The organism is Tractidigestivibacter sp., from assembly GCF_050946515.1.
Classification (GTDB): Bacteria; Actinomycetota; Coriobacteriia; order Coriobacteriales; family Atopobiaceae; genus Tractidigestivibacter.
On sequence record NZ_JBMNUX010000001.1, the window covers coordinates 172,712 to 230,176 of the forward strand.

Below are 57,465 nucleotides of genomic sequence, written 5' to 3' on the forward strand. Positions count from 1 at the left end.
GTCGCCAATCTGCTGCTCGCTTACGTAGACGGATATCTGGTAGTAGATGATTGCGTAGAAGACGCCAATCAGGAAGAAGACGACCAGCAGCTTGACGAAGCCGCCCATGGGGAAGCGCTCGCGCTTCGCCTCTTGCTCGCCGGCGCTGTCCTTGCCCGTCTCGGGCATGACGAGCACCCACAGGACAAGGATGGGGACGGTTATCCAATACAGCCGGAAGCAGCCCTGCCAGCCAGATGATGCGACGTAGCCAGACAGGATGCCCAAGACGAAGCCGATGCCCGTCATGCCTGCGTTGTAGAGGCCCATGAGCCAGCTGCGCTTGCCTTCGTCCTCGTAGAGCTCGCTAATCAGCGTCAGGGGAACGGTGGCGATGACGCCGACCGCAGCGCCGACAATGCCACGAGCGACTGCCATGTAGACGGGGTCCACGATTGCCGCACCGAAGATCGAGGCAAAGGCGAAGACGACCATCGCGATGGTCATGAGGCGCTTCTTTCCCACGTGGCGAAGCATGCGCGGGGTGAGAAGCTCGGTGATGATCATCACGCCAGCAGGGCCGGAGACGATGAAGTTTGCAAGCCCTGGGGAGTCGGCAAACTGCTCGTAGATGGAATTGACTGCCGGGATGATGACCATGTCGTGCATGTAGCAGAAGCTCGTGAGGATGATTGCCGTGACAACCAGCCCCTCGTGTTTTATTCGATGCTCCTCTGCCATGACGGAGGCTCCTTCCTCTTGTTGTGCTACGAATGATTCGCACCCTCTCGTTAGCCAAAATTCTTGCGCGTGCCGTTTGCACCCCATTGGGGTCATCAGCATGTATTCGGCAAATTTTTTCGTATAAAATGCACGAAATCGGACACTGTGGCATGCTTGCCAAAGACCGCTTTGCGACGGAGGGGAGGAATATGCGGCTCAACATGTACATGCTTCTGGATCGCTTGAAGGAGCGGGGCCTCGAGCTCTCGCATAGCTTCATCGATTCGCGGGAGAGCCTGATATCTGCTGTGCCTAGGCTGTATCGCGAAGGCGAAACATTGACGAGCGATGCCGTCTGGGTGGCTGACGCGGCAAGCCTTCCTGAGAATCCGTCTACAGAAGGTCATCCTTCGCTGGTTTGCCTCGGCGAGCCTTCCGAGCGCTATCGCGCCTTTCCGTTTAACGCCTTGTGGGCGAGCGAGAAGCAAATCGAGGACGGGCTACTTGGGCTCTTCTCACAAGTTGTCGACGCTTGCGACGAGCTCTTCTTTTGGCAGGACGAGCTTCAGCGACTCGTCAACGAAAAGAGGCCTCCGCGTGAGCTGGGAGAGGCCTCGTTTGGGATCTTTGGGAACCCCATCGCGATGATGGGATCGGGGCTTCGCTGCACTTTTGACTTTCGGCCTCCGGTAACCGAGGACTCGGGGGAGGCCTATCGTGCCTACTTTGAAAAGTACCCGACGTCTGAGGGAGAGTACTTATCCTCTGACGAGGCCTCAATCCTGTTGGAGCAGCAAGTCTTTACGGGTACCGGCGAGGGGCTGGGACCGGGCCTCTACAGCGACCCGGACGGCTTCTTTGGGTATCAGACGCTTTATTGCAACCTCGGCAAGCATGGAGAGTACCTGGCAAAAGTGAGCGTTGATGGCGTGCTCAGACCAATCAGCGACGGGGACTGGGGCGCAATCCAGGTGCTCGGCCACTATCTGCTCGAGAGCATCTCCGATGCCGAGAGTGGAGCCATGAGCCGGGACTTCCGCATGGAGCGCATGCTTGACCATCTGCTCAACGGCGAGCCTGCTGACGAGAACGACGTGACGTGGTCGCTTAAGAATCTGGGATGGAAGGCCGAAGACCATCTCGTTTGCCTTATGGTGCGCCCGGTCAGAAAAGACGTGAATCCTGAGGTGCTTCGGACGCTAGCCAATCAATTCTTGCACCAGATTCCGACGTCCTGCCTCTATGTCCTCGACGACTCGATTGCCTACGTCATCAACCTCACCCAGGTGCGCAAAACCAGAGAGGAGCTCTGCGAGGGGCTTTCATCGTCGCTTGCGACGTTTGGCGCAATAGCCGGCATGAGCGTTGCGTTCTCCAACATCCGGCTGCTCTCGAGCTTCAGCGCTCAGGCGAGAAGCGCCCTTTCGCTAGGGGGCGAGGGCGCAAAGCCTGGTGGCGTGCTCTGCTACGAGTACTTCAACCTCGCGGCGATGCTCGATGCGGTGAGGACGTCCATGGACCCCGAGACCATCTGTCCGCCAGGCTTGCTGCGCCTGGCTCAACACGACATGAAGCATCACACGGGCTACGTGCAGCTCCTGCGCACCTACCTCGAGCTCGACATGAACGGCGCTGAGACGTCTCGCGTGCTGCACCTTCATCGAAACACCCTTCTTTACCAGCTCAAGCGCATCCGAGAGATCAGCGATCTCAATTTGGATGACCCGCGCACAAGGCTTGAGCTGCTCATAGTCCTCAACGTGCTCGAGGCGTAAGCTGCCTTGCAGCCGGAAGGGGGCAGGCGGCTCACGGGAAGACGCTTGCTGGCTCGCCACGGCGAGGAACGGCCTGTCAATTGGGACCATCAGGTCTGCCAATTGGGACCATCGGAAAAAATCGGAATCGAGCGGATGGCGGTTGACCATGGGCGAGAGACATCCTGGCGGAAAACCAATAACCCAGCCGAGAAACGACAGAGTCGCGGACGCCCGCGAAGCGATTCTCGACGCGCTCTTGTCGGGAAGCCTGCGGCGACTCGTTGATTCCGCGGCCGAGCTTTTGGGCAACCCCGTCATGGTGGGCGATCTCTCGCTTACGCTCGTTGCCCACTCGCCAGACCATGGCGAGACGCACGACTATTGGCGTCGGGTCATCGAGATTGGCTATTGCGACTACGAGAATTACGAGGCAAACCGCAAGGCCATCCTGCGTGCGATGGCTAGCCCCAAGCCAATCGTCGACCGGGAGTCATGTCCCGACGGCGCAATCGTCGAGGCAGGAATCGGCCCTGTCGGCAGCCGCGTCGGCTACATGTCGGTCTTTGAATGCCACAAGCCCGTGGACGATGAAGACGTCGCAATCGTCTCGCTCGTCGCTCGAGCGATAGCCCTGCTCATGCCCTCGGTCAGCAATCATGAGGACGTGGACTCATCTGAGCACGAGATCCGGCTTCTTTATAGGACCGCAAGCAAGCAAGGGCGCAGCGCTCGGGAGGCGGGGGACTCGCTTGCGAGGGCCCTTCTGATTCGCAGCGCACGCCACTACTTTGTCGTGAAGATTGGGTCGGTTGACGAGACTTCGATTGCGCTGCCCTCTCGGCTCATTCGTGACGAAGTTGCGCACGCGCTGGGGAACTGCGGAACGTTTCTCACGAGAAATCACCTCGTGGCCTTTGCGGGCAGCAACGAGGACGACTTTCTTCTTCCTGGAAGCCATTCTTTCCAGCGGCTCTCTGAGCTCCTCTCGTCCAACGGGCTTTGCGCAGGAGTTGGGTACCCCTATGAGAAGACCTCGGACTTCGGCCTTGCAAACTTCCAAGCGGGGCGCGCCTTGAGCATTGGACGCAAAGCGCTGGCAGGGTCTTGCCTGTACCGGTATGGCGAGGTAATCAGCCTTGACTTTGCCGAGGTCGTGACGAAGCATCGCGACCCGCGGGCCGTCATTGACCCTCGGCTCGTCTCGCTTGCGTCCTATGACGCTGCGCACCAAACCGACTACCTTCGCTCGCTCAACGAGTTCCTCAATTCTGGAGGGAGCTTCTCGCATGCGTGCGCCAACCTTGGCGTTCACAGAAACACGCTCGTCTATCGCATCGACAGAATCAGGGATGCTTTCAACATTGATGCTCGAGACGTGCACGAGGCAGCGCTTCTAGCACCTTGTCTGTCAGTGATCGTTTTGCTTGCCCACGGAAGGCTCGATAGAGATGGGGTCGCTCTGCTTGCGGAGACATTGGCGCAGGACGATCAAAGCGATTGATGACAGTTACTTATATCGAGAGTACAAGATTCAGCTGATAGTTTGGTTCGAGTCGCGATTGTTGTCATATTGAAGGCACAATACACTCCTTCACAACGAGCGGGGCGGCCCGTTGCATGGTCGGCGTGCGCCCCGAATGTCCATTCGTTTGAAGGGGGAAGCCATGTCCGACCAGCCAACCGGAATGCCGGTGCCTCAGTTCCATTATTCGCCAATCGTCCCGTATGTGGACTCCGAGTCAACGAACAAGCTCTACTGCGCCTATACCGCAGGTCCGCTCTGGGCGGGAGTCCAGCCCTTCGAGTACACCGGCTGGCGCGACGAGGCAAAATCCTGGCACGAGAACTGCTACCTCCACGCAAACCTGAATCCTGCCGCGCACATCAAGATCTCCGGCCCCGACTGCACGGCGCTCTTTAAGCATGCGCTGGTGAACAGCTTTGAGAAGTTCCCCATCGGAGGCGGTAAGCATGCCATCTTCTGTGACGAGAACGGTTACATTCTTGATGATGGAGTCCTTCTTCGCCTAGGTGAGAATGACTACGAGGGCTTCTGCCTCTCGCCATACATGGAGTTCTACGCTGCTCAGGGAAACTACAACGTGAAGATTGAGAACGGTAACGACTTCGTGTTTCAGCTGGCTGGTCCCAACTCGCTTGCGGTCGTGCAGGCGGCAACGGGCGAGGACCTTACGGACATCAAGTTCTTTCACCATCGCAAGTCTGTGATCGCAGACAAGCCCGTCACGATTCTGCGAGTGGGCATGGCCGGGTCGCTTGCCTATGAGGTGCACGGCGACTACTCCGATGGCGTGGCCATCTATCAGGCAATTCTCGAAGCGGGAAAGCCCTATGGACTTCGCCGGCTGGGCACTCCCGCCTACGACATGACACACTGGGAGGGCGGATTCCCGCAGCTCTTCCTCGATTGGCTGAGCACCTGCCATCAATATGCGCCCATCCAGGACTTCCCGATGTTCAAGATGCTGCAGAGCGGCCGCATGGGTGACGGAAGCGGCGAATGGGGCTACGGCAACATGCGCTTCGAGGGAAGCGCCGCCGAGCATCCTGAGCTTCTCTTCCGTACGCCCTATGACAACGCTTGGGGCAAGACCGTGCGCTTTGACCACGACTTCGTCGGTCGCGACGCGCTCGAGAAGCTGGCGCAAAATCCGCCCCGCACCATGGTCACGCTCGAGTGGAACGAGGAAGACGTGCTCGACGTCATCCGCACGCAATTCAGCGACGACCCGTGCCTCGACATCTCAGAGCCTGACGACTTCTCGTTTGGTCATCCCATCTATCACAGTGACTTTGTCTATGCCAATGGCGAGCAGGTCGGCGTGACTTCTGGCAGGATGATGAGCCCCTATTACCACAAGATGATCTCGCTTTGCCCCATCAAGAGCGCGCTTGCCGTAGAGGGGACGCCTGTCGAGATTCTCTGGGGCATGCCCGGAGAGCGGCAGATGAGGATTCGCGCAACCGTCGCGCGCTATCCCTACAACAACGAGTTCAGAAATGACAAGGTCGATGCCAGTGCGTTGGGCAAGGGCAAGTAGTCGTGCGATGCCGCTCGGGATCCATTGGCTGGGGTGCACAATTTGCGGTCGATGCTTTGCACACTTCCACTGATGACCCGCTGACCTGCGCATTCTAAGGTTGGGTGCAACGAGTTGGAAGGGCTTCTACAAAGGAGGAACGCATGGCTGAGTCTGACATCTTTGCTACCAACGGCATCGAGAACGACACGCTAACCAGCGCCAGCGCGCAGATGAATCCGGCGCTGGATTCGGCAACGCTCATGTTCCAGATGGCTCCTGGCATGAACCTGCCCTACGAGTACGGCGGCGTCGACTACGAGATTGGCGGCTACAGGGCCAGCGCCTGGATTGGCACGACCCTCATGATTAGCCCCATCTACGACGTGATTGGGCCGGATGCCTGCAAGTTTCTGCAATCCATCTCGGTGAACGACTTCTCCAAGCTGAAGTACAAGGGCATTCGCCACATGATCATCACTAACGACAAGGGTCAGATCCTCTCTGACGGTGTCGTGATGCGCAAGTCCGAGGACCGCTACCGTACCTACTGGCTGAACCCGCCCATTCAGTATCTCGTAGAGACCTCCGACATGGACGTCCGCGGCGAGGACATGACGGGCAAGGAGTACTTCATCCAGGTCGATGGCATCAAGAGCCTTGAAATTCTGGAGGACGCCTTCCAGCAGGACCTGCATGACCTGACCTTTGCGCATCACCGCGACATAGAGGTTGATGGCCGACAGGTGACGGTGCTGCGCCTTGGCATGTCCGGAGACCTTGGCTACGAGTTCCATGGTCCCATCCAGGATTACGCCTACATGTACCAGAAGGTGTGGGAGAGCGGCAAGAAGTTCGGCGCCCGCAAGCTTGGCATGCACGCCTACAACGAGTTCAACCACACCGAGGGCGGCTACCCCAACATTCTGCAGCACTATCCGATGCCGCTCTTTGAGAGCGACCCTGGTCTTGCCCAGTACTTGCGCGAGCATCCCGCCATGGCAGGAACCAATTTCAACCGCAAGCTCGCCGGCAGCTCGACTGACCTTGAGGAGCGCTTCGTTACCCCGTACGATGTGGGCTGGGGCTTCCTCATCAAGTACAACCATGACTTCCCGGGGCGCGCCGCGCTCGAGGCCGTGAAGGACAACCCGCCTCGCACGCTTGCCACGCTCGAGTGGAATGCCGAGGACGTGGGCAAGGTCTTCGCTGCTATGAACGACGGCGGCGACAAGGTGGACGACATCTCCATGCAGTGCGACATGCCGCTGCCCCAGAACTCCTTCTTCGGGCAGACCACCTTCCGCGCTGATGAGGTCTTTACCCCCGACGGATCCAAGGTGGGCATCACGGCCGGTCGTATCCACTCCTACAACTACAATCGCATGATCTCGCTGGCGTTCGTGAAGCCCGAGTTTGCTGTCGAGGGATGCGAGCTCTATCTAGTCTGGGGCACTCCTGGCACTCGCCAGATGAAGGTTCGCTGCACTGTTGCGCATACGCCGTATAACGATGGCCCCAACCACAATGCAACGTTCGATGTGAACGAGCGCATCCCCAAGCGCTTCTAGGGTCAGCGATTTGAGAGCCTCCTAAGCCAAGATGCGTAGCGGGGCCGCAAAGACACGTCTTTGCGGCCCCGCTTTCCTTACTCAGCAAGCCTAGGTAGCTAAGCAGCAGCCTTATTCAAGAGATGGCGGCCGATTGCGGGGACGATTACGTCTGTTGCCATGGCGAGTGCGAAGGTCCACGAGAACGAGCCTGCGAGCTGCCACTTGATGAGGGTCATGACGACGGCAAGCGCCGAGAATGTTGCCCACAGGTTCCAGGCGGCCTTGGACTTGGATCGCATGAGCCAGACGATGCCTGCGAGCATGCCAGCCTTTACCAAAAGAAATGCCACGTTGGCAACAGGCGTTCCGATGGGGTAGAGCATGATTGCGCCGATGACTACTGTTGCCGCAGCAAACCAGAGCCATCCCATAAGCGCTTTCTCGCTTTCGTTCTTCGATGCCATAGATCCTCCTCCAACGGACTCAGGCAACCACTCGTTGCATACCCAATGCTAGGTCGTTTATGGCTCAAAAGGATAGATGACAGCTACCCTTGTCTAGAATCGCAGCGCTTCGCGCTGATGGCGCCCCCGGCTATTGCCGGGGGCGCCATTTTGTTCGGCATTTGCCTCTTAGTTGCGCCGAACTGCCGCTATTGCGATTTTTTCGATGCCCTCTGCACCGAACCTCGATTAGTGCAGGCCCTCCAATCGTCCCTGGCCTCAGCATCAAAGTCGAAATGAATATTTGTTTGCAACCAACTGTGCAAACGCAATCTTCGTCGCATATTTATCGATGGCTGCAAGATGCCCTCAGAAGAGGGGCCTGCAATAGCGCGAGTTCAGCGCAGAACGAGCCGCAAAGTCTGCACTAGGGGGAGTTCAGCGCAGCTTCCATGGTCTTGATCGGCTTTCGAGCAATACCCGCGCCCCCCGTTATCGGAGGACACGCCGCTTCCGCATCAAATGCCGCCGCCTGCCTCCTCTGCGCTCTGCGAATTGCTTGCGGAGCGCCGTGAATGGCGACCTACCCAAGCTTTGGTAGCTTGTTTTCCCAGTTCAATCGCTAAATTTCAAGCCAACGGAAGGTCAAAGCGAGAGCAATGGAGGTAGCGATGGGAGAGAATGAGCAAGTCCGTCAGATGCCAAATCCCGATGACTTCGCAAAGATGACGTTGGCACAGTGCCAGCCTCTTTCCGATGTCCTCATCGGGTCGCTCAAGGACAAGGTTGCCATTGTGACGGGTGGCGCCACGGGTCTTGGCTACAACGTCGTGAACCGGTTGGCTGAGGCAGGAGCCAAGGTCCTCATCGCCTCGCGCAACGAGCAACGCGGCCAGAAGGCGGTCGACGACTTCACCGCCCTGGGCTATGAGACGAGCTTCTGCAAGACTGACGTGGCTAAGGTGGCAGACTGCTACGCATGCGTCGACTTTGCGGTCAAGACCTACGGTGCCGTCGACATCCTGGTCACCGCTGGCGGCGTCTGGGACGAGTGCGCATACCTGGACGTTGACGAGAAGACTTACGACCGCGTGCTGGACGTCGACCTCAAGGGCACCTTCTTCATGGGTCAGGCCGTTGCCCGCTGGATGGTTGCCAACAAGCACCATGGTCGCATCGTCTTTGTCTCGAGCGCGGCTCACCTCGGCGAGGGCATGCGCGGCGTTGGCATGAACACCTACTACCAGGCCGCAAAGGCCGGCGTCGTCGCACTTACCACCGGCGCCGCGGGCGAGCTCAAGCAGTATGGCATCCACGTGAACTGCGTCGCGCCCGGCGGTATGGTCTCCCGCGGCGCCATCTTCGAGGGTCGCGAGAACGGCGGCAAGTACGGTCCCAAGTACGCCGAGTTCAAGCAGGAGCGCCAGAAGGCAACGCCCGTCCCGGTCGCATACAACCCCGACCAGGTAGCGCTCGCGATCTACGCGCTCTGCACTCCCATCTCCGACTTCATGGACGGCGCCACGGTCGACGTCAACGGCGGCGCGCTGCTGAACGCTCAGATGATGCCGCTCAGCTACACCGTCCCCGGCTGCATCCCCGGTCCGTCCGAGCAGTAGCCCACAACAAGCTTCGAGCATCCCAAGGCAGGAAGCGCGCGAAGCGCGCTAAACCATAGGAAAGGAAACAGTCATGGCAAATCAGGAAGACGAGCCCAAGGTCCAGACATCGCTGATGCACAAGGGCCGCAAGACGGTCTGGCATCTCCAGCAGATGAAGAACAAGGGCGAGAAGATCACGATGGTTGGGCCGGGCAACCTTGACCCGCTGTTCACCGCCTGGGCCGACGCGGCTGGCTGCGACATGGCCCGCATCGTTGCCCCCGGCGAGTCCGCCCGTCCCAGGAGCGCAGGCCTTGCCTCCCACTGCCGCCAGGTCCGCAAGCTGGCGCCGAACATCCACATCAACGCCGTGCTCGAGACCTTCGTCGTGCCCGACAACCGCTCCGCGCTCGAGGAGGCCTCCGCGCTCATGGCCGACGAGGTCGACTCCGTCCTGATCATGGGCATCACTAACGACAAGCTTCAGTATCTCTCTGACAACAACGTGCCCGTCTTCGGTCATGTGGGCGCCCTCTCTGGCTGGCAGACCACCAACATCGGCGGCTACAAGCGCATCGCCAAGACCGCTGACGAGGCCTTCAAGGTCTGGCGCCGCGCCTACGAGTACCAGGAGTGCGGCATGAAGGGCATGACCATCGAGCTCGTGCCGCGCCAGGTCGCCGAGGTCATCTCCCAGCACCTGAGCATCCCCGTCGTCGGCATCGCCGCAGGCGCTCCCTGCGACGGCTCCGAGATGGTCGTTTGGGACCTTCTGGGCATCGTGCCTGCCGCCACGGTCCATGCCGTCCAGTATGCGAACCTGCCCGAGGTCTGCGTCGGAGCCTACTCCAAGTTCAAGGAGGAGGTCACCACGGGCGTCTATCCGCAGCCGCATCACGGCTTTGAGATGGACGAGGCCGAGTACGAGAAGTTCAAGGACATGGTGGAGAAGGACGTCCACTAGCTGGCTGGTCGCGCAAGCAAGGGTCGGGGGAGGACCTCGTGTCGCCCCCGACCTTCTTGTTGCGCACGAGAGGCGCTCCGACAGAGGCCTCTCTCAGTTCGAAGACCAGCCTTGATGCAGGCTACGACATCGGAGGAAATAGCATGGCAGAGTATTCTGGCGGCAACTACACCCTTGATGACCTCGGCTGGAGCCGAGTCCCTACGGACATCGTCGACAAGCGCGTCACCGACCTCATGGACCTCACCGGCAAGCGCGCCATCGTTACGGGCGCCGGCGGCGTTGGCCTTGGTCGCGCCATTGCGCACCGTCTCGCCGGTCTTGGGGCAGAGGTAACGCTGGTTGGCATCCATGACAACGTGATCGCCGCGAGCGAGGAGGTCGCGAAGAAGTGGGGCGTCAAGACTCACTATGCTATTGGCGACCTCACGAAGTGGGACGACGTCATGCGCGTGTTCGCCGAGGCAAACGAGGCCATGGGCGGCATCGACATACTGGTGAACAATGCCAACCACACGGTCAGCGGCAACTTTGCCGAGATGACCGAGGAGCAGATCCGCGAGTCCATCGACGGTCCTTACACCTCCGTCGTGTTCTGCTGCCGCGCTGTAGCTCCATACATGATCGCGCAGGAGTCTGGCCGCATCGTGAACATCTCGAGCGAGTCTTCCGTGCGTGCGCACAACACTGGTCTTTCAGTCTATGCCGCGTCGAAGTCCGGCGTCAACGGCCTTACGCGCCAGCTTGCCTACGAGCTTGGGCTCCATGGCATCCTCGTCAACAGCGTGCTGCCGGGCGTCATGATGAACCCGAAGCTGCAGGCATACTTCAACAACCCCGAGCCTTGGCTTGACCCTATTCGCGAGTCCATCGTTGTCTCAACGCGCGACACGCTCGTCCAGCGCGTGTCCATCTCCGAGGAGGTCGCCAACACCGTCGCCTATCTCTGCACGGACGCTGCGTCATACATCACCGGGCAGAACATCTGCAACGGCGGCGGCATGGTCGTGAGCTAATAGTTGGCAAGCGAGCTGGTGCGGCACCTTGCCACGCCGGTCAATGGAGGGAATGAAGAGGTGTTGGGATGAAAGCCGGAATCTACTACGGCGTGAGCAACGTCGCCGTCGAGGATCGTGCGGTACCCGAGGTTGGCGACAAGGACGTTCTCGTCAAGGTGCGCCGAGCTGGCATCTGCGGCTCTGACACGGGGTCGTGGCTCCATGGAGGTTTGCGCTACGGCGTGTTCTCAGGGATGGTCGAGGGTCATGAGATGGTGGGCGAGGTGGCCAAGATGGGACCCAGCGCCTCCTCGGACTTCCACGTTGGCGACATCGTGTGGGTGGATCCAAGCAAGGCGCGCCGCGTCGGCAAGCTAGCCGCGGACGTCTGCGGTACCTTCGCCGAGTACGTTCTCGTCGAGGACGCGCGCCAGGACTACAACCTGTTTCTGCTCGACAAGAACATCGACCTGGACGCTGCCGCGCTCATCGAGCCGCTCGCGGTGGGAACGCAGGGCGCGCTTGCCCTTGACCCCAAGCCAGACGAGAACGTGGTTGTGCTTGGAGCCGGCACCATCGGGCTCTGCGCTGCGGCAGGTCTTGTTAACCATGGCATCAAGAATGTCGTCGTGGTCGACAGAAACGAGTGGAAGCTCGAGATCGCGCGCAAGATTGGCGCACAGACCGTAAACTCCCGCGAGGAGAACGTCGCCGACCGGCTCTGCGACATCTTTGGCGAGTTCGTTGACACCGAGACACACATGGAGCATATCTATCCTGAGCTCGGCGCCGCGCTCCAGAAAATCATGGACTCAGGAATCGCGAACGTTGGCGCCAAGCGACCGAACGTCCAGCTTTACGTCGACTGCGCCGGAGCACAGGAGCTCCTGCAGATGGCGTTCAAGCTTTGCGTCAACAACACGCGCTACTCCATCGTCTCGGTCTATTCAGACCCGGTTCCGGTGCCGGGGTCTATCTTCATGTCGCAGGCCAAGGTATGCGGATCCGCTGGCTACACGCTTCCGGTTATCCATGAGGTAATCGACCACATCACAAACGAGCGGACTCCCATCAAGGACATCATCACGGCCAAGTATTCGCTTGACGAGTTCCCGAAGGCCATGGAGCATGCGGCCGTGAAGTCGTACAAGAACATCAAGGTCCTTCTCGACATGGACAGGTAGCAGCGTAATCAGTCGGCACTCCTCTCCGCCGAGACGCGGCCTAGAGCCGCGTCTCGGCTGCTCGTAGTTTGATGTGGCCCTTGTACTATTGTCCTTGGGGAAAGTTCGAACGTTGAAAAAGAAGAGCTTTGCTTCTCTGCCAAACCAAGCCACTGCCCAATGAGGCAGTTGGGAGCATTGCTGCGGTGCGAGAAGGGCCCCACTTTCGTTGGCGGGCATAGCGTGACCGCCGATGAGGCGATGCCGGCAGGGCGTGTTCGCTGCATGCTATAAGAGTTGGAAGGCGTCTTCTATTGGGATCGAGGATCCAGAGAGGCTGGGGAGCATGGGCGCGCTAAAAAGGCCGTGGGAAGATGTGATGCCAATTATCTCGGCGCGGGTGGCTTCGTTTAGAGAGAAGCCACAGGAGCTTGCCGCCATCTCTGGCGGCGCGCTCGATCCGTTTTCGTACTTCGCCAGCCTTGCCGATTTTTCGGCAAATGGTCAGGAGGATTCTTCGCGAGCCGTCGCGTCGGCAGGCGAGTCGCTCGGCTTGCAGGACCTCAACGCCAACTGCCTTGGCATGTTTGCCGTGACGAAGGAGGCTCTGTCGGCAGCTCCGCTTCTTGAGCAAGATGCCCTCTGGGAGCTCTTTGCGCAGGGTCTTGATGCCGCTGACGCCGGAGCGCTCAAGAGCAGCCCCTTTGGCGGCGTCGCGCGCCGTGCATTTGCGGACGCCCTCGAAAAGGCGCTTGCCCCTGCTTCGGCGGTGGGGAAGTCTGGCCAGGCTCTTGCCTATCTGACGGCAACGCTCTACCTTGCTCGCCCGCGGGACTTCCTTTCGCTTGACGGCCCTATGCGCAGCTTCCTCGCCTCGCAAGACGGGCTCGGGATCGATGAGGGCGACCTCCCAACGAGCGCAATGGACTACGTTGGCCTGTTGCAATACCTGTCTGGCCAGATGGAGGGCGCCACGCTGCCGTACGAGGACTTTGCCCAGATGGGGCGTGCTGTCGCGCTAGGGCTCCCGCTCTCTTCGGGGCTTGCTGCTCCTGACAGAGAAGCGCTGGTCCGCCAGGCGATACGGCCGGAGCTCTGCCGCCTCTGGCCCTCCGACGAGCGCTTGGCGGACGCTGCTTGCGAGCGGCTACAAGCGCCCGAGGGCCAATCCGCTCAGGTTGCCCTCTCCAAGCGCCAGCTCAGAAAGCTGCTGCGCAGGCTGCGCTCCTCGCTTGCCCCCGAGAGCCGCGAGAAGGCCGACACGAAGATCGCCGACGTCGTGCTTGCCCAGCCCGAATGGAGAAGTGCCAAGACGATCTTCTCGTACCTCTCCTTTGGAGCCGAGGTCGACACCCGTCGCCTCATAGAGCAAGCATGGCAGGACGGCAAGGCGGTGGCCCTTCCCCGAGTAGTCCCAAATACCCGGGACATGCGCTGGTTTGCGGTCACGTCCTTCGACGGCCTGGAGACAAGCTCGATGGGAGTCGACGAGCCTCCCATAGACCCCACTCGCGAGCTCGACCCGTCCCAAGACCCCACGGCCCTCGCCCTCGTTCCGGGGCTCGCCTTTGACGGGAATGGCTATCGCGTCGGCTATGGCGGCGGCTTTTACGACACGTTCCTCTCGGGCTTCCCGGGACATTCCGTTGGACTTTGCCGCGGCGTCACGCTCATGGAGGACCTCCTCCCGCTTGGGGTCCTCGAGCCGCACGACCTTGCCGTGCAGGTGGTGGCTACGGATGCCAAGAAGGTCTTTGGACGCGCAATCAACTCCTGATGGGAGACGGTCATGCCAAGCCAGGCGAAGTGGAACAAGCTCAACCAGTTTCTCCTCTCGTGCGGCGCGGTGCACGAGCCCACGGCGTTCTGCTTCTCGGTGCTCAAGAACCTGCCCCTCATAGTTCACTTTGACCAGGGGCGCTGCTACCTTCTGGACGAGCATGCAGAGGTCTATGACATGCGCCTTGTGGGCGTGGACCGAGAGAGCGTGGAGCTCTACCTCACGCACTACTCTGAGTCTGACGGCGCGCGCTATTCCCTCACGCGCCGCGCTCGCGAGCGCGCAGCCGCCGACCGGCACGCCTTTGGCATCGACGCTCTCTCCGGCTCATGGGTTCCGCAGTCGCACCTCAGCGTGATGGACTGGAGCAAGGAGCCCCACGACACAGCGTTCTACAAGAACTACGTGAAGCCGCTCGGCCTTACCTCAAGCACCGGCTTTCCCCTGTATGACATCACCGCCCACCTGCGGGTCCTTTACTGCCTTGACAGGACCGACCCCGTGGGCTTCTCGCGAGAAGAGATGAGCCTGCTCGAGCTCGCGTCAATGCACCTGGGCAACCTCTACTGCAACTTCTATGCTCGCACTCCGGCTCGACAGGCAAACATCGTGAGCCCTTCCGTTGGAAAGTCGCTCTCTCTCACCAATCGCGAGCGTCAGATCGCGATGCTTCTGCTTGAGGGCGAGACGCCCAAGGGCATCGCCGAGCGGCTGGGCATCAGCCGGGAGACCGTCTACAAGCACCTCTCGAACATCCACGAGAAGCTCGGCGTCAGAAGCCAGGTGGAGCTCATTGCTCGTCTTCGCGAGGAGATGGAGAAGTAGCCGAGATGGAGAAGTAGCCGCGCCTTCCGCCTGCGCCGCGTGCGCTTCCGGCTGTGGGCGCTGCGGCCGGCGGCTACGCAATTGACGGTAGATTTTTTCCAGGCCCTTCCCCGTACTCTCTTTCCAATGGCAGGCGCTGTGCCTGAGAAGCGAGGAAGGGAGTCACGGTGGAAGAAAAGAAGCATTTCTCTTGGAAGTCGTTCTTCGTTGCGGTATTGACGTTTGTCTGCGCGATGCTGGTTATCGTGCTCTTTGGCGTCCTGTTCGGCATGGTCGGCCTTCCGCTCTGGCCATTTGTGATGCTGCTTCTGATCTATGCCTCCTACGATGGCTTTGACGACGAGCGGTTTCGCTGGTCTGCCATCGGAGCCGCCATTGGCCTTCTCACGGGCATGTCGCAGTCCGTGGTGAGCGAGCTTTCCGGAAGCAGCGTGGCGGGCCTTGTCGTCTTCTTCCTGCTTGCGGCGGTGACCGCGGGAAGCTTCGTGATGGGCGGCGTCAAGTGGGCCAACTTCCCCATGGTGCTCATGCTCACCATCACCACGGTGTTCCAGCTGACCCCTGCGCAGCTTGCGGGGTCTGCCAGCGCTGATGTGAGCGCTGTCCAGGCGCTCGGTCCGGTTGCCGTCGGCTACGTCGTGGCCGTCGTGCTCATGTGGCTCTTTGGCAAGCTCGTCCACAAGGTCGGGCCCAAGATGGGCAAGTAGCGGGAAGGCGCTAGCCTCGTATAGCCGACGTTGCTTTGGACGTCGCAGCTCGCGGCCTGGGGCTCGCGGCTGCGGCGTCCGTTCAATTTGCTACAAAAAATGCATCGACTTAGGTATAACTTGCACAACGGTCGGGCTGGGCATTGAGGCTAGTATGGTATCCGCTGGATTGGCCACTTTGGGCTTGGCGCGAACGCCGCGCCCTGGGAGGATCTTATGTACACGCTGCCGTTTGACGTTCCCGAGTCAACTTACGATAGTGCCCTCGACGTTCTTCATTCCGCGCTTCGCTTTGGAATCTCGCCCATGCTCGAGAGCGTGGAGGACATGCTCGCCGAGCTGGGAAATCCCGACCACGCCTTCCGAAAGCTCCAGATTGCAGGCACAAACGGCAAGACTTCCACGGCGCGCTACACGGCCGCCATCCTTCGGGCGGCTGGCATGCGGGTGGCGCTCTACACCTCTCCCGAGCTCGTCCGCTATACGGAGCGCATGGAGGTGGACGGCCGTCCGGTCTCTGACGCTGCCTTTGCACGCGGCATCTCTGCGGCGCGCCTCGCCGGAGAGCGCGTGAACGCGCGGCGCAAGGCGGCGGGGGAGAGGCCCTATGACATCACCGAGTTTGACCTGCTCACCGTTGCCGCGGCGGTCGTCTTTGCCGAGGCGCAGGTGGACGTCGCCGTGCTGGAATGCGGCATGGGCGGCCGCTGGGACGCCACCTCGGCCATGGCGCCCATCGAGTCCGTCTGCGTCACGGGCATCGGCCTTGACCACATGCACGTGCTGGGCGACACCCTCGAGGCCATCGCGGGCGAGAAGGCCGCCATCATAAAGCCGGGGAGAACCTGCGTGCTTGGCGTTGGCACTGCGACTCCCGCAAGCGTCGAGGACGTCTTCCTTGACCAGTGCAAGGCCTCCGGCGTCACGCCCACGCTGCTTCGCCCCGAGGTTCTGAGTGATGCCGCCGGCGAGATGCAGCCCGGCGTTCCGCGCGAGCACCCTGAGCTCCCGCACGCGAGCTACCGCATCACGCAGCTTCCCGACCGCATTGGCGGAAGCCTTCTTGTGGACGTGACCACGCCAAACGCCACCTACCGTGAGCTCGGCGCCCTCAAGCCTGGCTATCAGGCGGCAAACATCGCCTGCGCCGTGGCGCTCGCCGAGCAGTTCTTGGGCCGCGCGCTTGACCCTGACAAGCTCGCCGACGCCATCGTCACCTGCCCCACGCCGGGACGCTTCGACGTGGTGCGACCCGAGCCGCTCGGGCTCATCGACGCCTGCCACAACCCGCAGTCTGTCGAGACGTTCCTCTCCGCCGTTCGCTCCGTCGAGCCCGACGTGTCGCGCCGCCCCCAGCTTCTATGCGCCGTGCTTGCCGACAAGGACGTCGAGGGCATCGTGCGCCTTCTCGCTCCCGAGTTCCCGAGCGTCTCCGTCACGAGGACCGACTCAGCTCGCGCCCTTCCGGCAGAGGAGCTGGGCAAGCTCTTCGAGCGCGCCGGCAAGGCCCCCAAGAAGGTCTATCCCGACGTGCCCACGGCCATCGCCGACCTTTCCGACCAGGAGTTTGTCGCCTGCGGGTCGATCACGCTTGCCGGCGCCGTCGCGGGCATCCTGAGGCCTTAGCTTCTGGCTGCGTTCTTTCGCCCGCCCGTGGCCTACCATGTGAGGACGGCCGTCCCTTGCCGGGGCGGCCGCTTTTGTCTTGCGGGGCGGACCGCGGATGGCGCCAGGGGGGGCGAGAAGGGCATGGGCTTGTCGTGCGATGTCTTGGCTCTTGCGGCGCTGGCAGCGCTTCTAGGCATTGCAGCGGGAGGCTTTGCCTGCTCGCTTGCTCGTTGGCTTCTTGATCGAGAAGGCCTCGAGCGGCCTTGCGCCCTTCCGCGTGCGCGGGCGTGCGGGTTTGTGCTGGCCCTTGCGTGGGCGTCGCTCACCCTTCGTTGCGGGGGCTCTTTCGAGCTGATAGAGCTCGCGCTCTTCTCGGCCGCGCTCGTTGTCCTTTCTGCTACGGATTTTGCGGCTCGTCTTATTCCCAACGCCTGCGTCGGCTTTGCCGCTGCTGTCCGGGTTGCTTATCTCCTGCTTTCTGGGCAGGCTGGCGAGCTCGGGCGCTATGCGGCGTCTGCCGCGCTTCTCGGCGGGCTGCTTGTGCTGGTGGGTCTTCTCTGCGACCGGCTTCTTGGCCGCGATAGCATCGGCTGGGGAGACGTTAAGCTCCTGTCCGTGGCGGCTTCGTACTTTGGCCTTATCGGCGGGCTTCTCGTGACGATGCTCTCGTGCATGCTCGGGGTTGCTTCGTGGCTCTTCCAAGCGGTCCGGCAACGAAGGCGCGGCTCGCCTGGCGTCGAGCGCGCGTTTGCCTGGGGACCCGCCATCTCGGCATCATGCTGGCTGGCGATGCTCGCCGGGCCAAAGGCGCTCTCGCTCTTCTCGGCGGCGCTTTTTGGCTAGATTCGCCATGCCCCGCGTGTGCGCTGCCTGATAAATCCAAGCTCCCGCACGTCACGAGCCTGAAGTGTGGTAAAAACAAGGGGCAACCAAGCATGAAAGGCTTCTGACGGCATGTTCTTGAACCAAGCGCGTCGAACTAAGACTATGTAGGCATCTGTCCATCCCTGGGTCAGCGACGGCCCGTGGCAGGTGCCATATGGCTCGCTTACGGGCGGGCCATTTTTTGTCGCCTTTATTGCTCATGCACTCACGACGGAAGGTTTTTCTCATGAAGGCTTTGTTCAACGACGGTCATGTCGAGGAGATTCCCGAGGACCAGGAGCTCCACGTCATTCGCCACTCTGCCGCCCACATCATGGCGCAGGCCATCAAGCGCCTGTACCCCGAGGCCGACTTCGCGTTCGGTCCGGCCACCGAGAACGGCTTCTACTACGACATCGACCTGCCCGAGGGCACCAAGATCACCGAGGACGACTTCCCCAAGATCGAGGCCGAGATGGCCAAGATCTGCAAGGAGAACCTCAAGTTCGAGACCTACGAGCTGCCCCGCGAAGAGGCCATCAAGCACATGCAGGAGCGCGGCGAGAAGTACAAGGTCGAGCACATCGGCGACCTGCCTGCAGACGCGCGCATCACCTTCTACAAGCAGGGCGAGTACGTCGACATGTGCGTGGGTCCGCACATCCTCTACACCAAGGCGCTCAAGGCCTTCAAGCTCACCGGCGTCTCGGGCGCGTACTGGAAGGGCGACAAGAACAACAAGATGCTCACGCGCGTGAACGGCATCGCCTTCCGCAACAAGGCCGAGCTTGCCGACTGGGAGCGCATGCGCGAGGAGGCCGAGAAGCGCGACCATCGCAAGATTGGCCAGGAGATGGAGATCTTCATGATGAGCGACGCCGGCCCGGGCTTCCCGTTCTGGCTGCCCAACGGCATGCGCATCAAGAACGCCCTGATGCAGTACTGGCAGGAGATGCAGGACGCCTATGGCTACGAGCAGGTGCAGACGCCCATCATCCTGTCGCGCAAGCTCTGGGAGACCTCCGGCCACTGGGACCACTACAAGGAGAACATGTACACCACGGTCATTGACGACGAGGACTACGCCGTCAAGCCGATGAACTGCCCGGGTGCCTGCCTCATCTACAAGAGCCGCCCGCGCAGCTACCGCGACCTTCCGCTGAAGCTCGCCGAGGCCGGCCTTGACCACCGTCACGAGCTGAAGGGCACGCTGCACGGCCTGTTCCGCGTGCGCGAGTTCACGCAGGACGACGCGCACCTGTTCATCCGTCCCGACCAGATCACCGAGCAGGTCACCGACGTCGCGCACCTGATCACGGCCTACTATCACCAGTTCGGCTTCCCGTATCGTGTCGAGCTCTCCACCCGCCCCGAGAACTCGATGGGCTCCGACGAGGACTGGGCGCGCGCCGAGCAGGGCTTGAAGGACGCGCTCGAGTCGATGGGCGTCGACTATAAGCTCAACCCCGGCGACGGCGCCTTCTACGGCCCTAAGATCGACTTCCACCTGCAGGACTGCCTTGGCCGCGAGTGGCAGTGCGGCACCATCCAGCTCGACTTCCAGCTGCCCGAGCGCTTCCAGCTCGAGTACACGGACAAGGACGGCACCAAGAAGCGCCCGATCATGATTCACCGCGCCGGCTTCGGCAGCTTCGAGCGCTTTACCGGCATGCTGATTGAGCAGTACGAGGGCAAGTTCCCCACGTGGCTCGCGCCGCTGCAGGTCAAGGTGCTGCCTGTCTCTGAGAAGAGCCGCGCCTACGCGCACGAGGTGGCAGACCGCCTGCGCCAGGCGAAGGTCCGCGTGAAGGTGGACGACCGCGACGAGAAGATCGGCTACAAGATTCGCGAGGCCCGCTCCGTCGATCGCGTGCCCTACATGCTGATCATTGGCGAGAAGGAGGCCGATGCGCACAACATCTCCGTCCGTGACCGCACGAACGAGACGCACCAGGCCGAGCTCGACGACTTCATCGCCGACATCACCGCCGAGATCGCCGAGCGCCGCGGCTAGCCCTTCTCGCCGCCCGGCGTCCGCACGCCCTTGTCGCACACCTCCATGAACCGTTGCGTTTTCAGCTACCTTACCTGCGGAAACGCAAGCCAACGCTACGGTTCGTGGAGGTGTCGTCGTATCTGTGCGCACACCGCCACGCTCCGTAGCATACGGTGCCCCGGCGTGGGCGAAACGCTACGGTTCGTGGAGGTGTGCGCAGGCACGTACACCGCCACGTTCCGTGCCGTTTGGGCGGCTGCGAGGCGTCAAACGCTACGGTTCGTGGAGGTGTGCGCAGGCAGGCACGCAAACCGCCACGCTCCGTGGCGTCCGGCGCGCGGCGGCATTTGGTGGTATGAAGGGAATTTATCGAAAAACGATAAATACATATTGAAAAACGATAAGATACGTCGTATGCTCTTCTCAGACAGAGGATGGGGAAGGGAGACGACAATGTCCAACAGGGTGCTTTCGTACGTGCTGAGGCTCGTCGACGCGTTGGCGCTCGTGGCGCTTCTTGTCGTTGCAAACCAGGTGATCCCAGGGGCGGAGTCCTACGGCACGCTTCCCGCTGGCTCGACCATCGCCTTCTCAATTGGCTGCGTGCCGCTTGTCTACCTCGCCTACGTTGCCAACCGCCTCTTTGGAGCCATCGGCAGGGGAGACACCTTTGTGAAGGAGAACGCCACCCGACTCAAGCGCATGGGCGCCGCATCGGCAGCGAGCGCTGCGGTGTGGGTCGTTTGCCTGGTGATTTGCGTCGTAATGGGCGTGGGAGACGGCCACTTCTCGGTATATGAGGTCCTTACGGTTGCCCTTATCTTTACGGTTGCGCTTTCCGTCATCTGCTTTGCCCTCGGCCTTCTGACCGACCGCGCTGCTGACATCAAGTCAGAAAACGATATGACGGTGTGACATGGGGCGAATTCAAGTTGACTTGGACGTGATGCTGGCCCAGCGCCACATGACCCTGACGGAGCTCTCAGAGCGCGTGGGCATCACCGTCCCCAACCTTTCTAACCTCAAGACCGGCAAGGCGAAGGCCATCCGTTTCACGACGCTTGCCGCAATTTGTCGCGAGCTCAATTGTCAACCTGCCGACTTGCTGCGCTACGTTCCGGACGAGGGCGCGGACGAGGAAAGCTAGCCGAATAAGGAGAAACACAATGGAATATCAAAACTTCAATGGGGACACCCAGCTGCCCCCAGCGCAAGCCTGTGCAAAAAATAGCGAGAATTTCGACGCACGGCCCCTGTCACCAACGACTTCAAAGTGGCTGTGGGCGTCCCTTGGCACGTCGTGCGCGCTTTCTGCCTTCTGGTGCGCGGCATCAGATCCTGTCGGGGTCTCTCTTCCCTTGATCCTCAGCGGAGGATGGGCCCTCTCGGTCTCCATCTGGGGCTTCATCGCCGCGCTCCTCGCCATTCGCGCGCATGCCGGGGGAGCATTTCCGCGCCTTGGATGGCGAGAATGGACGGCCGTCGTGCTCGCGGCGCTTCTCGCCCTGGTGCCGGCGATCAACGCAAGCTACGACGTCAGGATCGCCAACGCCTTTCTGCTCGGCCTCGTTTGCATGGTGGGCTTTGAGCGGGCGGTTTCGCCTCGGGCCCTCGGAAGCATGTCGCCGACGGAGCCGCTTGCCGCAATCGGCGAGTTCTTCAAGAGGCAGCTTGCGGGCTCAAGGCTCCTCCGCAGCCTTCTCAAGAGCCGTGAGGGAAACGTCCTTGGCGTCGCGGTCGGACTTCTCTTTGCATTCGTCGTCCTTCAGATTGCGGTGCCTCTGCTTGCCGCGGCCGACCCGCTCTTCTCGTCGCTGACATCAAATGTCTTTCGACCGTTCATCAATAGCGGAGCGGCCAACAACGTCTGGCGCATCCTTCGCTTCATGATCATCGCAATCATCGCGTTCTCGCTGCTCTCGTCTGCGGCCATAGCGGAAGCCCGCCAGGCGGCCTCAGTGCCCAAAGCAGCGTCCGGCCAAAGAAAGCCCGCAAGCATAGTGTCGGTCGTCACGGCTCTCGGCGCAATCGACGCCTGCTACTTGGTCTTCGTCTTTGCCGAGATGAGCTATCTCTTTGGGTTTGCGGGCTCCACGGGCGTCGCCGAGTACGCTCGCTCCGGCTTCTTCCAGCTTGTGGGAGTCTCTATCCTGAACCTCGCCGTGCTCTCGCTTGCCCTGACCCTGCGCACGAACGCTCAAAGAGTACGTGCCGTCACGGTGCTTGAGCTCGTGCTCGTTGGCGTGACTGCCGTCATGGTCGTCTCTTCTGGCTGGCGCATGAGCCTCTACGTCGCTGAGTATGGCCTTTCGCTCCTTCGCCTGGCGACCTTTTTCGGCATGGCTGCCATAGCGGTCCTTCTCGCTCTGGCAGCCGCTCGCATCGCTAACCCCAGCCTTCGCATCTTCGGCGCGGCTGCCCTTTGCGTCGTGGCTCTCTGGCTGGGATTTGCGCTGTGCCGCCCTGCGGCGGTCGTGGCCAACTACAACGTTGGCGCCTATCTCTCTGGAAGCCTGGAGCGCATGGACGTCGACTACCTCTACGAGCTTGGTCCGGATGCCCTTGCTGCCTTGGAGCGGCTTTCCAGCGCAGGAGATTCGGAGGGCGCGGCAGCTGCTGCGACATCTGTCGAGGCACGGGAGAAGGCCCATCTTCTTGCGAATGAAATGAGCGCGGAGGCGTGGGGCGAGCGCAGCGTCTTTGATGCCCTTGCGTAGTGTGATAGAACACTTCTTGAAGCATCGGCCGTCGCTTGGGGATCGGCCGTAGCGGCAACCAGCTCCCCTGCGGCAGCATAGACGTGAAGATGGCGGAAGGCGAAATGGCGAGAAGGTCTCACCTTTATTGCGGCAGCGTAGGCCCCGTGCGCGCATGGGCTGCCAGCCTCGTGTCGAGCGGCCTTGCCCTGCAGCCCGTCGAGCCCCTCGCCGGCTTTCCCATCTCTTGCACCGACGTGCGCGAGAAGTGCGCTGCCTGTCACAAGAGGGGAGGGCGTGCCCTTGTCGCCCTCGGGCCCTGCGTCGGGTCATGCCCCGCCATTCGCCTTGGCGCCGACCTTGCGTGGGGCCAGCTCACAAACGACCGCGCCATCGCTTGGCTGGCTGACGATGCCGCGGGCTCCGTTCCCATTCCTGACGGCCTCTTGGCACCAGCGTCTTCCGGCGAGCTCGAACTTCTCGACTGCCTTGCCAAAGAATGGGCCTCGCGATCTGACTCCGCGCAGGTCGTCGCCAGCTACCTCGCCTGCCATCCCCGCGTGAGCGAGGTTCGCTATCCCGGGCTTCGCCAAGACCTCTCCTTCAGCATCGCGGCGCGCACGCTCGAGCGCGGCTTTGGCCCCATCGTCGACTATCGGACGCGCGGCAAGGGCGAAGGCGGCTGGCGGCGCTACGTGGCAACGGCGGACGATCCCTTTGCCCAGGTGATGGAGCTGGAACGCCTTCTCGCATAGCTCTTGCCGGATTGCTCGCCAGTCCCACCTGCCTTGCGCCTGCGCCTGCCAGCCCAGCGACCACGCCTCCGGTCATGCCCCGCCTTTCGTAAAGAGTGATTCTCGGCCGCATTTATGCTATTAGTCCAAAAGTCGACCCCCCATTGAGTGAATTCTCTAACTAGCTGTACAATCAACAGCGGCGTCAATGCCCAATCTTGGGCAGGCGGCGCCCATTTGCAATGTCACTTGATGCTTTGCTTTGGCTTTACCAGCCTGCCTTCCGCAGGCGCCTACAGACATTGGCTTGTCCGGGGCTTGTCCCGGTCACCAGAGAACATGGAGGTAACATGGCAAAGAAAGCCACCGAGAAGGCAACCGTCATCGACAGCGTTGACGCGTTGGCAACTCGCATCCAAGAGATGCGAGAGGCTCAGGCGGAGTTCGCCACCTTCAGCCAAGAGCAGGTCGACAAGATCTTCTATGCCGCTGCCATGGCCGCGAACAAGGCCCGTATCCCGCTTGCCCAGATGGCGGTCGAGGAGACCGGCATGGGCGTCATGGAGGACAAGGTCATCAAGAACCACTTTGCCTCCGAGGAGATCTACAACAAGTACAAGAACCTCAAGACCTGCGGCGTCATCGAGGACAACCCCGCTTACGGCTACAAGAAGATTGCCGAGCCCCTCGGCATCATCGCTGCCGTCATCCCCACCACCAACCCGACCTCCACGGCCATCTTCAAGACCCTCATCTGCCTGAAGACCCGCAACGCCATCATCATCAGCCCGCACCCCCGCGCCAAGAAGTGCACCATCGAGGCCGCCCGCATCGTGCGCGACGCCGCAGAGGCCGCTGGCTGCCCCAAGGGCATCATCGACTGGGTTCCCTCGCCCACGATCGACCTCACCGGCGCCCTCATGGGCTCCGTCGACTGCATCCTCGCAACCGGCGGCCCCGGCATGGTCAACGCGGCCTACAGCTCTGGCAAGCCCGCCCTCGGCGTCGGCCCTGGCAACAACCCCGCCATCATCGACAGCTCCGCGGACATCGAGCTCTCCGTCAACTCGATCATCCACTCCAAGACCTTCGACAACGGCATGATCTGCGCCACCGAGCAGAACGTCATCGTCCTCGACGACGTCTATGACGCCGTCAAGGCCGAGTTCGAGAAGCGCGGCTGCTTCTTCCTCAAGGGCGACGACATCGACAAGGTCGGCAACACCGTCATCGTCAACGGCGGCGTCAACGCCAAGATGGTCGGCCAGCCTGCCACCAAGATCGCGGCCGCCGCGGGCGTCGAGGTTCCTCCCTCGACCAAGGTCCTCATCGGCGAGACCGAGTCCGTCGACCCGTCCAACCCGTGGGCTCACGAGAAGCTGACCACTATCCTCGGCATGTACCATGCCAAGGACTTCGACGAGGCCCTCGCCAAGGCATCGCGCCTCGTCGCTGACGGCGGCTACGGCCACACGGCGTCGCTGTTCGTCGACCCCAACGAGAAGGACAAGATCGCCAAGCACGCCAACACCATGAAGGCCTGCCGCATCCTCATCAACACCCCGGCTGCCATGGGCGGCATCGGCGACCTCTACAACTTCATGCTTCCGCCTTCGCTCACCCTTGGCTGTGGCTCTTGGGGCGGCAACTCCGTCTCTGGCAACGTCGGCCCGATGCATCTGCTCAACATCAAGTCCGTGGCTGAGAGGCGTGAGAACATGCTGTGGCTTCGTACCCCCGAGAAGGTCTACTTCAAGAAGGGCTGCATGCCCGTCGCCCTCCGCGAGCTCAAGGAGGTCTACAACAAGAAGCGCGCCTTCATCGTCACCGACTCCTTCCTGTACACCTCCGGCTTCACCAAGAAGATCGAGGCGTCCCTCGACGAGATGGGCATCGACCACGCAAGCTTCTGGTCCATCTCCCCTGACCCGAAGCTGCAGGACGCCGAGAAGGGCGAGGAGCTCCTGCGCGCCTTTGCCCCTGACTGCATCATCGCCATCGGCGGCGGCTCCGCAATGGACGCCGGCAAGATCATGTGGGCCATGTACGAGAACCCGGACGAGAAGTTCGAGGACATGTCCATGGACTTCATGGACATCCGCAAGCGCGTCTACAACTTCCCCAAGATGGGCAAGAAGGCGTTCTTCGTCGCAATCCCGACGTCCTCCGGCACCGGCTCCGAGGTCACCCCGTTCGCCATCATCACCGACGCGCGCAACGGCGTTAAGTACCCCATCACCGACTACGAGCTCATGCCCAACATGGCCATCGTCGACACCGACAACATGATGACCCAGCCCAAGGGCCTCACCGCCGCATCCGGCGTCGACGTCCTCACGCACTGCCTCGAGGCGTACGTCTCCATCATGCACTCCGACTTCACCGACAGCTTCGCGCTGCGCGGCATGAAGCTCGTCTTCGAGTACCTGCCCCGCGCCTTCGACAACCCCAACGACGTCGAGGCCCGCGACCACATGGCCAACGCCTCCACGCTGGGCGGCCTTGCCTTCGCCAACGCCTTCCTGGGCGTCAACCACTCCATGGCGCACAAGCTCGGCGCGTTCCACCACATCCCGCACGGCCTGGCCAACGCCGTCATCCTGAAGCGCGTCATGACCTACAACGCCGCCGAGCGCCCGGTCAAGATGGGCACCTTCTCGCAGTACGACCACCCGATGGCACTGCAGCGCTACGCGGAGTGCGGGCGCTACTGCGGCTGCACCGGCGACACCGACAAGGAGGTCTTCGAGAACTTCCTCGACAAGATCCAGGAGCTCTTCGACCACGTGGGCGTCAAGCACACGATTGCCGAGTACGGCGTCGACGAGCAGTACTTCCTCGACACCCTTGACGAGATGAGCCTGCAGGCCTTCAACGACCAGTGCACCGGCGCCAACCCGCGCTACCCGCTCGTGTCCGAGATCAAGTCGCTCTACCTTGACGCCTACTATGGCCGCCCGATGAGCAGCTACGAGGACTAGCTCTGCACACCCATTGACTTTCAGGAGGCATATCATGCAGCTTTCCGATGACAAGGTCGAACTTGCCCGTCGCCACAACAAGGTTGTCTACCGCGACGGCGACAGGATCGTGAAGGTCTTCGTTCCCACCAAGCCCGCCGCTGACGTCTTCCGCGAGGCGCTGAACCTTGCTCGCATCTCCGAGTCCAGCCTCAACACCCCTCAGGTCCTTGAGGTCTCCCAGGTCGAGGACGGCTCATGGGCGCTCTCGACCAAGTACTTCCCGGGCAAGACCCTTCACGACCTCATGGTCGAGGCCAAGGGCACGCCCAAGTTCGACGAGCTTCTCGAGCAGTTCGTCGACCTTCAGATCAAGGTCCAGGACACCGAGCCCCCCGCGGCTTTGAACCCCCAGCGCGACAAGGTCGTCCGCATGATCGGCCGCGTCAAGTCACTTGACCCGTCCGCTCGCTACGACCTCCAGATGCGCGCCGACCGCCTTCGCAACGGCCACTCCATCTGCCACGGCGACTTCAACCCCACCAACGTCATCATCGGCGACGACGGCGAGGTCATGATCTGCGACTGGACGCACGTCACGATCGGCCTTCCCGATGCCGATGCGGCAATGACCTACATGCTGTTCACGCTCGAGTTCCCCGAGGCCGCCGACCAGTACCTGTCGCTCTTCTCCAAGAAGGCAGACATCCCCGTGCAGAAGATTCGCTACTGGCTGCCCGTCGTGGCCGCCGCAGAGCTCTCCCGCAACCGCAAGGAGAACGAGGAGTTCCTCCGCACTTGGATTGACGTCGCGACCGACTACGAGTAAGGCATCTCTCTCCGTTAATCAAAGGCGGCGCCAGGCACGAGGCCTGGCGCCGCCTTTTGTGTCATGTGGCTTGAAGGCCGCTAGTTCCGCTCGTAGGTGACAAACGAGAACGAGATGCCCGTCTTGGTCTGGCCGCCTGGCTCGACGCTCGCCACGTGCCAGCCTGCGTCTTCGTCGAGGTTTGGGAAGAAGGCGTCTGCCGGGCGCAGGCAGTCGTTCTTCGTCACGATGGCGCGCTCGCAGTGGGGGAGAAGCTGGCGGTAGACGCTCTCGCCGCCAATCACCCATACATGGTCTGGGTCGTCGCCCGCCACGGCGGCAAGCGCCTCGTCCACCGAGTGGACAACCTCCGCCCCCTCGACGGCATAGTCGGGGCTTCTCGTGAGGACGATGTTCCGGCGGTTCTTGAGGGGCCTTTTCCCGGGGAAGCCCTCCAGGGTCGTGCGACCCATGATGACGGTGCCGCCCGTGGTGTGCTCCACGAACGAATGCATGTCCGCCTTGTTGTGAATGAGCAGCTGGCCTTGGTAGCCAATGCCCCAGTCTTGGCAGACGGCAACTATCGCGTTCATGCTCGCTCCTGTCCTAGATGGCGATTGGGATGTCCTTCACCTGAGGGCCGTGCTGGTAGTTCTCCACGATGAGGTCGTCCGTCGTGAAGTCGTAGAAGTCCGTGACGTCAGGGTTCAGGCGCACCACAGGCGCAGGATAGGTGGGGCGGCTGATGAGCTCCTTGATGATGGGGACGTGGCGGTCGTAGATGTGGGCGTCGGAGATCATGTGCACGAGCTCTCCGGCATGCATGTTGGAGACCTGCGCCACCATCATCAAAAGGATCGCGTACTGGCAGACGTTCCAGTTGTTGGCGGCGAGCACGTCTTGGCTGCGCTGGACAAGCAGCATGTTGAGCGTGGGCTTGTCGTCTCCCGGCTCCTGCGTCACGTTGTAGATGGCGTTGTACGCGCAGGGGTAGAGGTGCATCTCGGAGAGGTCCGCGAAGTTGTAGAGGTTGGTCATGATGCGGCGGCTGTAGGGGTTCACGCGCAGGTCAAAGAGCACGCGGTCCATCTGGTCGAAGTCGCCCTCGGGGTAGTGGGAGACCTGTGCCACCTGGTATCCGTACGCCTTGCCGATCGAGCCTGTCTCGTCCGCCCACTCGTCCCAGATGTGGGGCTTGAGGTCGTGGATGTTGTTGGACTTTCGCTGGTAGATCCAGAGCACCTCGTCCATGGCAGACTTCAGTGCCGTGCGGCGAAGCGTGATGGCGGGAAACTCCTCGCGAAGGTCATAGCGGTTGCAGACCCCGAAGCGCTTGATGGTGTAGGCGGGCGTGCCGTCTGGCCAGTGTGGCCGCACCTTCTGCCCTTCGGTCGTCGTCCCATGCTCGATGATGTCCGAGCACATGCTGATGAAGATGTCGTCTGCCTTGCTCATGCGCTTGGCTCCTCTCGCTCGTTGTGAATGGGGTAGTTGCTATATCTGCTCGCCGCCGGCGATGAGGTCCCAGCTGGGGCCGAGCTCTTGGGCGAGCTTTCTGTCTGCCGCAAGCCAGGGAAGCGTCGCCAGCCCCTCCTGGCCAATCCATCGCAGCTCCTTGTGCACGAGCGGCTTTGGCTCTGCGTCGGGGTCTATCGTTGCGACGAAGCAGTCCATCGACAGGTGGAAGTCGGGATAGTCGTACTCAAGGGTGTCGACCTGCCACATCGTCTTGAGCTCGCAGCCCAGCTCTTCGAGGATCTCGCGCCTGCAGGCGGCCTCGCTCGTCTCGCCGGGCTCCACCTTGCCTCCAGGGAACTCCCAACTGAAGATGTCATCGCTTCGGCGCGCCGCCAAGGCCTGCCCCTCCCTTACGATGATGGCCGCCGCCACATGAAGCGTCTTTCTGTCCTGCTGGCCGCTCATTTGATGGCTCCAAGGCGGACGATGGCATAGGGCTTGCCGCTTGCTGCGTTCAAGCTTACGGTGCAGGCGCCGTCGCCCTCGGGAAAGACGACCGGCTGGATGGTGTCGCCGAGAAGAGCCATCTCGCGGTACTGGATGTCAAGGCGGGTGGGATCGGCGCTATAGCCAGCCGCATCTGCCGCGCCGATGGAGAAGCGCAGGTACTCGGCATTGTTGACGTGACGGTTTGTGTCGAGGTACTGCTCGGTCACCACGATGGGCCTCGTGCTTTGGCCGGCGGCATCGCTCGAGGGGGCGAGCCGCCGAGAGATCTTTGGCAAATCAGGGCGCGGGGTGTCCTCGAGGTAGACGCGGTCGGGCTCGCCAATCGTGACGACCTTCTTCTCTTGGAAGTTGAACAGGCACCATTGCGAGTCGGCGAGCACGCGAGTGTTGCCCTGCTCGTCTGCGATCCTGAAGGCGCGGCTCGCGCGGATGCTCTTCAGGTCATAGCACCAGGTAGAGATCGTGATGTCGTCGGTGAAGCGCGGCATGTCGTAGATCTGTATCAGCCACGAGGTCACGAACCAGCCGAGGTGGTCGTGGTTCAGCTCCTTAAGGCCGCGGTGGACCGCCTCGCTGTGGAACGTCGAGCAATCCTGTAGGTAGTTCATCATCGAATAGAGCGTCAAGACGCCGTCCTCGTCGCATTCGCTATAGCGAACCCTGCCATCAAATGAGTACATGTGGCCTCCAGTGACCGTTGCGTATCTAAGTTACCTTAGCAGCAATGGTTCCCCGTTCAATCGTCTTCCACAATACGAATGCGCGGGCGCAAAGTCGAAGCCTGCCAGGAGCTTTCTGGGGAAGCGGGGGGCGCCCTTCACGGATGCGCGGCTCGTGCCCGAAGGCGGCGTCAATATCTTTTGGCTGATGGGGTAGACTGCAAGAGAGCTTCTACCAGATGGGGGAGCCATTTCCCAGAGGGGAAATGGCTTCGCGCGCTATGTCATGAGAAAGGAAGCCATGGCTACGGGCAAGCCGGTCGACCTTCGCATAAGGCGCTCAAAGGCGGCAATTCGTGCCGCGGTGGCATCCCTTATGGCAGACCGTGGACCTGACGATGTGAGCGCAAAGGACGTAGCTGCGACCGCGCTCATCAATAAGAAGACCTTCTACGCGCATTATCCCAGCGTCAAGGCGGTGGTCGATGAGCTCGAGAGCGATGCCGTTCGCGAGGTCGTCGATGTTGTACGGCAAGCGAGCCTGACGAGCGTTGAGGGGATTGCAGAGGGGTGCTTGCGGCTGCGCGACCTCGCCCAAGACGGCGCCACGGCCTTTGGCTCAATCATAGGCACCCGCATGCGCCCATTTCTCCTCGAGCGCTTGCGAGAAGAGCTCTCGTCCCAGCTCATGGTTTCTGTAGGCTCATCTGAGCGGCTTGGAAGCGCCGTAAAAGACGGCGCGGGCTACGCCGTCGACTTTGTCGCGGGCGGGGTCGTCTCGCTCCTTGACGCTTGGCTTTCTGACGGCGATGGCATGTCGGCCGAGGACGTGGCGGAGTCCTTGGCTCCCGCGCTGAGCCCTTACACAAAGATCGCGCTCGCTTCGTGACCCAGCTCCCGGATGGCGATAGGTCTTTTGCCAAGCCGCTGTATTGAGCGTAAGGCGAGCGTGGGAACTTTGGTCAAGCTTGTTCTCTAAGGCGAAGCGATGCGTGTCAGATTGTTCTAGAATTTATGGGTCTTGTGCCTGACGTACGTCTGCGAGAGGAAGCTGCGCATGTCCTTGATCGCTCAGCCCATACAAATTGGTCACCTCATGCTTAGGAATCGCATCGTCATGACCGCTGTCGACCGCAGCCTGGCTGACGAGGACGGCGAGGTAACCGATGCAATGCTCGATCATTACACCAAGATTTTGGCGGCCGGCCCCTGCGGGCTTTGCATCACCGAGCACGCCTATGTGAGGCGCGACGGCCTTACGCACTCAAGCCAGCTTGCCGCTTCTGACGATGGCTGCATCGAGGGGCTCTCTCGCCTTGCCGAGTGCTGCCATGCAACAGAGACGCCGGTTTTGCTGCGCTTGAGCCATGCCGGCTCTATGGCCGACCCCACGGAGGTTCCCGAGCCTGTGGCCCCGAGCCCCGTCTTCAACCCGTTCTTTCCCTCGGCCGGCCGCACGCTTCCGCACGAGCTGACCGAGCTCGAGATCGAGCGCCTGATTATCCGCTTCCTTAATGCGGCCGTTCGGGCCAAGAAGGCTGGCTTCGACGGGGTCGAGCTGCACTGTGGCCATGGCTACCTCTTGAACGAATTTTACTCTCCGCTCACGAACAAGCGCGTCGACCAGTTTGGCCCCGCATCAATCATGAGCCGCATGCGCGCGCTGCTTGAGACCGTCTATTACATTCGCTCTGTCATCGGCTCAGACTTCATCGTGAGCGTCTGCCTGGGAGCGAGCGACTACGCCTTTGGTGGCTCCACCATCGAGGACGCGGCCGAAGCCGCTCGCTCGCTTCATGGCGCGGGCGTCGACGTGATCTGCGTCTCTGGAGGGCTGCGCGGCAACTCCCGTCCGGACACCGACCAGGCCGGCTGGTTCTCGGACGCCTCGACGGCCGTTCGCGAGCAGTCCTCGGTGCCGGTGATCTTGAAGGGCGGGATTCGCACCGCCGCAGACGCCCGGAGGCTTTTGGGAGACGGAGCCTGCGACCTAGTGGGCGTGGGGCGCACCCTCGAGCGCCATCTCGACTGGGCAAACAAGGCGCTCGTTGAGGAATAGCGCGCAGGCGGGTTGGTGTGGCGCTTGCGCAGCAAGTTTGGGAGCAAAGGGGATGGACGATGGACAAGATTCGCATTGCAACAATTGGCTCGAGCCTCATCGCGCAGCGCTTCCTTGATGCGCTCGACCGCTATGACGGCGCAACCTATGCCGGTGCCTATTCGAGAGACCCTGGCCGGGCGCGCGAGCTCTCTGCCGCGCATGGCGGGAGCGGCTCGTTTTCCGACCTCGATGTCCTTGCAGCCAGTCCCGCGGTCGACGCGGTCTACGTCGCCTCTCCCAACGCGCTCCATGCGGGGCAGGCGGCGAAGATGGTCGCGGCGGGAAAGCACGTGCTCGTGGAGAAGTCCTTTGGCTCAAACCGCGCCGAGGCGGCCTCGGTCTTCTCGGCGGCTCGCGAGAAGGGCGTCGTCGCCCTCGAGGCGATGCGTCCCGTCCATGCCCCTGGATTCAAGAAGATTCAGGAGACGCTTCCTAAGCTTGGCGAGGTGCGCCTCGTCTACCTCGGCTTCTCTAAGGTGACCTCTCGCATTTCTCGCTTCCGCGCCGGCGAGCGCCTCAACATCTTTGACACGCGCTTCTCTGCTGGGGCCCTCATGGACATCGGCGTGTACTGCGTGGAGCCCGCGATTGCGCTCTTCGGGTCTCCGGAGCGCGTCAGCTCAAGCGTCGTGACGGCGCCCGTGGTGGGAGAGGAGCCGGGGAGCCGCTACGGGACCATCGACCTTGCGGGCACGATCACGCTGAGCTATCCGGGGAAGTCCGTCGTGCTGTCATATGGCAAGCTCACTGACGACCTCATCTCATGCCAGATCCAGGGCGAGGAGGGGACGCTTCTCTTTGACGGTGTCTCCACGCCGGGCAACCTCCGCCTTTGCGTCCACGAGCAGAAGGCCATGACCTGGGGGACCGTAGGCGGCGCCGAGCAGGCCATTCCTGTCGACACCCCCGAAAACGACATGGTCTGCGAGCTCGACGACTTCTGCCGCGCGGTGCGCGGCGAGAAGGACGCCCTTGCCTTCAGGGACGCGTGCGAGAAGGTCACGCTCGACTCGCTCGCCGTCATGGACGAGGTGCGCTCGCAGGCCGGCGTGCGCTTCCCTGCAGACGACGCTCGCTAGCTTGCCGGCATCCTTCGCGCTTCGGGGCCTGAAAAAATGAGGCGGTCGCTCTTCTCGGGCGACCGCCTTTTTGTCACGCTATGCTCGCGCTTCCTACTGCATGGGGTAGGCAATCTCTCCGCCTCCGTCAAAGCGAGGCTGCGGGGCCTCTTTTGGTCGGTACGGGCTCATGGAGTCAACGATCACGTTGCAGCAGGAGGGGACCACGCGCGCTTGGTACTCGGTCACGCTTGGGCATACCACGTCGCCGTCCACCTCAAGCGGTATGGGCTCAGAGCTCCTGACGGTGATCCTGCGGCCGCGGAACGACTCGATGTGAGGCCGTCCTATGGCCTTCCCCTCCTTGTCCACGAGCCCAAACAGAATCGGCCGAATCAGCTGCGCGGCATCTTGGGTCTCGAGCACGATGACGTCCAGTATCCCGTCGTCCATGCGGCAGTCGGGCACGATCTGTATGTCGCCCTGCATCATCGCATTGTTGGCGACAAGGCACGAGATTCCGTCTCTCTCATAGGTCTTGCCATCGACCGTGATGGCGAAGTGCAGCACGGTGGGGTGGGAGTTCTGGAACGCCGCGGCGAAGTAGGCGGCCTCGCCCATCGCGGCCTTGTTTGGCAGCGCTGCCTGCATCAGCTGCGCATCGTAGCCGGTCCCGGACATCAGGCCGAACTCCTTCGACTGCGGGGTGCCCTTCTCGTCCTTCCAGAGCATCTCCCCGAGGTCGATCTTGGCGGTGGCGCCCACGCGGCACGCTCTCGCGAGCGCGGAAGGCTCGGGGCCGTTGCCGATGTTCGCGGAGAGGAGGTTGGCCGTTCCTGACGGGAACACGCAAGCAGAGACCTCGCGGTTCTTCAAGGCGCCGAGCAGGCTGGTGACGGTTCCGTCGCCTCCTGAGAGGACGCAGACGTCATAGTCCTCGGCGTCGGCGGTGGCTTCCTCTGCCGTGAAGTCTTCTGTCAAGCTGCGAAATATGCACTCGTCTCCCGCATGGACCAGTGCGCGCTCAAACTCAAATATCGAGTCAGATCCGAAGCCTGACTTAGGGTTATGGATGATGAGACTGCGCATGAGCCTCCCTCCCGTACGTATGCGTGGCGTGCGCATGTATCATTATGCAGTTGCAGGCCGAAGGCCTCTCACGCCATCCTATGGTAGCCCATGACAAATACAACGATTTGGAGCCATCTGTGTACATCTCGACGAGCGACGAACTAAGGGACTTCTGCGACAAGATCAGAGGTGCCCGCGTTGTTGCCGTGGACACCGAGTTTTTGCGCGAGAAGACCTATCGTCCGCTTCTGTGCCTGATTCAGGTTGGCACCAAAGACCAGATTGGCGCCGTGGACCCGCTTCTCGTCGACGACCTTACTCCGCTGGCAGAGGTTTTTGCCGACGAGAGCGTCACGAAGGTCTTCCATGCCTGCGGGCAAGACCTCGAGGCTATCTACGACACCATGGGCGTGATCTGCAAGCCCGTGTTTGACACTCAGGTCGCCGCCGCCTTCCTTGGGATGCGGCAGCAGACGAGCTATGCGGCCGTTGTCGAGGGCTATTGCAACGTCCATCTGCCCAAGGCCGAGTCATTGACCGACTGGTCGCACCGCCCGCTTGACCCCGAGCAGCTTGTCTATGCCGAGGATGACGTTCGCTACCTGCCCGCGATCTACGATGCCATGATTGACAAGCTCGTCCGCAAGGACCGCCTCTCTTGGGTCGAGCCCGAGATGGCCGCCCTGACCGAGCTGTCTCGCGTGCGCAAGGACCCGCGCGAGGCCTACCTCAAGCTCCGCCGCTCGAACTCTCTCACGAGAAGGCAGCTCGCCATTGCCCGCGAGGTCTGCGCCTGGCGAGAGGAGACGGCCTCCAAAAGAAACGTCCCCAAGAAGTGGATCGTCTCCGACGAGGTCCTCGTCGAGGTCTGCCGGCGCGCCCCAAAGAACGTGCAGTCGTTGCGCAAGATTCGTGGGACCGAGCAGCTGAGCGCAAAGGACGGCGCTGCGCTCGTGGAGGCCGTCGCTGCGGGGGAGCGCGTTCCTGCCTCCGAGTGCCCCTCTCACGAGAAGCACTACCACGCCACGACCGAGATCGAGAGCGTCGTCGATTTGATGTACGCGCTTGTCCGCCTCGTTTCCGAGCAGTCTGGCGTTGCCGCGCAGCTCATTGCCACGCGCGATGATCTTGCCGGCTTCATTCGCGACCGTAAGAGCTCGCCGCTTTTGGTTGGATGGCGCAAGGAGCTTGTGGGCGACAAGCTCGTTCAGCTGCTTGAGGGCGAGACAGGCCTTACCGTCAGAGAGGGGCGGGTGGAGTTCATCTAGGCGTGGATAAGCAATTCCCGCGTATGCTGAATTTCTGTCTGGGGGCTCAGGTAGTATCTTTGAGACGGCTTTGTCGGGTACAAGCTAGGCGCATGTCCACCGTTCGATTGGAGCTTCCATGGGCTATTACTATGGTGGGTACTACGGGATTGACATCGCGTACTACGCGATAGTCCTCATATCATTGATTCTTGGAATCGCCACCCAAGGCTATATCAAGCGCCAGTATTCGCGCTGGTCCAAGAAGGACGCCTCTTACAACGGGACCGGCGCCGAGGTCGCTCAGCAGATGCTTGCCTCGAACGGCGTAACGGGCGTCGGCATCGCACGCGTGGGAGGTCAGCTTACCGACTACTACGATCCACGCGACAACCAGCTGCACCTTTCTGACGAGAACCTTCGCGGAGGGTCGGTGGCGTCGGTCGCTGTTGCCTGCCACGAGGCTGGCCATGCCGTCCAGCATGCAAAGGGCTATGCGCCGGTCAAGATTCGCACGGCGCTTGTGCCTGTTGTCAACTTCACGCAGAACGTCTGGATGATCGTGTTTCTCATCGGGGTGTTCCTTAACACGGTCGGCCTCGTGCGCCTCGCCATCCTGCTGTTTGCCTTCTCGGTCATCTTCCAGCTGGTCACGCTACCGGTAGAGTTCAACGCCTCGCATCGTGCGCTTGAGTACATCAAGTCAAGCGGTCAGTCAATCGACCTCGTGGGCGCGCGCCAGGTTCTCACCGCCGCCGCGCTCACCTATGTTGCCGCTGCGCTCGTCTCGATTCTGCAGCTGCTCTACCTGCTGGGTCGCACAGGGGACAGGGATTAGCATGGCCGCTTTGGGAACAGACGAGCCGCTCTCCATCACCCAGGCGGTTGCTATCGCGTCGGGCAAGGTCGACACCATCCCGAGCCTTGTGGTGACGGGCGAGGTCAGCGGCTTTCGTGGGCCAAACTCGCGCGGGCATTGCTACTTCAGCCTGAAGGACGACGAATGCGCCATGTCCGTGATCGTCTGGAGGGGCGTTTACAGCAAAATTGACATCCCGCTCAAGGACGGGCTCCAGATTCTGGCGAAGGGCGCCTTTGAGGTCTATGCCAACACGGGAAAGCTCTCCTTCGTGATCAAGTCATATACCGTATCGGGGGAGGGGCTGCTTCGCCAGCAGGTTGCCGCCCTAGCAAAGCGACTTCGTGCCGAGGGGCTCATGGACGAGTCCCGCAAGCGCAAGATTCCCCAGTTCTGCCAGCGCGTCTGCGTGGTCACCTCCCTTACCGGAAGCGTCATCGACGACGTCAAGCGCACGCTTGCCAGAAGAAACAAGCTCGTCCAGATTGACGTCGTGGGCTGCCAGGTGCAGGGCAAGCAGGCGCCGCCCACCATCATCCGCGCGCTGCAGGTTGCTGCGGCATCGAGGCCCGACGCAATCCTTCTGGTGCGTGGCGGCGGCTCGTACGAGGACCTCATGTGCTTCAACGACGAGGACGTCGCCCGCGCCGTGGCGGCAAGCCCCGTTCCGGTCATCACGGGCATCGGCCACGAGCCCGACACGAGCATCTGCGACATGGTCGCTGATCGTCGCTGCTCGACACCCACGGCCGCCGCCGAGTCGGTGGCCCCCGCCTTCAACGAGATTGAGACGCTCACCAACCAGCGCGGCGTTCGCCTAGGCAATGCCATGGCATCCACGCTCGCTTCTGACCGGCAGCAGATCGACTCGCTTGGCGAGCGCGTCGTCCGCTCTGTTGAGGGAAGCATCGCGCGGCTCTCCACCTACGTCGACGGGCTTGCCTCAAGGCGCTGCCTCACAGACCCCATGGCGCTGCTCACTGCCCGCGAAGACGCCCTCACGATGACAGAAGAGCGCTTGCACGATGCCATCCCGCGCTCGCTCGAGCGCTCGCAGCGGCAGCTGGACGCAAGCGCCGAGCGGCTGGCCTCAGCGGGGTCTCGCATGCTCGACCCCTTCAAGGCGTCTCTGGGCACCTCGGCGGCGACGCTCGATGCGCTCTCTCCGCTGAAGGTCCTTGGTCGCGGCTACGCGATCGCGCGTGACGGGAAGGGGCATGTTGTCTCGTCTTCAAGCCAGCTTTCTGTTGGAGACGAGGTCTCGGTGATGCTCGGGTCTGGCGAGGTCGATGCCACGGTGAGCGCCGTGCGCGATAAGGCAAGCGTCTAGGATTCGCGGTCTCGCTGGCCGCTAGAAAGGGGACATGATGGCAGAAGCAAACGAGTCCAAAAAGATTGAAGACATGAGCTTCAAGGAGGCTTCGGTCGAGCTCGAGCAGATCGTGCGCTCGCTTGAGTCGGGCGACCTTGAGCTCGAGGAGTCGCTTGAGCGATACCAGCGCGGAGTCGAGATCTTGAAGAGCCTTCGCACAAGGCTCGCCACGGCAGAGCAGAAGGTCCAAGTCCTTCTCGACGCCACGAATGAGGACGCCCCTGTTACAGACACCACCTCGGCACCCTCAACGGCCTATCTGGACGAGTAAACTCATCTCTGGCGCGTCGGCATTTGCCCCCGCGCCAGACGACTATCGAAGGAGCTTTTTATGTCAGACTCAGACTGCCTCTTCTGCAAGATTGCCAATGGCGAGATCCCGACGGACTTCCTCTACGAGGACGACCTCGTCGTCGCCTTCCGTGACATCAACCCGCTTACCCCAACGCACGTGCTCGTCGTCCCCAAGAAGCACTACGACAACATCTGCGACAACGTGCCGGCGGAGACCCTCGCCGCCATCGCTCACGCCGTCGACGTCGTGACCAAGGCGGAGGGCATCGACAAGACCGGCTATCGCTGCGTCACCAACACGGGCGATGACGGCGGGCAGTCGGTGCACCATCTGCACGTCCACGTGCTGGGCGGCCGCAAGCTTCGTGGCGACATGGGCGAGGGGATGTAGCATGGCAGACTCCGAGCGCGTCCAGGGCGCAACCGAGCGCCATAACCGCGGCTACAACTGTGCCCAAGCAGTCTCCTGCGCCTTTGCCGACCTCGCCGGCGTAGACGAAGAGACGCTCTTCCGCGCGACCGAGGGCTTGGGGCTTGGCATGGGCGGCATGCAGTGCACGTGCGGTGCCCTCTCGGGCGCCTGCGTCCTCGCCGGCCTTGTCGGCTCTGACGGGAACCTCGAGCACCCCGCTTCCAAGAGAGACACCTACGCCGTCTCGCGCCGCATCGCCGAGCGCTTCAAAGAGGAGGCGGGCTCGACGGTCTGCTGCGAGCTCAAGGGCGTTGACACCGGCCGAAGGCTTCTCAGCTGCCCCGACTGCGTCCGCCTTGGCGCGCGCATAGCCGAGGAGGAGCTCTTCTCGTAAGCAAGGTTCGTGCCCGTTGTCGATTCGCCGCTCCTTCGAGCGGCGTCTCGGCTATCATTGAACCGTTTTGCGGATTGCTACAGTGGAAGTTCCACTTCGAGAGGAGAACCATGAACGTTCTGGTCATCAATGCTGGCAGCTCGTCGCTCAAGTACCAGCTGCTCGACACGAAGACCCGCGAGGTCTATGCAAAGGGAAACTGCGAGCGCATCGGCATTGATGGTTCCTTCATCGGTCACGAGGAGCACGGCGGCGACAAGCAGAAGCTCGAGGTTGCTCTCCCTGACCACAAGACTGCCGTCAAGTACGTCTTCCAGATTCTGGACGAGGCAGGCTTTGACACCTCCAAGATCGAGGGCATTGGCCACCGCGTCGTTCAGGGCGGCTGGTACTTCCCCGAGTCCAAGATCGTGACCGACGAGACCCTGGGCTGGGTTCGCGAGGTCGCTCCTCTGGCGCCGCTTCACAACTATGCCGAGGCCGACGTCATCGAGATCTGCCGCGAAATGTTCCCCTCCATCGGCAACGTGATCGTCGCCGACTCCGCCTTCCACTACAACATCCCCGAGAAGGCCTGGCGCTACGCCCTGCCGCGCGACGTCTGCGACAAGCTGCACATCCGCAAGTATGGCGCTCACGGCACCTCTCACCGCTACATCTGGCGCGCGACCAACGAGTTCCTCAAGGGCGACGTGCACAAGCTCGTCTCCTGCCACCTGGGCTCCGGCGCGTCGCTGTCCGCCATCGAGGACGGCCACGAGCTTGACACCACCATGGGCCTCACCCCGCTCGACGGCCTTATCATGGGCACCCGCTGCGGCTCCATCGACCCGGCAACCGTCTGCTATCTCGTGCGCGAGGGCGGCTACACCATCGACGAGGTCGACACCATGATGAACAAGCAGTCCGGCCTGCTTGCGCTTTCCGGCGTCTCCTCCGACTCCCGCGACATCGAGGCTGGTGCCGAGAAGGGCGACAAGAACTGCCAGATGGCGCTCGACATGTTCTATTACCGCACGAGCCAGCTCGTCGCTGAGATGGCGCAGTCCATGCACGGCTTCGACACCATGGCCTTCTCCGCCGGCATCGGCGAGAACTCCGCCACCATGCGCCTCGGCGTTGCCAAGGAGCTCGAGTGGCTTGGCGTCAAGATCGACGAGGAGGCCAACAAGGTCCGCTCTGGAGACCCCCGCGTGATCTCTGCCCCCGACTCCAAGATCAAGGTGCTCGTCGTCCCCACGAACGAGGAGTACATGATCGCTCTCGACGTCGAGGAGCTCCTCAGCAAGTAAAATGGTTGCAGACTATCTGGTTGACTTCTAGGGGAGGGGTCAGCCCAGAGGCGGCACGAGACTTCTGTTCTCGCGCCGCCTTCTTTTTTATGGTCTGGACCTGCCTAATCGTCGAGACCCCTGTTGACGCGCTGGTACGCAATTCTCGGCGTCCCGTCTTCTACGATCACGATTCCGCAGCGGACAAAGCCGCAGCTCTCGACGAGCCCTCTCATGGGAAGGTTCTGATTGGCGGTATCGACCCTGCAGCTTCTGTGGCCGCTGCCGAACCACTCCATGAGTCGCCTTCCATAGCCCTTTCCGCTTTCGCCCGAGGCAAGGCGATGGAGCACCCAATAGGGGCCGTCGTCAACCCATGCCCCGTCAATCGACGCATAGGTCGGCTCTGGGCCGGGCATAACGCTTGCCACGGCGACGGGCTCGCCTCCTGCCTCGAGAACCCAGAGCGCGCCAGCCTCAAGGTCCGCCTCGGCGCTCGCCATCCCGGGATAGTCTCCCGTCCATTGCATCGTGTTGCCATGCGCGCGCATAAAGCGGCGCGCCTGCTGGTAGAGCTCGCAGACGCGCCCAAGGTCACCTTTGCGTGCAGGGCGGATCTCCGTCCTCACGGCATGCCTTAGAACGGAAGGATCGAGAAGGACTTCGTGCACGTCTCGCCTGGAGCCAGCATGATGGTGCCAGGCTTCTCCTCAAAGCGGCCGGACTCTCCCTTGCAGGCGGCGATGCCCGTCCATGGCTCGACTGCGACGAAGGGAGCCCGGTTGTCGGCCGACCAGACTCCGAGGTAGTCGAAGCCGTCAAAGTCGAGGCGCACGCCGCGGCCGCTCTTGGTGCCGACGAGCTTGACCGTGCGGCCAGGAACCTTCGGAAGCGTGATCGTGAGGAGCTTCTCGAAGAGCTCATGTGTTAGCGGCAGCTTGTCTGAGTCGACAATCACGGGATAGGTGTCCTCGAGGTCGCAGATGCCGTCGGCATCGATCGTCGGCATGTCGCATGTCCAAGGCTCTGAGAACTCAAGCTCGTAGTCCTCGAACTTCTCGCCAGCAGAGGCGGGGGCAGGGACGTTGAACGCTGGGTGTCCTCCCAGCGTGAAAGGCATGGGGCTCTCTCCCGTGTTGGTTACGGCGTAGGTCTGCGTCAGGCGCGCGCCGTCGACGGAATAGGCCATGTTGAGCTTGAAGGGATAGGGGTAGTGCTCGAGCATCTCGTCGGTGCTTGAGAGCTCGAAGGTGACGCTCTTTTCGGTAGTCTCCACGATTGCGTGCTCATAGTTTCTTGCAAGGCCGTGCCGACCGAGGCGAACCTCGCCTTTCGGGCTTTGCGCCACGCCGTTCATCAGCACTCCGACGCAGGGGAAAAGGATCGGAGCCCTGCGCGGCCACCAGCGCTCATCGCCCTGCCACAGATACTCATAGTCATCGAGCTTGAGGCTCATGAGCTGCGCTCCATTTGAGTCAATCTGGGCTGAGAGCCGTCCTTCCGAGATGCTGGTAATCAAGGGATGCTCCTTTCGCTTTGCGAATCTTACCGTCTATCGAAATGCTTGCAAGCACACAAACACTTATTGTTTGATTGGCTATACGTTTGTTGGCAATTTGCACTTTGGCGCTCATGGAAGACGCATACGCCTTTATCACAATTCTAGCCAACTTCCGGGCAGCGCCACCCGGCAGCAAGGAGAGCCTATGGCACGACTTCACGTGATGGAGCGAAGCGACGAGCAGGTTGTGATGGACAACCTGCACAAGGCCATCGAGAGACGCCTCTCGGTGAGCTCGCTTGCCCCATGCCCCGTCGAGTTCACGGCGGCGTTCGTTGAGATGTGCGCGACGCAAAGCTGCGGAAAGTGCACGCCCTGCCGCGTTGGCCTGAACCTTCTCAAGGAGCTCATGGACAGCGTGCTGGACGGGACGGCAGAGCCCTACACGCTTGACCTCATCGAGGAGACGGCGCGCACCATATACCTGACCGCCGACTGCGCGATTGGCTACGAGGCCGGAGAGATGGCGCTTGAGGCCATTCGCGGCTTCCGTGACGACTTCGAGTATCACCTTCAGCACCATGCGTGCGGCTTCTCGCAAAGCCAGCTCGTGCCCTGTGTTTCTGGCTGCCCTGCCGGCGTGGACATCCCGGGCTACATCTCGCTTGTCGAGGCAGGCCGCAACACCGATGCGGTGCGCCTGATTCGCGCCGACAATCCCTTGCCGCTTGTCTGCGGCTACGTCTGCGAGCATCCCTGCGAGATGCATTGCCGTCGTGGCATGGTGGACGACCCCATGAACATTCGCGGCCTCAAGCGATACGCCGTCGACCACATGGAGCACGACTATCGTCCAGACATGGCCGAGCCAACAGGCAAGCGCGTCGCCGTCGTGGGCGGAGGGCCTGCGGGAATCTCATGCGCCTATTACCTTGCCGTCATGGGCCACGACGTAACCATCGTAGAGGCACGCCATCACCTGGGCGGCATGCTGCGTTACGGCATTCCGAGCTACCGCCTGCCGCGCGAGCTTCTCGACTCCGAGATCCAGTGGATCCTCGACTGCGGCATTCACGTTCGCTTGGACGAGAAGGTCTCCGATCTCACGGAGCTGCGCCGCGACTTCGACGCCGTCTACCTTGCCATCGGGGCGCACTCTGACCGCAAGCTCGGCCTTGAGGGAGAAGACGCCGAGGGAGTCGTCTCGGCTGTCCAGATGCTTCGCCAGATTGGCGACGGCGACATCCCTGACTTCTCTGGCAAGCGCGTCTGCGTCATCGGCGGCGGCAACGTTGCCATGGACGTCGCCCGCTCGTCGGTGCGCTGCGGGGCCGACAAGGTCACGATCGTCTATCGCCGCCGCGTTGCGGACATGACGGCGCAGGACGAGGAGATTGCTGGCGCCTCTGCCGAGGGGTGCGAGCTTCTTGAGCTGAACGCCCCCATGCGCATCGCCACGAAGGACGGCCACGTCACCGGCCTTGTGGTGCAGCCTCAGATCATCGGTGGGCCCCGAGGCGGACGCCCCGCCCCTCGTCCAGCCGACGCTCCGGAGCGCACGATTCCATGCGACTTGGTGCTCGTCGCCATCGGGCAGGCCATCGAGTCGGCTCCCTTTGGCGCCCAAGGCATCCCGACCAGCCGCGGGCGCATCGTCGCTGACAAGGATGGCTCCATCGAGGGCTTTGACGGGCTCTTCTCGGGCGGCGACTGCGTCAGCGGTCCCGCGACCGTGATTCGCGCCGTCAACGCCGGCAAGGTCGCTGCCTCAAACATCGACAACTACCTCGGCTTCAACCACGTGATTGACAAGAACAGCCTCCAGATGCCGACCGTGCAGTTCAAGGGCAAGATCTCATGCGCTCGCTGCGAGATGACGTCGCGCGAGGCCGCAGACCGCAAGGAAGACTGGAAGCTCGTCGAGAACGGCCTCACCAAGGAAGAGGCGCTGCAGGAGGCGTCTCGCTGCCTGCGCTGCGACCACTTTGGCTTTGGCGCGTTCCGCGGAGGAAGGATCATGCAATGGTAGAAGTGACCATCGACGGTCGTAAGGTCAGCGTGCCCGACGATGCGTCAATCTTGGACGCGGCGGCCGCGGCAGGCGTGAAGGTTCCTACTCTCTGCTACCTGAAAGACCTGAACGAGATCGGCTCGTGCCGCGTCTGCGTCGTTGAGGTCGAGGGCATAGACCAGCTTGTTGCGTCCTGCAACAACACCGTGCTTCCGGGCATGGTCATCCACACCAACTCGCCCAAGGTTCGCCGCGCGCGCAAGATGAACCTCGAGATGCTCCTCTCGACGCACGACTCGCAGTGCACGAGCTGCGTGCGCTCGGGCAACTGCACGCTGCAGAGCCTCTCCAACGACCTCAACGTGTTCTACCAGGACTATCCCAAGCTCAACGTGAACTACACGCCCTGGGACAAGACCCGTGCGCTCATCCGCACCAACTCGAAGTGCATCGCCTGCCATCGCTGCATCCAGGTGTGCGACAAGGTCCAAGATTCCCATGTGTGGGACGTGACCAGCCGATCCAGCCACACCGTGGTAAACGTTCGCGGCGGCCTGTCGTTTGAGGACGTCGACTGCACGCTCTGTGGCCAGTGCATCACGCATTGCCCGACCGGCGCGCTTCGCGAGCGCGACGACACCGACCGCGTCTACGACGCCATAGCCGACCCCGACGTGACCACGATCGTTCAGATTGCGCCGTCCATCCGCACCGCCTGGGCGGAGTCGTTCGGGCTCTCTGGCGCGGATGCCAAGCTCACGCGACTTGTCACTGCGCTTCGCGAGATCGGCTTCGACTACGTGATCAACACCGACTTCTCGGCCGACCTCACGATCATGGAGGAGGGCACCGAGCTCTTGGGCCACCTTCCCAAGAGCCAGGCGGGTGGCTACCCCATGTTCACGAGCTGCTGCCCCGGCTGGGTGCGCTACGTCAAGGCGCACTTCCCCGAGCTCGTGGATGACGTCTCGACCTCGAAGTCTCCCCAGCAGATGTTCGGCGCCATCGTGAAGAGCTATTACGCCGAGCTTCTCGGCCTCGACCCGCACAAGGTCTTCTCGGTCTCCATCATGCCCTGCGTGGCAAAGAAGGCCGAGTGCGCCTATCCCACGATGAACGATGCCTGCGGCGACCCCGACGTGGACGTGGTGCTCACCACACGCGAGGTCGTGAGGATGGTTCGCGCTGACCACCTTGACCCCGCAAGCCTGCCCGACTCAGACTTCGACCAGCCGCTGGGCATCGGCTCGGGCGGCGGCGTCATCTTTGGCGCCACCGGAGGCGTCATGGAGGCGGCGCTGCGCACCACGCACTATCTGGTGACGGGCCACGCGCCTGCAGACGACATGTTCAGCGCCGTGCGCGGCCTGGACGGCTGGAAGGAGGCCACCTTCGACCTCGACGGCACTTCGGTGCGCGTCGCCGTTGCCAACGGCCTCGCCAACGCGGGCAAGCTCTGCCGCGCCATTCTCGCCGGCACGGTGCACTATGACTTCGTCGAGGTCATGGCCTGCCCGGGCGGCTGCGTTGGCGGCGGCGGACAGCCCATTCATGACGGACGCGAGCTGGCGGGGGAGCGCGGACAAAAGCTGTACTCGCTTGACCGAGCCTCGAAGTGGCGCAATTCCTATGAGAATCCGAGCATCGTGCGGGTCTACAAGGACTACCTCGGAAAGCCGTGCTCCGAGCGCGCCGAGGAGCTTCTCCATACAGACCAGCACGGCTGGCAGATGCCTGCCGAGCGCGCGGGACGCTCCCTCGGATAGCAGCTCCCGCTCGTCCGCAGAGCGCGCAGGCGACTTTCTCGCAAGCCTCCACGAGCCGCTGTCCCTTGCCGGTCAACGGGGAGTGGGGGCTTGCCCTGTCTGGCGGTAGTAGTCCTTACTGTTAACTCTTTGGTTTGCGGATGTTTCGTTGGGTAAAATGCACACGTCGCTCATGCCGAGCTGCATGATGGCGTCGTCTTTGGTTTGCGGATGTTTCGTTGGGTAAAATGCACAGCGTGAGTAGCCCGAATCGGTGGACGGCTGCAAGATGTTTTTGAACGTAAATTTTCGCGATTGTCGACCGTTTGCCGTTTAAGCACCCTTGGACCCAAGGAGGAATACATGATCGTTGAGGAGCTTGCGCAATACGGTATTAACCATACCGACGACAGGACTGTTATCGATCCGTCGCCTGCGCGCCTGATTGAGAAGGCAGTCACACGTGGCGAAGGCGTCCTTACCAGCACCGGCTCCCTCGCTGTCACTACGGGCAAGTACACCGGCCGCTCTCCGCACGACCGCTTCATCGTCGACACGCCCGAAGTCCATGACAAGATCGCCTGGGGACCCGTCAACGTTCCGTTCTCTGAGAAGGACTACAAGCTGGTCAAGGAGGAGGTCATCTCCTACCTCTCCGAGCGCCGCATCTTCATGGTTCACGGCCTTGCTGGCGCTGACCGCCGCTATTCTCGCAAGTTCTTGGTTCTGACCGAGCTTGCGAGCCAGGCGCTCTTCATTCGCCAGATGCTCGTGCGCCCCACCGAGGAGGAGCTCAAGAACTTCGGCCGAGCCGACTTTGTCGTGATGGTCGCCCCTGGCCTCAAGCTCGACCCGAAGGTGCACCACACCAACTCTGAGGCAGGCGTCATCATCAACTTCACCGACCGCACCGTCCTCATCGCTGGCACGCAGTACTCCGGCGAGATCAAGAAGTCGATCTTCTCCGTTATGAACTACCTGCTCCCCGTTGAGGAGAACATCCTGACCATGCACTGCTCGTGCAACATGAACCCGCAGTCGCACGGCACCACGGTCTTCTTTGGCCTGTCCGGCACCGGCAAGACCACCCTTTCAGCTGCTGAGGGCCGCATGCTCATTGGCGACGACGAGCACGGCTGGGGTCCCGACTCGATCTTCAACATCGAGGGCGGCTGCTACGCCAAGACCATCCACATCTCGCCAGAGACCGAGCCGCAGATCTGCAACGCCATCCGCTTTGGCTCTATCTGCGAGAACGTCGTGCTCGACCCGGACACCCGAATCGCTGACTACGACGATGCCTCGCTGACCGAGAACGGCCGCGTGGCGTACCCCGTCGAGTTCATCGACAACGCCGTAACCAGCGGCTACGCCCGCCGCCTGCCTGACGTCGTCATCTTCCTCACGGCCGACGCCTTCGGCGTCCTGCCCCCGATCTCCAAGCTCTCCACCAACGCCGCCATGTACCACTTCATGACCGGATTCACCTCAAAGGTTGCCGGCACCGAGCGCGGCATCAAGGAGCCGCAGCCGACGTTCTCGTCGCTCTTCGGCGAGCCGTTCATGCCGCTTGACCCCAACATCTACGCCAAGATGCTCGGCGAGCGCATCCATGAGTACGGCACGCGCGTCTATCTGATCAACACCGGCTGGACCGGTGGCCCGTACGGCACCGGCAGCCGCATCAAGCTGAAGTACACGCGCAAGATGGTCGAGGCCGCCCAGTCCGGCATCATTGACGAGTGCGAGTTCGTTCACGACGAGCGCTTCAACCTGGACGTGCCGACCGCCTGCCCAGGCGTTCCCTCCGAGCTGCTTGACCCCAAGAGCACGTGGGCTGACAAGGACGCCTACGATGCCACCGCAGAGAAGCTCGCGCAGATGTTCGTCGAGAACGCCTCCAAGCGCCTGCAGACGATGTCTCCCGAGGTTCGCGCCGCTGGTCCGAAGCCTCTGGGCAAGTAGGGCTAACAGCCATTGGTCTTTTGGCCCGCGCGATGCGACTAACCGCCTCGCGCGGGCATTGTTCTAAACAAGAGGCTCCCCCGACCCTCGAGGAATGCGCAGTCCGCGCGTCCTGAGAGAGTCGGGGGAGCGTCTATTAAGCAAGCGTGGCGAACGACGCATCAAGGCGCTTGAGCTTCTGCCCAGCGATTCTTCTTTGCTGGGAAGTGGCAGGCGTACTTTCAGCGGATGGCCGCGCAGCTACTCTGCCATCTGAGCCTGGACTGCCGTAATGGCGACAACGCCCACGATGTCGTCGGCGGAGCAGCCGCGAGAGAGGTCGTTGACGGGCTTGGCAATGCCCTGAAGGATCGGGCCGTAGGCCTCGGCGCCAGCGAAGCGCTGGACCAGCTTGTAGCCGATGTTGCCAGCCTCGAGGTCGGGGAAGATGAGCACGTTTGCGCTGCCTGCAACGGTGGAGCCGGGGGCCTTGAGCTCGGCGACGCTCTTCACGAGGGCTGCGTCAAGCTGGAGGTCGCCATCGCAGGCGAGCTCGGGCGCCTTCTGGTGAACGAGCTCGGTTGCCTCCTGGACCTTCTCGGGCACGTCGCCCTTTGCGGAGCCCTTCGTGGAGAAGGAGAGCATGGCGACCTTGGGATCGGAGCCGGGCATAAAGGCCTTCCAGGAGTTGGCCGAGGCGATTGCGATCTCGGAGAGCTCGTCTGCGTTCGGGTCGATGTTGAGGCCGCAATCGGCGAAGACGAGCGTGCCGTTGTCGCCAAACTCGGTCTTGTCCGTGCACATGACGAAGAACGCAGAGACGAGCTTGGTTCCGGGGGCCGTCTTCAGGATTTGGAGCGCGGGACGAAGGGTGTTAGCGGTTGAGTGGCAGGCACCTGAGACCAGGCCGTCTGCATCGCCCATCTTGACCATCATGGTGCCGAAGTAGGTGTTGTCATCCATCTGCTGGCGAGCCTGCTCGATGGTGACACCCTTCTTCTTGCGGAGCTCAGCAAACTTCTGGGCGTAGGCTTCGTGCTTGTCGGAGGTCTTGGGGTCGATGACCTCAACGCCGTCAACGTGAATCTGGCTGGGGTCGCCAAGGATGATCAGGTTGGCAAGCCCCTCGTCAACGATGGTCTTGGCAGCCGCGATGGTGCGCGGATCCTCGCCCTCAGGAAGGACGATCGTCTTCTTGTCGGCCTTTGCGGCCTTCTTCATACGATCAAGAAACTCACTCATCAGAAATTGTTCCTTTCCCACGATTGTCTGTACCGCTCCTTGGCTCCCAGAGATCGCAAAAGTTTGTGGTGGTCTTTCGGTAGACCCCTGAGCATGCACCATTATAGGGGCCTAGTGTTAGAATCTTGCGGGAGATTGGACCGCGACCGTTCGCGGTCTTCCTAAACGTATGTCGTGGGTTTTGGCTTCAAGGGGGTCTTGGCCTGCGGCTCAGTGGCTTCGAAAGGGACATTATGAGCATCGAGAGCGGACTGCCAGCCGGCTTCAACCCGGACTCCTTTGACGTGATTATTGTCGGAGCGGGATATGCTGGCACGGTTTGCGCAAGGAGGCTTGCCGAGGCGTGCGGCATGAAGGTCGCTGTTCTTGAGCGCCGTGACCACATTGCCGGCAACGCCTACGACTACGAGGACGAGGCTGGAGTGCTCGTTCACAAGTACGGTCCTCACATCTACCACACCACTAACGACCGTGTGAACCAGTACCTCTCGCGCTTTACCGAGTGGACCAACTACCAGCACAAGGTGCTCGCCAACATCCATGGCACGCTGATGCCGGTCCCGTTCAACCATACGTCGCTCAAGCTGGCGTTTGGCGAGGAGAGGGGAGAGGCCCTCTACCAGAAGCTCGTGGCCACCTTTGGCGAGAACAAGAAGGTTCCCATCATGGAGCTTCGCGAGAAGAACGACCCTGACCTTGCCGAGGTCGCCGACTTTGTCTATGAGAACGTCTTCCTGCATTACACCATGAAGCAGTGGGGCAAGACTCCCGACCAGATTGACCCCGCCGTCACTGGACGCGTGCCGGTCTTCGTGGGCGACGACGACCGTTATTTCCCAACGGCCAAGTACCAGGGCATGCCTGCCGAGGGCTACACCAAGATGTTCGAGAACATGCTGAACCATGACCTCATCTCGGTCTATCTGAACGTCGACGCCCGCGACATCATGCGCGTCTCCACCTCGCAGGTGTTTATCTGCGACAAGCCCTATCAGGGCGAGGTCATTTACTCTGGCGCTCTCGACGAGCTTTTTGGCTTCGACCTTGGCGCTCTTCCGTATCGAACGGTCGACATGGTCTTTGAGACCCTTGACGAGGACCAGTTCCAGCCCGTCGGCACCGTCAACTACACCGTCTCCGAGAACTTCACGCGCATCACCGAGTTCAAGAACATGACCGGTCAGAAGGTGCCGGGCAAGACCACCATCATGCGCGAGTACTCGCGCACGTACCTGCCTGGCGTCGGCGAGACTCCGTATTACGTCATCAACGAGCCTGAGAACATCGAGCTCTACAAGAGCTATCGCGAGCGCGTCGCCGGAGTCCTCAACTTCCACTGCGTCGGCCGTCTGGCAGAGTATCGCTACTACGACATGGATGGAGTCGTTGCCTCCGCGCTCGACCTTTCCGATGACATTATCGCTGCTCACAACTAGGATTTCGCAGGCTGGCGGGACCCTTCGGGGCCCCGCTTTCCTTTTGTTGAAAAGAGAAGGGCTTCGGGAGACCACATGGACAAGACCATCACGTTTGGCATTCCGTGCTATAACGCCGCAGAGTACATGGACAAGTGCATCAACTCGATCCTCGAGGGCTCTGAGTACGCCAAGGACGTGCAGATCGTGATTGTGGACGACGGTTCCACGAAGGACGACACTCCCGAAAAGGCCGACGACTGGGCTTCTCGCTACCCCGACATCATCAAGGCGGTGCACCAAGAGAACGGCGGGCACGGCATTGCCGTCATGACTGCTCTTGCCAACGCGGATGGCACCTACTTCAAAAACATCGACTCTGACGACTGGTTTGACGCGTCTGCCCTGAAGTCGCTGCTGGCATGCGTTCGTCGCTTCGCAAGCCTTCCTGAGCCCGTCGACCTTGTGATAACAAACTACGTCTACGAGCACGTTGCCGACAACACGAGGCACGTCGTTGACTATCGCCTCGTGCTGCCCCGCAACCGCGTCTTTGGCTGGGGCGACATCGGCCACTTCATGAAGAGCCAGTACCTGCTTATGCACGCGCTTATGTACCGCACAAGCACGCTTCGAGCTGCCAATTTGCAGATGCCCGCTCATACGTTCTACGTGGACAACATTTATGCCTACGTGCCGTTTCCCAAGTGCAAGACGCTCTACTACCTAGACGTCGACCTCTATCGCTATTTCATCGGTCGCGAGGACCAATCGGTGAACGAGAAAGTCCTTACGAGTCGCGTTGACCACTACTGGCGGGTTGCGCGTATCATGTGGGAGGCTTACCACATCTACGACGACGTGAAAGAGCCCAAGCTCAGGAGCTACATGATGGGGTACTTGACCATCATCATGGCAATATGCTCGGTCTTCTCCAAGAAGTCCGACCGTCCCGACGCGATGGATCAGCTCAAGAAGCTTTGGAGCGACCTTAAGGATTACGATCCCAAGATGTACGTGCGTGCTCGTCACGGGCTCATTGGGGCTGCTTCGAATCTGCCTGGTCAGGTTGGCAAGGATATCACGATGGGCGTGTATGACGTCGCGCAGAAAGTCGTGAAATTCAACTAGGGCGTGTGCCGCCGGTTAAAGAAATGGGCTCGCCGCCTACTCTCGGGAATTGCGCTGCGCGGAAATTCCCGAGAGTAGGCGGCGAGCCTCTTAGCTGGGGGCACTGGACGTCTGACGCCTGTTGCCGGCCGTTGTGGCTACTTCAGGTCGCTGGCGGCGGGGAGGCCGAACATCGAGGTAGCGCTTTTGGCGCCATCAGCGATGGCTCGCTCAAGTGCGCGGGTGGCCAGGGCGCCGACAATGTCCACAGGAGCATCGACCTTTCCCGTTGCCATCACGAAGATCGTGTCGCCATCGTTCGTCGAGTGCGTCGGCCTGATGGCGTGCGCGTAGGCGTCGGCGGACATCTGCGCGACCTTGGTGGCCTGGGCCTTCGTCAGCTTTGCGTTCGTGACGACGCACGAGATAGTCGTGTTCGTGCGCGAAAGCGGCATCTTTGCCTGCATGGCAAGAAGCGCCTCGACGGTATTGCCAAGACCCTTGCCGTCCGGCGTCCTCATTGCTGCGATGGGCTTTCCTGTCTCGGGGTCAACGACGTCGCCACAGGCATTGACGGCCGACACGGCGCCGCAGACAAGCTCGCCCGCGCACTCGACGTCCTCGCCAAGGCCGCTCTTCATTGTCAGCTCGGGTCCGCCCAGTTTTCCGACGGTGCAGCCCGTCCCGGCGCCAACGCAGCCGCGCTCAAGGGGCTCTCCTTCGTTCGCAAGCGCCTTGCGCGTGGCCTCAGCGCCGTTTTCGGCCGTCGGGCGCACGTCTGGGGCTCCGCAGGCAAGGTCGAACACGCAGGCCCCGGAAACGATGGGCACGACGCCGACGCCCACGTCCAAGCCAATTCCGTGGCGCTCGAGCTCTTCTGCAACGCCGCAGCTTGCTGCAAGGCCGTATGCCGAGCCTCCGGAGAGCACGACGGCATTCAGGATTTGCACGGTCTCCTCAGGACGGAGCAGGTCGGTCTCGCGCGTTGCGGGAGCGCCCCCACGCACGTCCACAGCCCCCGTTGCTCCCTCGGGGCAAATGATGACCGTGCAGCCAGTGCCCGCCTCTGCATTCGTGTAGTTTGCGGCCTTGATGCCAGGTATCTGCGTGATGCTTGCTATCTGCCTCATTTCTCAGCTCTCCCTTCCCAAAAGGTCTGCAACCATGCCCGGGCGGCCTTCAAGGAGCCCAAGCTCGCGTATCAGTCGCGAGACCGGAAGCCCTACGACCGTGAACCAGTCTCCGCTGATGCTCTTTACCAGAAGCCTCCCTAGCCCTTGAATACCATACCCCCCGGCTTTGTCCATTGGCTCGCCGGATGCGACATAGGTTTCAATTTCTTTTTGAGTGAGCTCGAAGAAGGTGACGTCAGCAGTCTCTACGAAGCTTGATTTAGCGTTTATCTCAGCGGCTGGGGTCAGCGTCATGGCGCATACCCCAGTCGAGACGTGATGAGTTCGCCCCGAAAGGTCCTGAAGCATTCGAGCGGCGTGCTGTCGGTCTTTTGGCTTGCCCAGCACCTCGCCGTTATCAGTCCACACAATGGTGTCCGCCGCAACGAGGGCGGAGGCTGGGGCGTTTCCGCCTAGCGCGCGGCGGGTTGCCTCCGCCTTGCCGAGCGCAAGCCGCTCAACGAGCTGGACGGGCGACTCGCCAGGCCTTCTGGTCTCGTCGATGTCGGCGGGAACCACAACGAGGGAAAAGCCCGCTTCCTCAAGTAGTTGGCGCCTGCGTGGCGACTGGGAGGCAAGAATAAGCTTCTCCACGGCGTTCCTTTCGCGATGTTGTCCATAAGAAAGGGGAGCCGGCAAGCGGCTCCCCCTGTGTCGCACGTTGCTTCGCTGCGCGTTTACTCGACAGTGATAGCAGAAACGGGGCAGTTCTCAGCAGCCTCCTGAGCGCTGTCCTCGGCGTCCTCAGGGACGTCCTCCTCGATGGCGTGAGCGACGCCGTCGTCGCCGACAGAGAAGACGTCAGGGCAGGTGCCCTCGCACAGACCGCAGCCGATGCAATCCTCGTTGACAGAAGCCTTCATGTTTGTTCCTCTCACTTGTGGAATGACTGGGCCCCTTGCCCAAGTTCGCATACCTTTGTACCCGTTTCACGCGGCTAGTGCAAGGGTTTTTGTCGTCGTTTCGACAGGCGTAATGTGCCATCTAGCTGCGCTTTATTTCCTAGCGCAAAAGGGGAATTCAAAGTCCCAGCTGACAGGACCAATTGCGCGCTGCATTTCCTGGTCATTGTAATCAAGCAAATTTTGGCAAGCTTTTCGATTTGCGAAAGAATTAAGGCGCGAAGGCAGGGAGGCTTTGCCGCTGTCGGGGTCTCTGCATTCTTTTGCTTGGGTGGCAGACCAAGTAATTGCACTCAAATGCCCTTAGTTACACAAATTCAGAAATATTTGCACCGAAGTCGCCTTAGTTACACTGAGCTTTCCTGGGTTGTCAGATAGCAAGCCAGATGAGGATACCAGATGTTGTGTCTAAATTTGCGGATAGCACCAATATATAGATTGGATACTTTCGTGCAGCTCAAGCTTCAGTGTAACTAAGGCGACTTCGATGCAGAAGCTCGAAGATTTGTGTAACTAAGGGGACTTTGGCGCAATGCGATCGGAGCACATCTCAATAAGGGGGCAGCGCTCAGCGCTGCCCCCCCCTTATTGCCTTCCTAAGCGCGCCTCAGTATGCAGACGTCCTCAACATGAAACGTCTGCGGGAACAGGTCGACGGGCGTCACGCTGACGGGCTTGAACGTACCTGCCTCGCGGAAGCGCGCGAGGTCGCGCGCAAGCGTTGCGGGGTCGCAGGAGACGTATGCAATCGCTCGTGCAGGCTGCTCTGATAGCTGTCGCACCACGTCCGCGGCAAGCCCTGCGCGTGGAGGGTCTACCACGATGATGTCCGCATCTGTGTCTGGAAACTCTCGACCTGCGTCTCCGCCTACCGCATCGACATTATCAAGACGCGCGCTCTCTAGATTGCGCCGTAGGTCTCTTACCGCAGGTCCGTACGACTCTACCGCCGAGACAAAACCCACGCGACGAGCCAGCGGAATCGTGAAGGTTCCTGCTCCGCAGTAGAGGTCCATCGCCTCGTCATCGTCGTCGGGAGCCAGCCCCTCAAGCACGAGCTCGACGATCTTTTCTGCGCCTGCAGTGTTCACTTGGAAAAAAGACGGAGCTGACACGCGCATGGTCTCGCTTCCGATTCGCTCGCCCCAGCTTCCTTTTCCTGAGAGCCTCTCCACTCCGGCTATCTTGCGCGCCTTTGCAGGTCCCTTCTGCATGACGCGAACGAGAGAGGTCATCTTGGTTGAGTCTGCCAGGACCTTTGCCACCTGTGCGCGCGGGAAGGGCCCGCTCGGCCCCCAAAGCGCGACCTCGAGCTCGTTGGTGCGCGCCGAGGCGCGAATCCCCACGCGCTCGAGTTGAAGCCCGTGCGAGTTCGCAAGGTATCCCATGGCACCTGAAACCGACTTCACGGAGCCTTGGAACTTCTTCTGCAAGAGCTTGCATTCCTTCACCTTGACGACGCTGTCGCTCGCTGCGGCGTGCATGCCGAGCGTGAGGCGGCCGTTCGTGGTGCCCACGGCAAGCTCGACCTTGTTGCGGTAGCCCCATGGCTTTCCTGGCGTCACTGTCTGCGCTACAAGATGTTCTGCCTCGTCAGCAGGAAAATGCCCCAGCCGCACAAGCGAGCTCACGACGTTCTGGCGTTTTTCGATTGCTTGCCTGGGGTAGGAGAGCGCGGCCCATGGGCATCCTCCGCATAGCGTCGCGTAAGGGCACTCTGGGACCACTCGGTCCGCGGAGGGTTCCACAACCTCGACTGTTCGAGCCCTCGAGAAGCGAGGACCATCTTCGGTTAGCTCGGCAGCGACGGTGTCTCCTGGAACCGCGCCTGACACGAACACGGTCTTTCCGTCAGCGGCATGGGCCACGGCCTCGGGACCGTAGCCCATGCGCTCCGCCGAAAGCGTCAGTACCTCTGCCACGTCAGCGTCCGTCTCCGCCAAAGAGCATGCGGAAGCCACGGCCAATAAGCCCGAATGCGGTCGCTATGCGGTTCCCGTTGCTTGCGGGCTCTTGCTTGCTCGCGACGGGAGCGGTCTTGACCTGCGTCTTTTCCGTCGGAACGACCTGACTTGGTTGCGAGCTCGTGGACTTCGCCGTGGGCGCTGAGGCAGCAGGAGGCGTGCTCGTGGTCTCTCGCTGGCTGTTCGTCACGGTTGCGACGCGCTGGGCAAGCCTCTCGACGGGGCGGGCGCGTCGCGGAGCCTGGCTCTCGGGTATCTCGAGAGGCTTTTCTTCTCTGCGAGATGCGGCCTCGCTCTCATAGTTTCTCGTCTTCGGCAGCGCCGCGAGGTAGCTCAGCTCCTCTGGGGCAAAGGGCGCAATCGTTGTGGACGGCGTCATCTTTGCAGCCGCGGACTTGCCCTCGCGCGAGCGCGCATAGGCAAGGGCGAGAAGGACTTCCTGGCTGTTCACTTCGGGCTCGCCCTCCTTGCGCTCGACCTTTTCCCAAGTGCCGTCCGAGGTCAGCTGGCGTGCCTTCACGTTGTCAGCAAGCTGCAGGTTGACGAAGGTGTTCACGATCTTGCGGCAGGTGGGGTCGAACACTGGGTAGGCAATCTCGACGCGGCGCTCGGTATTTCGCGTCATCATGTCAGCGCTCGAAAGATAGAGCGTGTCGGTGTCGGCGCCGAAAGCATAGATGCGGGCGTGCTCCAGGAAGCGTCCAACAATCTGGCGAACTACAAGGCCATCGGTCTTGCCGGGCACATTGGCCTTGATGCAGCAGATTCCGCGCACTATGAGCAGAACCTTTACGCCGGCTTCGCATGCTTCCGAGATCTTGTCGATTACGTCGCGGTCGGTGAGAGAGTTCATCTTGATGAAGACAAGCGCTGGCTGGCCAGCCTGAGCACGGCCAATCTCGCGGTCGAGGCCCTTCATGACCAGCGGCTTGAGCCCGACGGGAGCAACTCCCAGGACCTTGTAGCTGCCGCGGAGGTTTCCAAGAGAGAGGTTGCGGAAGAACACGTTGGCGTCGGCCGCGATGTCCGTATTTGCCGTCAGTAGCATGAAGTCGGAGTAGAGCTTGGCGGTCTTCTCGTTGAAGTTGCCAGTCCCAAGGCACGTGATGCGGCTGATGCCAGAGGCGTCGTGGTAGGTGATCTGGCAGATCTTGGAGTGGCACTTGAAGCCCTCGGAGCCGTAGATCACGGTGCAGCCGGCATCCTCGAGGCGCTCTGCCCACTCGATGTTGTTCTCCTCGTCAAAGCGGGCGCGCAGCTCCATCAAGACGGTGACGTCCTTGCCCGCTTCGGCCGCGTTGATCAGGCTCTCGCAGAGGTGCGAGCGCTTTGCCACGCGGTAGAGCGTGATCTTGATCGAAATGCAGTCGTCATCGGCGGAGGCCTCGCGCACCAGGTTCAGAAGCGGCGTCATGCTCTCGTAGGGGTAGGTCAAAAGGATGTCGTGGTCAAAGACCTGCTCGCGCATCGGACGACGCGAGTCGACCAAGGGAGAGAGCTGGGGCTGGAACGGCGGGAAGATGACGTCGGAGCGCGACCAGTTGGGAATCTTGTCCTCAAGCCCGTAGACATAGCCAAGGTTGAGCGGCATGTCCAAGTGGAAGACGCGTCGGCTCTCCAGCCCAAGCTGCTCGGTGATGAAGCTCTCCCACTTGTGGTTGAGTTCGCCCGAGATCTCAAGGCGCACCGGCTGAAGGCGCTGGCGCATCTTGAGGATCTTCTTCATGTGCTGGCGATAGTCCTCTTCCTCCTCGACGCCCTCGCCGTCTGGGTCGATGTCGGCGTTGCGCGTTACGCGCAGCACGGCAGACTTCTTGGGGACATAGTCGCCAAAGCAGCGGTCGAGAAACGCGCGAATCACGTCCTCGATGAGCGTGTAGCGGAAGGCGCGGCTGCCAGACGGCAGCGCAACGACGCGCTGTTCGGAGCTGGGCACCTCGATGATTCCCAGCACGCCGGACTCGGTGGGCCCGTTGAGCGTGCAGCAGACGTAGAGCCGGCCGTTCCTCAGGTTAGGGAAGGGGTGGCGCGGGTCGATTACCATCGGCGAGATGATCGGCGCAAGGTGCGCGTCGAAGTACTTGGAGAGCGCGGCGAGGTCGTCGGGCGTGTAGGAGCCAAGCGGCACACGCTGAAGCCCCTTAGGCTGCATCTCTCCCTCTACGAGCGAGAAGGCCTCGTGATAGCGCTCGAGCAGCGGCGGAAGCGCCTTGAAGATGTTGTCGAGCTGCTCGGCGGGCGTCTCGTTCGACTTGTTGTCACGCGGCTGGTTCTTGAGCGAAGACAGGTCGGAAAGACCGCCCACGCGAATCATGAACCACTCGTTGAGGTTCGAGTCAAAAATGCTGCAGAACTTGACGCGCTCGAAGAGCGGGACGCTCTCGTCGAACGACTCGTCGAGGACGCGCGAGTCAAAGCGCAGCCAGCTAATCTCTCGGTTTTGCGTGTACGAGAAGTCGCGCTTGTGCTCGCCCTTTTCCTTGTCCTTCTCTTGCTCTTTTTCCTTCTGCCCGGAAGGCGCCTCGCTGGGCTTGGACGTCGGCTCTTCCGTCT

At 61.6% G+C, this 57,465-nt stretch carries 50 protein-coding genes (2 of these 50 only partly in view); 35 read left to right on the forward strand and 15 right to left on the reverse strand.

All coding sequences use genetic code 11. From position 1 onward, the window contains the following. A protein-coding gene (locus ACOYJL_RS00710; protein WP_433568275.1) for an MFS transporter crosses the window boundary here: on the reverse strand, positions 1-720 show its 5' portion. 465 nt of this gene lie to the left of the window's left edge; only the first 720 of its 1,185 coding nucleotides appear in the window; the start codon lies at positions 718-720; its stop codon lies off the left edge, out of view. A gap of 191 nt (positions 721-911) precedes the next feature. On the opposite strand from ACOYJL_RS00710, the gene ACOYJL_RS00715 reads away from it, so the two are divergent. From ACOYJL_RS00715 to ACOYJL_RS00730, 4 genes are all read left to right on the forward strand, one after another. After that, positions 912-2,477 carry a PucR family transcriptional regulator gene (locus tag ACOYJL_RS00715; protein WP_433568276.1) on the forward strand — a complete coding sequence of 522 codons (1,566 nt, stop codon included), beginning with the start codon at positions 912-914 and terminating at the stop codon, positions 2,475-2,477. A 148-nt stretch (positions 2,478-2,625) separates the two neighbouring features. Further along, the gene (locus ACOYJL_RS00720; protein ID WP_433568277.1) at positions 2,626-3,960 is read left to right on the forward strand and encodes a PucR family transcriptional regulator; all 1,335 of its coding nucleotides are present in this window, start codon (positions 2,626-2,628) and stop codon (positions 3,958-3,960) included. A gap of 163 nt (positions 3,961-4,123) precedes the next feature. Then, complete coding sequence (locus ACOYJL_RS00725; protein WP_433568278.1) at positions 4,124-5,521, forward strand: hypothetical protein; 1,398 nt, start codon at positions 4,124-4,126, stop codon at positions 5,519-5,521. Between the two features lie 143 nt (positions 5,522-5,664). Continuing rightward, positions 5,665-7,071, forward strand: a complete 1,407-nt coding sequence (locus ACOYJL_RS00730) for a hypothetical protein (protein ID WP_433568279.1) — start codon at positions 5,665-5,667, stop codon at positions 7,069-7,071. A 98-nt stretch (positions 7,072-7,169) separates the two neighbouring features. On the opposite strand, the gene ACOYJL_RS00735 is transcribed toward ACOYJL_RS00730, so the two are convergent. After that, positions 7,170-7,517 (reverse strand): hypothetical protein, encoded by a 348-nt coding sequence (locus ACOYJL_RS00735; RefSeq protein ID WP_433568280.1) that lies wholly within the window; start codon positions 7,515-7,517, stop codon positions 7,170-7,172. A 650-nt stretch (positions 7,518-8,167) separates the two neighbouring features. Between ACOYJL_RS00735 and ACOYJL_RS00740 the strand changes: the two genes are divergently transcribed. The 16 genes from ACOYJL_RS00740 to ACOYJL_RS00815 all read left to right on the forward strand — a co-directional run bounded on the left by ACOYJL_RS00740 (position 8,168) and on the right by ACOYJL_RS00815 (position 27,221). After that, positions 8,168-9,115, forward strand: a complete 948-nt coding sequence (locus ACOYJL_RS00740; protein ID WP_433568281.1) for an SDR family NAD(P)-dependent oxidoreductase — start codon at positions 8,168-8,170, stop codon at positions 9,113-9,115. Positions 9,116-9,188: 73 nt separating this feature from the next. Next, complete coding sequence (locus ACOYJL_RS00745; protein ID WP_433568282.1) at positions 9,189-10,061, forward strand: 3-methyl-2-oxobutanoate hydroxymethyltransferase; 873 nt, start codon at positions 9,189-9,191, stop codon at positions 10,059-10,061. A gap of 143 nt (positions 10,062-10,204) precedes the next feature. Continuing rightward, entirely contained in the window at positions 10,205-11,077 is an 873-nt protein-coding gene (locus ACOYJL_RS00750) for an SDR family NAD(P)-dependent oxidoreductase (RefSeq protein WP_433568283.1), read from the forward strand. Between the two features lie 68 nt (positions 11,078-11,145). Then, entirely contained in the window at positions 11,146-12,243 is a 1,098-nt protein-coding gene (locus ACOYJL_RS00755) for a zinc-dependent alcohol dehydrogenase (RefSeq protein WP_433568284.1), read from the forward strand. A 358-nt stretch (positions 12,244-12,601) separates the two neighbouring features. After that, entirely contained in the window at positions 12,602-13,999 is a 1,398-nt protein-coding gene (locus ACOYJL_RS00760; protein ID WP_433568285.1) for a 5-formyltetrahydrofolate cyclo-ligase, read from the forward strand. Positions 14,000-14,011: 12 nt separating this feature from the next. After that, the gene (locus tag ACOYJL_RS00765) at positions 14,012-14,827 is read left to right on the forward strand and encodes a helix-turn-helix transcriptional regulator (RefSeq protein WP_433568286.1); all 816 of its coding nucleotides are present in this window, start codon (positions 14,012-14,014) and stop codon (positions 14,825-14,827) included. A gap of 167 nt (positions 14,828-14,994) precedes the next feature. Beyond that, positions 14,995-15,534: a hypothetical protein gene (locus ACOYJL_RS00770; RefSeq protein ID WP_433568287.1), complete on the forward strand. Its 540-nt coding sequence runs from the start codon at positions 14,995-14,997 to the stop codon at positions 15,532-15,534. A 216-nt stretch (positions 15,535-15,750) separates the two neighbouring features. Beyond that, the gene (locus tag ACOYJL_RS00775; protein WP_433568288.1) at positions 15,751-17,160 is read left to right on the forward strand and encodes a bifunctional folylpolyglutamate synthase/dihydrofolate synthase; all 1,410 of its coding nucleotides are present in this window, start codon (positions 15,751-15,753) and stop codon (positions 17,158-17,160) included. Between the two features lie 123 nt (positions 17,161-17,283). Next, positions 17,284-17,985, forward strand: coding sequence for a prepilin peptidase (locus ACOYJL_RS00780; protein WP_433568289.1), 702 nt, complete (start codon positions 17,284-17,286; stop codon positions 17,983-17,985). Between the two features lie 268 nt (positions 17,986-18,253). Beyond that, positions 18,254-20,020, forward strand: coding sequence for a threonine--tRNA ligase (gene thrS / locus ACOYJL_RS00785; protein WP_433568290.1), 1,767 nt, complete (start codon positions 18,254-18,256; stop codon positions 20,018-20,020). A gap of 435 nt (positions 20,021-20,455) precedes the next feature. After that, positions 20,456-20,917, forward strand: a complete 462-nt coding sequence (locus tag ACOYJL_RS00790) for a DUF2975 domain-containing protein (protein ID WP_433568291.1) — start codon at positions 20,456-20,458, stop codon at positions 20,915-20,917. A 1-nt stretch (position 20,918) separates the two neighbouring features. Then, positions 20,919-21,149: a helix-turn-helix domain-containing protein gene (locus ACOYJL_RS00795; protein WP_433568292.1), complete on the forward strand. Its 231-nt coding sequence runs from the start codon at positions 20,919-20,921 to the stop codon at positions 21,147-21,149. 211 nt (positions 21,150-21,360) lie between these two features. Beyond that, entirely contained in the window at positions 21,361-22,719 is a 1,359-nt protein-coding gene (locus ACOYJL_RS00800) for a DUF4153 domain-containing protein (protein WP_433568293.1), read from the forward strand. Positions 22,720-22,823: 104 nt separating this feature from the next. Then, a complete protein-coding gene (locus ACOYJL_RS00805) occupies positions 22,824-23,453 on the forward strand; it encodes a PLP-dependent transferase (RefSeq protein ID WP_433568294.1) in 630 nt (209 codons plus the stop codon). 329 nt (positions 23,454-23,782) lie between these two features. Continuing rightward, positions 23,783-26,413 carry a bifunctional acetaldehyde-CoA/alcohol dehydrogenase gene (gene adhE / locus ACOYJL_RS00810; RefSeq protein ID WP_433568295.1) on the forward strand — a complete coding sequence of 877 codons (2,631 nt, stop codon included), beginning with the start codon at positions 23,783-23,785 and terminating at the stop codon, positions 26,411-26,413. 34 nt (positions 26,414-26,447) lie between these two features. After that, complete coding sequence (locus tag ACOYJL_RS00815; RefSeq protein ID WP_433568296.1) at positions 26,448-27,221, forward strand: aminoglycoside phosphotransferase family protein; 774 nt, start codon at positions 26,448-26,450, stop codon at positions 27,219-27,221. 80 nt (positions 27,222-27,301) lie between these two features. Here the strand turns inward: ACOYJL_RS00815 and ACOYJL_RS00820 are convergent, their stop codons facing one another. Genes ACOYJL_RS00820 through ACOYJL_RS00835 form a run of 4 tightly spaced genes read right to left on the reverse strand, consistent with a single transcriptional unit; the run spans position 27,302 to position 29,848 of the window. Beyond that, positions 27,302-27,793 carry a dihydrofolate reductase gene (locus ACOYJL_RS00820; protein ID WP_433568297.1) on the reverse strand — a complete coding sequence of 164 codons (492 nt, stop codon included), beginning with the start codon at positions 27,791-27,793 and terminating at the stop codon, positions 27,302-27,304. A 13-nt stretch (positions 27,794-27,806) separates the two neighbouring features. After that, on the reverse strand, positions 27,807-28,655 hold the full coding sequence (thyA, locus tag ACOYJL_RS00825; RefSeq protein WP_433568298.1) for a thymidylate synthase: 849 nt from the start codon (positions 28,653-28,655) through the stop codon (positions 27,807-27,809). A 39-nt stretch (positions 28,656-28,694) separates the two neighbouring features. Further along, positions 28,695-29,123, reverse strand: coding sequence for a (deoxy)nucleoside triphosphate pyrophosphohydrolase (locus tag ACOYJL_RS00830; RefSeq protein ID WP_433568299.1), 429 nt, complete (start codon positions 29,121-29,123; stop codon positions 28,695-28,697). After that, the gene (locus ACOYJL_RS00835) at positions 29,120-29,848 is read right to left on the reverse strand and encodes an acyl-[acyl-carrier-protein] thioesterase (protein WP_433568300.1); all 729 of its coding nucleotides are present in this window, start codon (positions 29,846-29,848) and stop codon (positions 29,120-29,122) included. Before ACOYJL_RS00835 ends, ACOYJL_RS00830 begins: the two co-directional genes overlap by 4 nt. 280 nt (positions 29,849-30,128) lie before the next feature. On the opposite strand from ACOYJL_RS00835, the gene ACOYJL_RS00840 reads away from it, so the two are divergent. From ACOYJL_RS00840 to ACOYJL_RS00850, 3 genes are all read left to right on the forward strand, one after another. Further along, positions 30,129-30,716, forward strand: coding sequence for a TetR/AcrR family transcriptional regulator (locus ACOYJL_RS00840; RefSeq protein ID WP_433568301.1), 588 nt, complete (start codon positions 30,129-30,131; stop codon positions 30,714-30,716). Positions 30,717-30,884: 168 nt separating this feature from the next. Then, entirely contained in the window at positions 30,885-31,886 is a 1,002-nt protein-coding gene (locus tag ACOYJL_RS00845) for an NADH:flavin oxidoreductase (RefSeq protein WP_433568302.1), read from the forward strand. A gap of 59 nt (positions 31,887-31,945) precedes the next feature. Continuing rightward, positions 31,946-33,007, forward strand: a complete 1,062-nt coding sequence (locus tag ACOYJL_RS00850) for a Gfo/Idh/MocA family protein (protein WP_433568303.1) — start codon at positions 31,946-31,948, stop codon at positions 33,005-33,007. A 93-nt stretch (positions 33,008-33,100) separates the two neighbouring features. Here the strand turns inward: ACOYJL_RS00850 and ACOYJL_RS00855 are convergent, their stop codons facing one another. Next, the gene (locus tag ACOYJL_RS00855; protein ID WP_433568304.1) at positions 33,101-34,075 is read right to left on the reverse strand and encodes a diacylglycerol/lipid kinase family protein; all 975 of its coding nucleotides are present in this window, start codon (positions 34,073-34,075) and stop codon (positions 33,101-33,103) included. Between the two features lie 119 nt (positions 34,076-34,194). Between ACOYJL_RS00855 and rnd the strand changes: the two genes are divergently transcribed. The 7 genes from rnd to ACOYJL_RS00890 all read left to right on the forward strand — a co-directional run bounded on the left by rnd (position 34,195) and on the right by ACOYJL_RS00890 (position 39,927). After that, positions 34,195-35,325 (forward strand): ribonuclease D, encoded by a 1,131-nt coding sequence (gene rnd / locus ACOYJL_RS00860; protein ID WP_433568305.1) that lies wholly within the window; start codon positions 34,195-34,197, stop codon positions 35,323-35,325. 118 nt (positions 35,326-35,443) lie between these two features. Then, a complete protein-coding gene (locus ACOYJL_RS00865) occupies positions 35,444-36,142 on the forward strand; it encodes a zinc metallopeptidase (protein WP_433568306.1) in 699 nt (232 codons plus the stop codon). 1 nt (position 36,143) lies between these two features. Next, positions 36,144-37,493: an exodeoxyribonuclease VII large subunit gene (gene xseA / locus ACOYJL_RS00870; RefSeq protein ID WP_433568307.1), complete on the forward strand. Its 1,350-nt coding sequence runs from the start codon at positions 36,144-36,146 to the stop codon at positions 37,491-37,493. A gap of 37 nt (positions 37,494-37,530) precedes the next feature. Continuing rightward, positions 37,531-37,806 carry an exodeoxyribonuclease VII small subunit gene (gene xseB, locus ACOYJL_RS00875; RefSeq protein ID WP_433568308.1) on the forward strand — a complete coding sequence of 92 codons (276 nt, stop codon included), beginning with the start codon at positions 37,531-37,533 and terminating at the stop codon, positions 37,804-37,806. 60 nt (positions 37,807-37,866) lie between these two features. Further along, entirely contained in the window at positions 37,867-38,220 is a 354-nt protein-coding gene (locus tag ACOYJL_RS00880) for a histidine triad nucleotide-binding protein (protein ID WP_433568309.1), read from the forward strand. A gap of 1 nt (position 38,221) precedes the next feature. Continuing rightward, entirely contained in the window at positions 38,222-38,635 is a 414-nt protein-coding gene (locus ACOYJL_RS00885) for a C-GCAxxG-C-C family protein (protein WP_433568310.1), read from the forward strand. Positions 38,636-38,745: 110 nt separating this feature from the next. Beyond that, positions 38,746-39,927: an acetate/propionate family kinase gene (locus ACOYJL_RS00890; protein ID WP_433568311.1), complete on the forward strand. Its 1,182-nt coding sequence runs from the start codon at positions 38,746-38,748 to the stop codon at positions 39,925-39,927. Positions 39,928-40,031: 104 nt separating this feature from the next. On the opposite strand, the gene ACOYJL_RS00895 is transcribed toward ACOYJL_RS00890, so the two are convergent. Together ACOYJL_RS00895 and ACOYJL_RS00900 are read right to left on the reverse strand one after the other, a co-directional pair. After that, positions 40,032-40,535, reverse strand: a complete 504-nt coding sequence (locus ACOYJL_RS00895) for an N-acetyltransferase family protein (protein ID WP_433568312.1) — start codon at positions 40,533-40,535, stop codon at positions 40,032-40,034. An 8-nt stretch (positions 40,536-40,543) separates the two neighbouring features. After that, complete coding sequence (locus ACOYJL_RS00900) at positions 40,544-41,425, reverse strand: aldose 1-epimerase family protein (protein WP_433568313.1); 882 nt, start codon at positions 41,423-41,425, stop codon at positions 40,544-40,546. A gap of 187 nt (positions 41,426-41,612) precedes the next feature. On the opposite strand from ACOYJL_RS00900, the gene ACOYJL_RS00905 reads away from it, so the two are divergent. From ACOYJL_RS00905 to pckA, 3 genes are all read left to right on the forward strand, one after another. Further along, positions 41,613-43,436, forward strand: a complete 1,824-nt coding sequence (locus ACOYJL_RS00905) for an NAD(P)-binding protein (protein ID WP_433568314.1) — start codon at positions 41,613-41,615, stop codon at positions 43,434-43,436. Further along, entirely contained in the window at positions 43,430-45,184 is a 1,755-nt protein-coding gene (locus tag ACOYJL_RS00910; RefSeq protein WP_433568315.1) for a [FeFe] hydrogenase, group A, read from the forward strand. Before ACOYJL_RS00905 ends, ACOYJL_RS00910 begins: the two co-directional genes overlap by 7 nt. A 342-nt stretch (positions 45,185-45,526) precedes the next feature. After that, positions 45,527-47,128: a phosphoenolpyruvate carboxykinase (ATP) gene (gene pckA / locus ACOYJL_RS00915; protein WP_433568316.1), complete on the forward strand. Its 1,602-nt coding sequence runs from the start codon at positions 45,527-45,529 to the stop codon at positions 47,126-47,128. Between the two features lie 240 nt (positions 47,129-47,368). Here pckA and pta read toward each other — a convergent pair whose 3' ends face one another. Next, positions 47,369-48,349 (reverse strand): phosphate acetyltransferase, encoded by a 981-nt coding sequence (gene pta / locus ACOYJL_RS00920; protein WP_433568317.1) that lies wholly within the window; start codon positions 48,347-48,349, stop codon positions 47,369-47,371. Between the two features lie 233 nt (positions 48,350-48,582). On the opposite strand from pta, the gene glf reads away from it, so the two are divergent. Beyond that, positions 48,583-49,785, forward strand: coding sequence for a UDP-galactopyranose mutase (gene glf, locus ACOYJL_RS00925; RefSeq protein WP_433568318.1), 1,203 nt, complete (start codon positions 48,583-48,585; stop codon positions 49,783-49,785). A gap of 75 nt (positions 49,786-49,860) precedes the next feature. Then, complete coding sequence (locus ACOYJL_RS00930; RefSeq protein ID WP_433568319.1) at positions 49,861-50,895, forward strand: glycosyltransferase family 2 protein; 1,035 nt, start codon at positions 49,861-49,863, stop codon at positions 50,893-50,895. A gap of 137 nt (positions 50,896-51,032) precedes the next feature. Here ACOYJL_RS00930 and ACOYJL_RS00935 read toward each other — a convergent pair whose 3' ends face one another. From ACOYJL_RS00935 to ppk1, 5 genes are all read right to left on the reverse strand, one after another. Beyond that, positions 51,033-52,004 (reverse strand): P1 family peptidase, encoded by a 972-nt coding sequence (locus ACOYJL_RS00935; protein ID WP_433568320.1) that lies wholly within the window; start codon positions 52,002-52,004, stop codon positions 51,033-51,035. Between the two features lie 3 nt (positions 52,005-52,007). Further along, the gene (locus ACOYJL_RS00940) at positions 52,008-52,640 is read right to left on the reverse strand and encodes a Maf family protein (protein ID WP_433568321.1); all 633 of its coding nucleotides are present in this window, start codon (positions 52,638-52,640) and stop codon (positions 52,008-52,010) included. An 83-nt stretch (positions 52,641-52,723) separates the two neighbouring features. Beyond that, complete coding sequence (locus ACOYJL_RS00945; RefSeq protein ID WP_433568322.1) at positions 52,724-52,909, reverse strand: ferredoxin; 186 nt, start codon at positions 52,907-52,909, stop codon at positions 52,724-52,726. A 635-nt stretch (positions 52,910-53,544) separates the two neighbouring features. Next, a complete protein-coding gene (rlmD, locus tag ACOYJL_RS00950) occupies positions 53,545-54,837 on the reverse strand; it encodes a 23S rRNA (uracil(1939)-C(5))-methyltransferase RlmD (RefSeq protein ID WP_433568395.1) in 1,293 nt (430 codons plus the stop codon). A 34-nt stretch (positions 54,838-54,871) separates the two neighbouring features. Then, a protein-coding gene (ppk1, locus tag ACOYJL_RS00955) for a polyphosphate kinase 1 (protein WP_433568323.1) crosses the window boundary here: on the reverse strand, positions 54,872-57,465 show its 3' portion. It continues 34 nt past the right edge of the window; the window shows 2,594 of its 2,628 coding nt (coding positions 35-2,628); the start codon falls outside the window, past its right edge — the gene reads right to left on this strand; it ends in the stop codon at positions 54,872-54,874.

Coding starts and splice junctions, on each gene's coding strand:
- ACOYJL_RS00945 (WP_433568322.1), bottom strand. CDS start 52,909: ATGAAGGCTTCTGTCAACGAGGATTGCATCGGCTGCGGTCTGTGCGAG.
- xseB (WP_433568308.1), top strand. CDS start 37,531: ATGGCAGAAGCAAACGAGTCCAAAAAGATTGAAGACATGAGCTTCAAG.
- ACOYJL_RS00830 (WP_433568299.1), bottom strand. CDS start 29,123: ATGAGCGGCCAGCAGGACAGAAAGACGCTTCATGTGGCGGCGGCCATC.
- ACOYJL_RS00790 (WP_433568291.1), top strand. CDS start 20,456: ATGTCCAACAGGGTGCTTTCGTACGTGCTGAGGCTCGTCGACGCGTTG.
- ACOYJL_RS00760 (WP_433568285.1), top strand. CDS start 12,602: ATGCCAATTATCTCGGCGCGGGTGGCTTCGTTTAGAGAGAAGCCACAG.
- ACOYJL_RS00890 (WP_433568311.1), top strand. CDS start 38,746: ATGAACGTTCTGGTCATCAATGCTGGCAGCTCGTCGCTCAAGTACCAG.
- adhE (WP_433568295.1), top strand. CDS start 23,783: ATGGCAAAGAAAGCCACCGAGAAGGCAACCGTCATCGACAGCGTTGAC.
- ACOYJL_RS00795 (WP_433568292.1), top strand. CDS start 20,919: ATGGGGCGAATTCAAGTTGACTTGGACGTGATGCTGGCCCAGCGCCAC.
- ACOYJL_RS00840 (WP_433568301.1), top strand. CDS start 30,129: ATGGCTACGGGCAAGCCGGTCGACCTTCGCATAAGGCGCTCAAAGGCG.
- ACOYJL_RS00835 (WP_433568300.1), bottom strand. CDS start 29,848: ATGTACTCATTTGATGGCAGGGTTCGCTATAGCGAATGCGACGAGGAC.
- thyA (WP_433568298.1), bottom strand. CDS start 28,655: ATGAGCAAGGCAGACGACATCTTCATCAGCATGTGCTCGGACATCATC.
- ACOYJL_RS00865 (WP_433568306.1), top strand. CDS start 35,444: ATGGGCTATTACTATGGTGGGTACTACGGGATTGACATCGCGTACTAC.
- ACOYJL_RS00910 (WP_433568315.1), top strand. CDS start 43,430: ATGGTAGAAGTGACCATCGACGGTCGTAAGGTCAGCGTGCCCGACGAT.
- ACOYJL_RS00775 (WP_433568288.1), top strand. CDS start 15,751: ATGTACACGCTGCCGTTTGACGTTCCCGAGTCAACTTACGATAGTGCC.
- ACOYJL_RS00750 (WP_433568283.1), top strand. CDS start 10,205: ATGGCAGAGTATTCTGGCGGCAACTACACCCTTGATGACCTCGGCTGG.
- ACOYJL_RS00845 (WP_433568302.1), top strand. CDS start 30,885: ATGTCCTTGATCGCTCAGCCCATACAAATTGGTCACCTCATGCTTAGG.
- ACOYJL_RS00735 (WP_433568280.1), bottom strand. CDS start 7,517: ATGGCATCGAAGAACGAAAGCGAGAAAGCGCTTATGGGATGGCTCTGG.
- ACOYJL_RS00880 (WP_433568309.1), top strand. CDS start 37,867: ATGTCAGACTCAGACTGCCTCTTCTGCAAGATTGCCAATGGCGAGATC.
- rlmD (WP_433568395.1), bottom strand. CDS start 54,837: ATGGGCTACGGTCCCGAGGCCGTGGCCCATGCCGCTGACGGAAAGACC.
- ACOYJL_RS00725 (WP_433568278.1), top strand. CDS start 4,124: ATGTCCGACCAGCCAACCGGAATGCCGGTGCCTCAGTTCCATTATTCG.
- ACOYJL_RS00755 (WP_433568284.1), top strand. CDS start 11,146: ATGAAAGCCGGAATCTACTACGGCGTGAGCAACGTCGCCGTCGAGGAT.
- ACOYJL_RS00730 (WP_433568279.1), top strand. CDS start 5,665: ATGGCTGAGTCTGACATCTTTGCTACCAACGGCATCGAGAACGACACG.
- ACOYJL_RS00745 (WP_433568282.1), top strand. CDS start 9,189: ATGGCAAATCAGGAAGACGAGCCCAAGGTCCAGACATCGCTGATGCAC.
- ACOYJL_RS00905 (WP_433568314.1), top strand. CDS start 41,613: ATGGCACGACTTCACGTGATGGAGCGAAGCGACGAGCAGGTTGTGATG.
- pta (WP_433568317.1), bottom strand. CDS start 48,349: ATGAGTGAGTTTCTTGATCGTATGAAGAAGGCCGCAAAGGCCGACAAG.
- ACOYJL_RS00850 (WP_433568303.1), top strand. CDS start 31,946: ATGGACAAGATTCGCATTGCAACAATTGGCTCGAGCCTCATCGCGCAG.
- ACOYJL_RS00720 (WP_433568277.1), top strand. CDS start 2,626: ATGGGCGAGAGACATCCTGGCGGAAAACCAATAACCCAGCCGAGAAAC.
- ACOYJL_RS00815 (WP_433568296.1), top strand. CDS start 26,448: ATGCAGCTTTCCGATGACAAGGTCGAACTTGCCCGTCGCCACAACAAG.
- ACOYJL_RS00765 (WP_433568286.1), top strand. CDS start 14,012: ATGCCAAGCCAGGCGAAGTGGAACAAGCTCAACCAGTTTCTCCTCTCG.
- ACOYJL_RS00855 (WP_433568304.1), bottom strand. CDS start 34,075: ATGCGCAGTCTCATCATCCATAACCCTAAGTCAGGCTTCGGATCTGAC.
- ACOYJL_RS00740 (WP_433568281.1), top strand. CDS start 8,168: ATGGGAGAGAATGAGCAAGTCCGTCAGATGCCAAATCCCGATGACTTC.
- ACOYJL_RS00820 (WP_433568297.1), bottom strand. CDS start 27,793: ATGAACGCGATAGTTGCCGTCTGCCAAGACTGGGGCATTGGCTACCAA.
- glf (WP_433568318.1), top strand. CDS start 48,583: ATGAGCATCGAGAGCGGACTGCCAGCCGGCTTCAACCCGGACTCCTTT.
- ACOYJL_RS00885 (WP_433568310.1), top strand. CDS start 38,222: ATGGCAGACTCCGAGCGCGTCCAGGGCGCAACCGAGCGCCATAACCGC.
- xseA (WP_433568307.1), top strand. CDS start 36,144: ATGGCCGCTTTGGGAACAGACGAGCCGCTCTCCATCACCCAGGCGGTT.
- pckA (WP_433568316.1), top strand. CDS start 45,527: ATGATCGTTGAGGAGCTTGCGCAATACGGTATTAACCATACCGACGAC.
- ACOYJL_RS00805 (WP_433568294.1), top strand. CDS start 22,824: ATGGCGAGAAGGTCTCACCTTTATTGCGGCAGCGTAGGCCCCGTGCGC.
- ACOYJL_RS00715 (WP_433568276.1), top strand. CDS start 912: ATGCGGCTCAACATGTACATGCTTCTGGATCGCTTGAAGGAGCGGGGC.
- ACOYJL_RS00780 (WP_433568289.1), top strand. CDS start 17,284: ATGGGCTTGTCGTGCGATGTCTTGGCTCTTGCGGCGCTGGCAGCGCTT.
- ACOYJL_RS00930 (WP_433568319.1), top strand. CDS start 49,861: ATGGACAAGACCATCACGTTTGGCATTCCGTGCTATAACGCCGCAGAG.
- thrS (WP_433568290.1), top strand. CDS start 18,254: ATGAAGGCTTTGTTCAACGACGGTCATGTCGAGGAGATTCCCGAGGAC.
- ACOYJL_RS00935 (WP_433568320.1), bottom strand. CDS start 52,004: ATGAGGCAGATAGCAAGCATCACGCAGATACCTGGCATCAAGGCCGCA.